The 57,671-nt window shown below is 46.9% G+C and carries 59 protein-coding genes and 1 riboswitch (1 of these 60 running past the window's edge); of the genes, 55 read left to right on the top strand and 4 right to left on the bottom strand.

From position 1 onward, the window contains the following. The 10 genes from K8U60_RS09845 to K8U60_RS09800 form a co-directional block, all read left to right on the top strand. Window positions 1-395: the 3' end of a peptidoglycan D,D-transpeptidase FtsI family protein gene (locus tag K8U60_RS09845; RefSeq protein WP_223637907.1), read on the top strand. Its footprint begins 1,783 nt before the window's first position; 395 of the gene's 2,178 nt are visible here — the last part of the coding sequence; the start codon falls outside the window, past its left edge; its stop codon occupies window positions 393-395. A 160-nt stretch (window positions 396-555) separates the two neighbouring features. Further along, window positions 556-1,527, top strand: coding sequence for a PstS family phosphate ABC transporter substrate-binding protein (locus K8U60_RS09840; RefSeq protein ID WP_223637904.1), 972 nt, complete (start codon window positions 556-558; stop codon window positions 1,525-1,527). A 75-nt stretch (window positions 1,528-1,602) separates the two neighbouring features. After that, window positions 1,603-2,529, top strand: a complete 927-nt coding sequence (pstC, locus tag K8U60_RS09835) for a phosphate ABC transporter permease subunit PstC (protein WP_223637901.1) — start codon at window positions 1,603-1,605, stop codon at window positions 2,527-2,529. A gap of 1 nt (window position 2,530) precedes the next feature. Continuing rightward, the gene (pstA, locus tag K8U60_RS09830) at window positions 2,531-3,409 is read left to right on the top strand and encodes a phosphate ABC transporter permease PstA (protein WP_223637898.1); all 879 of its coding nucleotides are present in this window, start codon (window positions 2,531-2,533) and stop codon (window positions 3,407-3,409) included. Between the two features lie 28 nt (window positions 3,410-3,437). Continuing rightward, a complete protein-coding gene (gene pstB / locus K8U60_RS09825; protein WP_223637895.1) occupies window positions 3,438-4,250 on the top strand; it encodes a phosphate ABC transporter ATP-binding protein PstB in 813 nt (270 codons plus the stop codon). Window positions 4,251-4,267: 17 nt separating this feature from the next. Beyond that, complete coding sequence (phoU, locus tag K8U60_RS09820; RefSeq protein WP_223637893.1) at window positions 4,268-4,927, top strand: phosphate signaling complex protein PhoU; 660 nt, start codon at window positions 4,268-4,270, stop codon at window positions 4,925-4,927. Between the two features lie 232 nt (window positions 4,928-5,159). Then, window positions 5,160-5,309 carry a 50S ribosomal protein L33 gene (gene rpmG / locus K8U60_RS09815; protein WP_006830468.1) on the top strand — a complete coding sequence of 50 codons (150 nt, stop codon included), beginning with the start codon at window positions 5,160-5,162 and terminating at the stop codon, window positions 5,307-5,309. Between the two features lie 64 nt (window positions 5,310-5,373). Then, complete coding sequence (locus K8U60_RS09810; protein ID WP_223637891.1) at window positions 5,374-5,949, top strand: 5-formyltetrahydrofolate cyclo-ligase; 576 nt, start codon at window positions 5,374-5,376, stop codon at window positions 5,947-5,949. Then, entirely contained in the window at window positions 5,946-6,143 is a 198-nt protein-coding gene (locus tag K8U60_RS09805; RefSeq protein ID WP_223637889.1) for a YqgQ family protein, read from the top strand. Before K8U60_RS09810 ends, K8U60_RS09805 begins: the two co-directional genes overlap by 4 nt. A gap of 141 nt (window positions 6,144-6,284) precedes the next feature. Then, a complete protein-coding gene (locus tag K8U60_RS09800) occupies window positions 6,285-8,189 on the top strand; it encodes an LTA synthase family protein (protein WP_223637887.1) in 1,905 nt (634 codons plus the stop codon). A gap of 84 nt (window positions 8,190-8,273) precedes the next feature. Here the strand turns inward: K8U60_RS09800 and K8U60_RS09795 are convergent, their stop codons facing one another. Next, window positions 8,274-8,456, bottom strand: a complete 183-nt coding sequence (locus K8U60_RS09795) for a DUF2759 domain-containing protein (RefSeq protein ID WP_223637885.1) — start codon at window positions 8,454-8,456, stop codon at window positions 8,274-8,276. A 151-nt stretch (window positions 8,457-8,607) separates the two neighbouring features. Between K8U60_RS09795 and K8U60_RS09790 the strand changes: the two genes are divergently transcribed. Next, window positions 8,608-9,246: an MBL fold metallo-hydrolase gene (locus K8U60_RS09790; protein WP_223637883.1), complete on the top strand. Its 639-nt coding sequence runs from the start codon at window positions 8,608-8,610 to the stop codon at window positions 9,244-9,246. Between the two features lie 86 nt (window positions 9,247-9,332). Here the strand turns inward: K8U60_RS09790 and K8U60_RS09785 are convergent, their stop codons facing one another. Next, window positions 9,333-9,575 (bottom strand): DUF2626 domain-containing protein, encoded by a 243-nt coding sequence (locus tag K8U60_RS09785; RefSeq protein ID WP_006830462.1) that lies wholly within the window; start codon window positions 9,573-9,575, stop codon window positions 9,333-9,335. A gap of 315 nt (window positions 9,576-9,890) precedes the next feature. Between K8U60_RS09785 and comGA the strand changes: the two genes are divergently transcribed. From comGA to gcvPB, 10 genes are all read left to right on the top strand, one after another. Further along, window positions 9,891-10,934 (top strand): competence type IV pilus ATPase ComGA, encoded by a 1,044-nt coding sequence (gene comGA, locus K8U60_RS09780; RefSeq protein ID WP_223637881.1) that lies wholly within the window; start codon window positions 9,891-9,893, stop codon window positions 10,932-10,934. Continuing rightward, entirely contained in the window at window positions 10,888-11,931 is a 1,044-nt protein-coding gene (comGB, locus tag K8U60_RS09775) for a competence type IV pilus assembly protein ComGB (protein WP_223637878.1), read from the top strand. The genes comGA and comGB overlap by 47 nt, the downstream gene beginning before the upstream one ends. Before the next feature lie 11 nt (window positions 11,932-11,942). Beyond that, on the top strand, window positions 11,943-12,260 hold the full coding sequence (comGC, locus tag K8U60_RS09770; protein ID WP_223637875.1) for a competence type IV pilus major pilin ComGC: 318 nt from the start codon (window positions 11,943-11,945) through the stop codon (window positions 12,258-12,260). Further along, complete coding sequence (gene comGD, locus K8U60_RS09765) at window positions 12,242-12,685, top strand: competence type IV pilus minor pilin ComGD (RefSeq protein WP_317851923.1); 444 nt, start codon at window positions 12,242-12,244, stop codon at window positions 12,683-12,685. Before comGC ends, comGD begins: the two co-directional genes overlap by 19 nt. Before the next feature lie 40 nt (window positions 12,686-12,725). Continuing rightward, complete coding sequence (locus K8U60_RS09760) at window positions 12,726-12,974, top strand: hypothetical protein (RefSeq protein WP_223637872.1); 249 nt, start codon at window positions 12,726-12,728, stop codon at window positions 12,972-12,974. Further along, window positions 12,962-13,402 (top strand): competence type IV pilus minor pilin ComGF, encoded by a 441-nt coding sequence (gene comGF / locus K8U60_RS09755; RefSeq protein ID WP_223637856.1) that lies wholly within the window; start codon window positions 12,962-12,964, stop codon window positions 13,400-13,402. The genes K8U60_RS09760 and comGF overlap by 13 nt, the downstream gene beginning before the upstream one ends. 203 nt (window positions 13,403-13,605) lie before the next feature. Further along, window positions 13,606-14,118 (top strand): shikimate kinase, encoded by a 513-nt coding sequence (locus K8U60_RS09750; protein WP_223637853.1) that lies wholly within the window; start codon window positions 13,606-13,608, stop codon window positions 14,116-14,118. 142 nt (window positions 14,119-14,260) lie between these two features. Next, a riboswitch (glycine riboswitch) is annotated at window positions 14,261-14,352 on the top strand. A gap of 170 nt (window positions 14,353-14,522) precedes the next feature. Continuing rightward, a complete protein-coding gene (gene gcvT, locus K8U60_RS09745; RefSeq protein WP_223637850.1) occupies window positions 14,523-15,623 on the top strand; it encodes a glycine cleavage system aminomethyltransferase GcvT in 1,101 nt (366 codons plus the stop codon). A 27-nt stretch (window positions 15,624-15,650) separates the two neighbouring features. Then, window positions 15,651-17,018, top strand: a complete 1,368-nt coding sequence (gcvPA, locus tag K8U60_RS09740) for an aminomethyl-transferring glycine dehydrogenase subunit GcvPA (protein WP_223637833.1) — start codon at window positions 15,651-15,653, stop codon at window positions 17,016-17,018. Further along, window positions 17,011-18,474 (top strand): aminomethyl-transferring glycine dehydrogenase subunit GcvPB, encoded by a 1,464-nt coding sequence (gcvPB, locus tag K8U60_RS09735; protein WP_223637831.1) that lies wholly within the window; start codon window positions 17,011-17,013, stop codon window positions 18,472-18,474. The genes gcvPA and gcvPB overlap by 8 nt, the downstream gene beginning before the upstream one ends. Window positions 18,475-18,885: 411 nt before the next feature. Here the strand turns inward: gcvPB and K8U60_RS09730 are convergent, their stop codons facing one another. After that, entirely contained in the window at window positions 18,886-19,269 is a 384-nt protein-coding gene (locus tag K8U60_RS09730; protein WP_223637828.1) for a rhodanese-like domain-containing protein, read from the bottom strand. A gap of 156 nt (window positions 19,270-19,425) precedes the next feature. Between K8U60_RS09730 and K8U60_RS09725 the strand changes: the two genes are divergently transcribed. The 21 genes from K8U60_RS09725 to K8U60_RS09630 all read left to right on the top strand — a co-directional run bounded on the left by K8U60_RS09725 (window position 19,426) and on the right by K8U60_RS09630 (window position 40,002). Then, the gene (locus K8U60_RS09725) at window positions 19,426-20,205 is read left to right on the top strand and encodes a lipoate--protein ligase family protein (RefSeq protein WP_263298645.1); all 780 of its coding nucleotides are present in this window, start codon (window positions 19,426-19,428) and stop codon (window positions 20,203-20,205) included. Window positions 20,206-20,392: 187 nt separating this feature from the next. Then, the gene (locus tag K8U60_RS09720; RefSeq protein ID WP_223637822.1) at window positions 20,393-22,951 is read left to right on the top strand and encodes a vitamin B12-dependent ribonucleotide reductase; all 2,559 of its coding nucleotides are present in this window, start codon (window positions 20,393-20,395) and stop codon (window positions 22,949-22,951) included. A gap of 478 nt (window positions 22,952-23,429) precedes the next feature. Continuing rightward, window positions 23,430-23,870 (top strand): type II 3-dehydroquinate dehydratase, encoded by a 441-nt coding sequence (aroQ, locus tag K8U60_RS09715; protein WP_223637819.1) that lies wholly within the window; start codon window positions 23,430-23,432, stop codon window positions 23,868-23,870. Then, window positions 23,867-24,934: a M24 family metallopeptidase gene (locus tag K8U60_RS09710; protein WP_317851920.1), complete on the top strand. Its 1,068-nt coding sequence runs from the start codon at window positions 23,867-23,869 to the stop codon at window positions 24,932-24,934. Before aroQ ends, K8U60_RS09710 begins: the two co-directional genes overlap by 4 nt. A 17-nt stretch (window positions 24,935-24,951) precedes the next feature. Beyond that, complete coding sequence (gene efp, locus K8U60_RS09705; protein ID WP_223637816.1) at window positions 24,952-25,512, top strand: elongation factor P; 561 nt, start codon at window positions 24,952-24,954, stop codon at window positions 25,510-25,512. 130 nt (window positions 25,513-25,642) lie between these two features. After that, window positions 25,643-26,149, top strand: a complete 507-nt coding sequence (gene accB, locus K8U60_RS09700) for an acetyl-CoA carboxylase biotin carboxyl carrier protein (RefSeq protein WP_223637813.1) — start codon at window positions 25,643-25,645, stop codon at window positions 26,147-26,149. Window positions 26,150-26,175: 26 nt separating this feature from the next. Continuing rightward, window positions 26,176-27,525: an acetyl-CoA carboxylase biotin carboxylase subunit gene (gene accC, locus K8U60_RS09695; RefSeq protein ID WP_223638480.1), complete on the top strand. Its 1,350-nt coding sequence runs from the start codon at window positions 26,176-26,178 to the stop codon at window positions 27,523-27,525. 15 nt (window positions 27,526-27,540) lie between these two features. Further along, window positions 27,541-27,936, top strand: a complete 396-nt coding sequence (locus tag K8U60_RS09690) for an Asp23/Gls24 family envelope stress response protein (protein WP_223637803.1) — start codon at window positions 27,541-27,543, stop codon at window positions 27,934-27,936. A 206-nt stretch (window positions 27,937-28,142) separates the two neighbouring features. Continuing rightward, complete coding sequence (nusB, locus tag K8U60_RS09685) at window positions 28,143-28,532, top strand: transcription antitermination factor NusB (RefSeq protein ID WP_223637800.1); 390 nt, start codon at window positions 28,143-28,145, stop codon at window positions 28,530-28,532. Window positions 28,533-28,546: 14 nt separating this feature from the next. Next, window positions 28,547-29,413, top strand: a complete 867-nt coding sequence (gene folD, locus K8U60_RS09680; protein ID WP_223637797.1) for a bifunctional methylenetetrahydrofolate dehydrogenase/methenyltetrahydrofolate cyclohydrolase FolD — start codon at window positions 28,547-28,549, stop codon at window positions 29,411-29,413. Window positions 29,414-29,491: 78 nt separating this feature from the next. Further along, on the top strand, window positions 29,492-30,853 hold the full coding sequence (gene xseA, locus K8U60_RS09675) for an exodeoxyribonuclease VII large subunit (protein ID WP_223637794.1): 1,362 nt from the start codon (window positions 29,492-29,494) through the stop codon (window positions 30,851-30,853). Then, window positions 30,846-31,082: an exodeoxyribonuclease VII small subunit gene (xseB, locus tag K8U60_RS09670; protein ID WP_142827851.1), complete on the top strand. Its 237-nt coding sequence runs from the start codon at window positions 30,846-30,848 to the stop codon at window positions 31,080-31,082. Before xseA ends, xseB begins: the two co-directional genes overlap by 8 nt. After that, complete coding sequence (locus K8U60_RS09665) at window positions 31,079-31,960, top strand: polyprenyl synthetase family protein (RefSeq protein WP_223637791.1); 882 nt, start codon at window positions 31,079-31,081, stop codon at window positions 31,958-31,960. The genes xseB and K8U60_RS09665 overlap by 4 nt, the downstream gene beginning before the upstream one ends. 95 nt (window positions 31,961-32,055) lie before the next feature. Beyond that, window positions 32,056-33,960: a 1-deoxy-D-xylulose-5-phosphate synthase gene (gene dxs / locus K8U60_RS09660; RefSeq protein ID WP_223638462.1), complete on the top strand. Its 1,905-nt coding sequence runs from the start codon at window positions 32,056-32,058 to the stop codon at window positions 33,958-33,960. Further along, the gene (locus K8U60_RS09655; protein WP_223637788.1) at window positions 33,957-34,778 is read left to right on the top strand and encodes a TlyA family RNA methyltransferase; all 822 of its coding nucleotides are present in this window, start codon (window positions 33,957-33,959) and stop codon (window positions 34,776-34,778) included. The genes dxs and K8U60_RS09655 overlap by 4 nt, the downstream gene beginning before the upstream one ends. A 96-nt stretch (window positions 34,779-34,874) precedes the next feature. Beyond that, a complete protein-coding gene (gene ahrC / locus K8U60_RS09650) occupies window positions 34,875-35,324 on the top strand; it encodes a transcriptional regulator AhrC/ArgR (protein ID WP_142827854.1) in 450 nt (149 codons plus the stop codon). Window positions 35,325-35,340: 16 nt separating this feature from the next. Then, the gene (gene recN / locus K8U60_RS09645) at window positions 35,341-37,038 is read left to right on the top strand and encodes a DNA repair protein RecN (protein WP_223637785.1); all 1,698 of its coding nucleotides are present in this window, start codon (window positions 35,341-35,343) and stop codon (window positions 37,036-37,038) included. A gap of 88 nt (window positions 37,039-37,126) precedes the next feature. Beyond that, window positions 37,127-37,900, top strand: a complete 774-nt coding sequence (gene spo0A / locus K8U60_RS09640) for a sporulation transcription factor Spo0A (protein ID WP_223637783.1) — start codon at window positions 37,127-37,129, stop codon at window positions 37,898-37,900. Window positions 37,901-38,141: 241 nt separating this feature from the next. Continuing rightward, window positions 38,142-38,273, top strand: a complete 132-nt coding sequence (locus K8U60_RS19055; RefSeq protein ID WP_263298637.1) for a hypothetical protein — start codon at window positions 38,142-38,144, stop codon at window positions 38,271-38,273. 231 nt (window positions 38,274-38,504) lie between these two features. Further along, the gene (locus K8U60_RS09635) at window positions 38,505-39,017 is read left to right on the top strand and encodes a DUF6241 domain-containing protein (RefSeq protein WP_223637767.1); all 513 of its coding nucleotides are present in this window, start codon (window positions 38,505-38,507) and stop codon (window positions 39,015-39,017) included. A 259-nt stretch (window positions 39,018-39,276) separates the two neighbouring features. After that, window positions 39,277-40,002 carry a glycerophosphodiester phosphodiesterase gene (locus K8U60_RS09630; protein WP_223637764.1) on the top strand — a complete coding sequence of 242 codons (726 nt, stop codon included), beginning with the start codon at window positions 39,277-39,279 and terminating at the stop codon, window positions 40,000-40,002. A gap of 11 nt (window positions 40,003-40,013) precedes the next feature. Here K8U60_RS09630 and K8U60_RS09625 read toward each other — a convergent pair whose 3' ends face one another. After that, entirely contained in the window at window positions 40,014-40,247 is a 234-nt protein-coding gene (locus tag K8U60_RS09625; RefSeq protein ID WP_223638459.1) for a DUF2627 domain-containing protein, read from the bottom strand. 124 nt (window positions 40,248-40,371) lie between these two features. Between K8U60_RS09625 and K8U60_RS09620 the strand changes: the two genes are divergently transcribed. The 13 genes from K8U60_RS09620 to K8U60_RS09560 all read left to right on the top strand — a co-directional run bounded on the left by K8U60_RS09620 (window position 40,372) and on the right by K8U60_RS09560 (window position 57,530). Further along, window positions 40,372-42,417, top strand: a complete 2,046-nt coding sequence (locus K8U60_RS09620) for a sigma-54 interaction domain-containing protein (protein WP_223637761.1) — start codon at window positions 40,372-40,374, stop codon at window positions 42,415-42,417. A 133-nt stretch (window positions 42,418-42,550) separates the two neighbouring features. Then, window positions 42,551-43,483, top strand: a complete 933-nt coding sequence (gene yqiS, locus K8U60_RS09615) for a phosphate butyryltransferase (protein WP_223637758.1) — start codon at window positions 42,551-42,553, stop codon at window positions 43,481-43,483. 2 nt (window positions 43,484-43,485) lie between these two features. Next, window positions 43,486-44,580 (top strand): Leu/Phe/Val dehydrogenase, encoded by a 1,095-nt coding sequence (locus K8U60_RS09610; RefSeq protein ID WP_223637746.1) that lies wholly within the window; start codon window positions 43,486-43,488, stop codon window positions 44,578-44,580. Window positions 44,581-44,705: 125 nt separating this feature from the next. Next, entirely contained in the window at window positions 44,706-45,788 is a 1,083-nt protein-coding gene (buk, locus tag K8U60_RS09605) for a butyrate kinase (protein WP_223637743.1), read from the top strand. A 74-nt stretch (window positions 45,789-45,862) separates the two neighbouring features. Then, window positions 45,863-47,290, top strand: coding sequence for a dihydrolipoyl dehydrogenase (gene lpdA / locus K8U60_RS09600; RefSeq protein WP_223637741.1), 1,428 nt, complete (start codon window positions 45,863-45,865; stop codon window positions 47,288-47,290). A gap of 14 nt (window positions 47,291-47,304) precedes the next feature. Continuing rightward, on the top strand, window positions 47,305-48,309 hold the full coding sequence (locus K8U60_RS09595) for a thiamine pyrophosphate-dependent dehydrogenase E1 component subunit alpha (protein WP_223637739.1): 1,005 nt from the start codon (window positions 47,305-47,307) through the stop codon (window positions 48,307-48,309). After that, entirely contained in the window at window positions 48,309-49,292 is a 984-nt protein-coding gene (locus K8U60_RS09590; protein ID WP_223637736.1) for an alpha-ketoacid dehydrogenase subunit beta, read from the top strand. The genes K8U60_RS09595 and K8U60_RS09590 overlap by 1 nt, the downstream gene beginning before the upstream one ends. Window positions 49,293-49,630: 338 nt before the next feature. After that, complete coding sequence (locus tag K8U60_RS09585; RefSeq protein WP_223637733.1) at window positions 49,631-50,968, top strand: dihydrolipoamide acetyltransferase family protein; 1,338 nt, start codon at window positions 49,631-49,633, stop codon at window positions 50,966-50,968. A 99-nt stretch (window positions 50,969-51,067) separates the two neighbouring features. Then, the gene (locus tag K8U60_RS09580; RefSeq protein ID WP_223637730.1) at window positions 51,068-52,762 is read left to right on the top strand and encodes a methylmalonyl-CoA mutase family protein; all 1,695 of its coding nucleotides are present in this window, start codon (window positions 51,068-51,070) and stop codon (window positions 52,760-52,762) included. Next, window positions 52,763-54,910 (top strand): methylmalonyl-CoA mutase, encoded by a 2,148-nt coding sequence (gene scpA, locus K8U60_RS09575; protein ID WP_223637726.1) that lies wholly within the window; start codon window positions 52,763-52,765, stop codon window positions 54,908-54,910. It abuts the gene before it with no gap. Continuing rightward, window positions 54,910-55,977 carry a methylmalonyl Co-A mutase-associated GTPase MeaB gene (gene meaB / locus K8U60_RS09570; RefSeq protein WP_223637722.1) on the top strand — a complete coding sequence of 356 codons (1,068 nt, stop codon included), beginning with the start codon at window positions 54,910-54,912 and terminating at the stop codon, window positions 55,975-55,977. Before scpA ends, meaB begins: the two co-directional genes overlap by 1 nt. Window positions 55,978-56,042: 65 nt before the next feature. After that, window positions 56,043-56,483 carry a BrxA/BrxB family bacilliredoxin gene (locus K8U60_RS09565; protein WP_223637719.1) on the top strand — a complete coding sequence of 147 codons (441 nt, stop codon included), beginning with the start codon at window positions 56,043-56,045 and terminating at the stop codon, window positions 56,481-56,483. Between the two features lie 54 nt (window positions 56,484-56,537). Further along, on the top strand, window positions 56,538-57,530 hold the full coding sequence (locus K8U60_RS09560; protein ID WP_223637715.1) for an aromatic acid exporter family protein: 993 nt from the start codon (window positions 56,538-56,540) through the stop codon (window positions 57,528-57,530). Window positions 57,531-57,671: the final 141 nt, after the last annotated feature.

Here is a 57,671-nt window from a genome sequence, read left to right as displayed (position 1 = left end):
AGGAAGAAATCGATCAGGTTCAAACCGGTATGCGCAATGTGTATATAGGAAGTTCCGGCTCGGCTCGAGCCCAGTTCGCTGATGCACCTTATACGGCAGCCGGGAAAACCGGAACAGCCGAAGTGTGGTTCTATGAAAAGGATCATGAAATGAACGGAGCCTATGCCATCAATATTGCGCACGTCGGCTACGCACCATTTGAAAATCCGGAAATCGCCTATGCAGTAGTGATTCCGTTTGTCACGACCGATCCGAAGAATGTGCCAAAAGCCAACAATGAAATCGCCCGCGCAGCGGCTGATAAATACTTTGAACTAAAAAATAAAGAAGCAGGATCCGCCTCTAATCTAATTAAACCGCCTTACAGCGATTCAGTTATAGTGGAAGGCGAGTAAAGCAAAAACCAGGGAAGTTCTCTTGAATGAGAACTTCCCTGGTTTTTTATTGAGAAAAAATCAATTTACAATTTCTTAACATAGCCTTTATATGTCCTCAACAAATGCTGTTTATAGTGGAGAATGTAAACAAACATAATCAATAGGGGGAAACAACTCAATGAGAAACTGGAAATTCGCGATGGCTTCAACAATTCTTGGATCGGCTTTAATTCTGGGTGCATGCGGCAGTACAGAAGAGTCTGGTGATACCGGTACACAATCAGAACAAACCAGCTCTGATACAGCTGGAGAAGAAGCAGCTGTTGAAGGAACTGTAGCTGGCGACGGTTCTTCGACCGTGGCACCGATCATGGAAGGCATAGTGGAAGAATATGCAGGTGCGCAACCAGATGTCCGAGTGACCGTGGGTGTTTCAGGTACAGGCGGCGGATTTGAAAAATTCATTCAAGGCGAAACCGATTTCTCTAACGCTTCACGTCCGATAAAAGAAGAAGAAGCTGCGAGCCTAGAAGAAGCGGGTGTCGAGTACACTGAATTCCAATTGGCCTTCGACGGTTTGTCAGTGGTCGTCAGCCAGGAAAATGACTGGGTGGAAGACTTGACAGTTGAAGACCTGAAAAAACTTTGGGTAGAAGATGGTTCCACTAAAAAATGGTCGGACATTAATCCGGAATGGCCAGATGAAGAAGTGGTTTTCTATGCACCGGGAACAGATTCAGGGACGTTCGATTACTTTAACGAAGTTATTCTTGAAGAAGAGGATCTTGTCAGCTCAGCAACACTTTCTGAAGACGACAATACATTGGTTCAAGGAATTCAATCAGATCCAAATGCCATTGGATTCTTCGGCTATGCGTATTACGTTGCCAATCAGGATACATTGAAAGTCGTGACAATTGATGGGGTTGAACCAACTAATGAAACGATTGAATCAGGAGAATATTCACCATTGTCACGCCCGTTGTTCACTTATGCAAGCAACAAAGCATTGGCTGAAAACGAAGCGGCCTACGATTTCATGAAGTACACGCTTGAAAATGCAGGCGCTATGGCAGAGGCTGTCGGTTATGTTGCTTTGCCACAGGAAAAGTATGACGAAGGTCTAGCTGCTTTAGAAGCTTTGAAATAAAAATACGTACCAGTCTAGTTTAGTCTGAGGGTGAGCAGCCACTGCTCACCTTTTGCGGTTGAAAGGGGATTCTATATGCGACCATCTGTACAGGAAATGATCGCGAAGTCGAACGGCAAGAAAAAAAAGAAAGTGCTCGAAAAGATCATTCCAATCATTCTTTTCCTGATTGCTTCTGTTTCAGTTTTGACATCCATCGGGATTGTTTTGACATTGATATTTGAAACCATCACCTTCTTTACACGTGTTCCAATTTTTGATTTTATTTTTGGCACTACCTGGCTGCCGTTTTCCAATAACGAAGCACAATTCGGCATTTGGCCCTTGATTATCGGTACGCTGAAAGTGACCTTAATTGCGATCATCGTAGCAGTGCCTATTGGGATATCAGCAGCAATTTACTTGAGCGAATACGCCAGCGAAAATGTTCGCCGTGTTGTAAAACCTGTGCTCGAGGTATTGGCAGGTGTCCCGACGATTGTCTATGGATTCTTCGCATTGACATTCGTGACACCAGTGCTTCAGGCAATCTATCCGGAAATCAAAATCTTCAACGCGATATCTCCCGGAATTGTCGTGGGCATCATGATCATTCCCATGATTGCCTCATTATCGGAAGACGCTATGTCATCTGTGCCAAAAAGCATTCGCGAAGGGGCATTGGCGATGGGATCAACCAAGTTTGAAGTAGCTTGGAAGATCACCATACCAGCAGCGCTTTCAGGAATTGTGGCATCAATCGTTTTGGCAGTATCCAGAGCGATCGGTGAAACCATGATCGTTTCACTTGCTGCCGGGTCAACACCACGATTCGACGGTGATTTTACCGACTCGATTCAGACGATGACCGCTTATATTGTGCAGGTATCAAAAGGGGACGCCGGATACGGAACAACAATTTATTATTCCATTTACGCGGTGGGATTCACGCTTTTCCTTTTCACCATGGCCATGAACATCCTTGCGGGCTACGTCTCGAAGCGTTTCAGGGAGGAATATTGATATGAGATACATCGAACAGCAAACAGTAGTCAAACGAATGAATGGCAGATTGATTGCCAATGCCATCTTCAAATACATTTTCCTTGCAGCAACCTTATTGGCTTTATTGGCATTAGTCATTTTGCTTTTCCGCATTGTTACGCAAGGAGCGGGAAATCTATCGATTGATTTCTTGACTAATTTCGCTTCTCGCTTCCCGGACCAGGCAGGAATCAAAGCCGCATTGGTTGGCTCTTTATGGCTAATGATGGTTGTCGCACCGACTTCAATCATCCTGGGAGTCGGATCAGCAATCTACTTGGAAGAATACGCAAAGCAAAACCGCATTACAAACTTTATCCGAATGAACATTTCCAATCTGGCAGGCGTCCCATCAGTCGTTTTCGGATTGCTTGGACTGACTATATTTGTTCGTGCTATGGCACTGGGAAACAGTATTTTAGCTGCAGGATTTACAATGAGTTTATTGATTCTCCCTGTTATTATTGTTGCTTCACAGGAAGCGATCCGCGCAGTTCCGGGTGAATTGCGTGACGCATCCTACGGTATGGGTGCCACTAAATGGCAGACCATTTTGAAAATCATACTGCCAGCAGCTATTCCGGGAATTCTGACCGGCAGCATCCTGGCACTGTCGCGCGCCATCGGAGAAACGGCACCGTTAATCGTCATCGGGGTGCCAGTCATCATCCAGTTTTTGCCGTCCGGTGTCATGGACACCTTCACGGCGCTGCCGATGCAGATCTATGACTGGGCAAGCCGCCCTCAGCAGGAATTCCAAGCGGTGGCAGCAGCCGGAATCATCGTTTTGATGGCTGTATTGCTGTTCATGAATTCCATTGCCGTTATCATCCGCAACAAATTCGACAAACGTTATTAACGCAAATTATGTGGAAGGGGTTCTGCAAATGACCACCATTGTTACAAAGAAACCAGCAAAAGAGACAGCATCAATCCAGCCTCAAAAAAAGGCGGTTTATGAAACCAAGCAGCTCAATCTTTGGTATGGCAACAACCATGCATTAAAGAATATCGATCTTGAAATTATGGAAAATGAAGTCACGGCGATCATCGGACCTTCAGGATGTGGAAAGTCGACGTACATCAAGACCTTGAACCGAATGGTCGAATTGGTGACGTCCGTTAAAACTTCAGGTGAAATCCTGTATCGCGGACGCAATATCTTTGATCAGGATTATGGAGTAGAGGAACTTCGGACACGCGTCGGCATGGTTTTCCAAAAACCCAATCCGTTTCCAAAATCCATTTATGATAATGTGGCATATGGGCCACGGATCCATGGCATCAAAAACAAGAAAATCCTTGATGAAATCGTCGAAAAAAGTTTGCGGGGAGCTGCTATATGGGATGAAGTGAAAGATCGCCTGAACGAAAATGCCTACAGCATTTCCGGCGGACAGCAGCAGCGGATCTGTATCGCCCGCGCATTAGCGATCGAACCGGATGTCATTTTGATGGATGAGCCGACTTCGGCACTCGATCCGATCTCAACCTTGAAAGTGGAAGAATTGGTCCAGGAGTTGAAAAAGGATTACAGCATCATCATCGTGACGCATAATATGCAGCAGGCTGCGCGCATTTCAGATAAGACCGCATTCTTTTTAAATGGGGAAGTGGTGGAGTTTGACCATACAGATACAATTTTTTCAAATCCATCCGATAAGCGGACGGAAGACTATATTTCAGGCCGATTCGGCTAAAGAAGGAGGCGGAGTTTTTGTCAGTACGTGAAAAATTCGACTTTGAATTGAATTCTGCTCAGGAGGAATTGATTTCACTGAGCACCATGGCGGTCAACGCCTTGAATAAATCAATGGAGGCCTTGATTTCGCAAGATGTGGATGCAGCGTTGGAAGTGATTGAGGACGATAAAGATATCAATCAGCTGGAAGAGTATATCAATGACCGGGTCATTTTGTTGATCGCCAAGCAATCCCCAGTGGCGACTGACTTAAGGCGTTTGATCGTCACGATAAAAGTAGCGTCGGATATGGAGCGTGTGGGAGATTATGCGGTCAATATCGCAAAAGAGACTATACGCATCGGCAACCAGGAACTATTGCCGCAGATCGGACAGATCCAGCAAATGCAGAAACTTGCTGTCGCTATGCTTCGCCAGGTAATCGACGCATTTGTCGAAGAGGACGTCGTGAAAGCAAAGGAAATTGCTGAACTGGATGACCAGGTAGACGAGTTATATGGGGATGTCATCCGCAAACTGATGCGTGCGGGAGGAGAAAATCCGGACAGGCTCAGCCAAATCACCCAATTGGCATTCATCAGCCGTTATATGGAACGCTCTGCCGACCATGCGACCAACATTGCCGAACAATTGTTTTATATGGTCCGCGGACAGCATTATGATCTGAACAAATAAAAAAGTGCAAGGCCATGTTTTTGCCTCCTGGATTGTCGGAGCGTCATCGACAATTTATGTCAGAATAAATGAGTACCGGGAGCGAAAAAGCTGCCGGTCTTCTTTTTATTTTGAAAGGTTCAAATTAATGGGTTTTTACAGTAGACTTTATTCCGGAATATGCTATAATAATTAAGTCGTATAGATCACGCTTATTTACAAATGATCTTTGAAAGAATTAGGAGGGATACCGATGCGTGTTAACATCACTTTAGCTTGTACAGAATGTAGCGAACGTAACTACAGCACTGTTAAAAATAAGCGCAACAACCCTGAGCGTCTTGAAATGAAAAAATATTGCTCACGTGAAAAGAAAATGACAGTACACCGTGAAACGAAGTAATTCATTGATTGCCAAAACCTTTTAGGGTTTTGGCTTTTTTCTTTGTAAAGGAGCGGGTGTTGATATGGATAAAAGTACACAGCGAAAAGAAGTGCTGGCTTCACTAAACAATATGGCGATAGAAGAATATAAAAAGAAGTCGGAACAAGTGATCAGCCGCTTGATGGAAGACCCTGCATTTTTGGCAGCGGAAACCATCGGCATGACCATTTCCGCATTTCCCGAAGTGGATACTTTCGATTTGATGGAAAAATGCTGGGCTGCGGGCAAAAAAGTAGCCGCACCGAAATGCCTGCCGGCGAGCCGGGGCATGGATTTTCGGATGATCGAGCACAGGGATCAATTGGAAGTGGTCTATATGAAATTGCAAGAACCGATTGTTGCGAAAACTTTATACATAAAACCGGGTGACATCGACCTATTGATTGTGCCGGGTGTGGTTTTTTCCAAGCAAGGCTATCGAATCGGCTTTGGCGGTGGCTATTACGACCGGTTTTTGGCAGGTTACCAGGGTGTCACACGTTCTTTGGCTTTCGATTGCCAGATAGCGGAGTCGATTCCGGTGGAAGCCCATGATCTGCCGGTACAAGGGATCTATACGGAAAGCGGCTTTATCAATGCAGAGGCGGTGAGTGAATGAAGAATTTATTCGATGTCATGCAATTACTGAAACGCTATGGCACAATCATCTATACAGCTGATTACAAGGCCGATCTTGAATTGATGGAAGATGAAGTCAAGGAGCTGTATCGACTGCAATTTATTTCTGCAAAAGAATACGCTTCTGCAATCCTTATTCTCCGCCAAAAGAAATTGGAATATGACAAGAAATAAATTCGTCCCACGAAACTTTCTCCGATTTTCTTCGTCTAGAATAAGGCTAATTACTTCATTTGACTGCAAATTTCTTCTATACTGTACTATTATGATGTAATTGTTAAAAAGAATTCGAACGAATTAGGAGGATGTCTGCGGATGTTGAAAAAAGAATGGCCGAAACATTCCATACTGGCAATTGCCATCATCACGACATGGCTAAAAACATATATTGTTTATAAGACCAGTTTTTCAATCACAATTGAGAATTTATTGCAGGAATTCATATTATTCATTAACCCTTTAAGCATGCTGTTATTCATTTACGGAATATCACTGTTCTTCAAGAGCGAGAAAGCCAAGAACCGATATATGGTATCGATTGCCGTCATTACATCGATTGTGCTATACGGAAACGTCGCCTTTTACCGCTTTTTCAGTGATTTCATCACGTTGCCTGTCCTGTTCCAGACCGAGAACTTCGGCGATCTGGGATCGAGTGCGGCAGCCAGTGTCTTCTGGACGGATCTTTTCTACTTTTCAGATGTACTGGTTATTCTGCTGGCAATCAAATTCATCAACGTAAAACAGGATAAAGTGGTTTCTTCTTCCGTACAGCGCAAGACCTATTACGTTTTGGCACTTGCGGTCCTGTTCTTCAATCTGGGGCTTGCTGAAGCGGAGCGTCCACAATTGCTGACCCGCAGTTTTGACCGCGAGATGCTGGTGAAAAACTTGGGCATGTACAATTATCATCTCTATGATATCTATGTCCAGTCCAAATCACAGGCACAGCGTGCGTTGGCTGATGGCTCTGAGCTTGTTGAAGCCAACAACTATGTGCGGGCCAACCAAATAGAACCTTCGGAAGATATGAAGGGAATAGCGGAAGGCCGAAACTTGATCGTCGTCACCTTGGAATCACTGCAAAGTTTCGCAATCAACAGTGAAATGAACGGACAGACGATCACACCGTTCCTGAATTCTTTGACAGAAGATGAAGATACGATCTATTTCGAGAATTTTTATCACCAAACAGGCTTGGGCAAAACCTCGGATTCGGAGTTTTTGCTCGAGAATTCACTTTATCCGTTAAGCGGTGGAGCGGTGTTCTTTACCCATAGCGGAAATACCTACAATTCCATGGCTGAAAGCCTCGGCGAAAACGGCTACTCGACAAATGTCCAGCACGCCAACACAAAGAGCTTCTGGAACCGCGATATCATGTACGAATCGATGAACATCGATGAATTCTATGATATTGAAAGCTTTGAAGTCGGTGAAGGCGAAGCCGTCAACTGGGGCATGAAGGATATTCCTTTCCACGAGCAATCAGTCGAACATATGACTGAGATGCAGCAGCCATTTTACAGCCGTTTGCTGACATTGACCAATCATCATCCGTTTACGTTGGATGAAGAAGATAAATTGATTGATGAATACGATTCAAATTCAGGAACATTGAACCGTTATTTCCAGACATCGCGTTATCTGGATGAGTCGATAGAAGTTCTTTTTGACGAACTGAAAGAAAAAGGGTTGTATGAAAACTCGATCATTGTCATGTATGGCGATCATTACGGAATTTCCGATAATCATAACGAAGCCATGACACAATATCTGGGTGAAGAAGTGACGGATTTCACTTCTGCTGAATTGCAGAAAGTTCCTTTCTTTGTTCATATTCCAGGATACGGGGAAGGCTACGTCGACGATGAAGTGGGCGGGCAAATTGATATGCGTCCGACCATCATGAATATGATGGGGATCGATACGTCAAAAGATATTCAGTTTGGCGGGGATCTTTTCTCAGAAGAGCATGAGGAATTTGTTGTTTTCCGCGATGGTCGATTCGTCACAGATGAAGTGGTTTATGCGGGAAATGTCTGCTATGACAAAGAAACCGGTGAACCGACAGAACAGGAACTGTGTGCGCCGTATATAGAGCAGGCATTTACAGAACTTGAATATTCCGAGTCGATCATCAATGGAGACCTGCTGCGTTTCTACGATGAGGAAGATGGCCAGTTGACCACGATTCCAGATGTGGAACTGGAACGATAAAAAGAGAGCGCGCATTGCGCCCTCTCTTTTTTTTTTTTTGCATGAAAAAAGCCGATGCGTTTGACGGCATCAGCTTTTTCTTGATTAATGAAGTGCTGGTGGATAACCTTGCGTGATAAGTGTAGCAATAGTGAAGCCGCCAAAAATTACAAACGTCCCAAAGTTAAAAAGAAAACCGAGGATTTCTTTGTTTTTAAGCGTTTGTACGGTGCCGACAGCTGCAAGAATTGCAATAAGTCCAAAAATAACCATTAAAATCCAACTCATCGATGACACTCCCTTCAACTTAAACAGCCAGTGCCGCTTTGTTCTCTTTATATTGTAAAGATAATCCGCTGTTTTGTCGAGGACAAAAAGTGTCATTATCTTGACAGTCCTGCAATATGCGGCGTGTTATAATCGAAGGGAGGTGAAGAAGATGTTGAAAATCGACCAATTGGAGCTGGGACCTGTCCAGACCAACTGTTACATTATCTCGGACGATCAGAAGGAATGCCTGATTTTCGATCCCGGGGAAGAAAGTGCCAGAATCCATGCGCTGTTGAAAAAGAAGAACCTGAAGCCTGTAGCAATTCTGTTGACGCATGCCCATTTCGATCATATCGGAGCAGTCGATGAGATAAGGGAGCGTTATTCGATTCCGGTTTATTTGCACCATCTGGAGAAGGACTGGCTGGGCAAGCCTAATTTAAATGGCTCAGGAAAGTATGCCGCATTGCCCGATTACCGGATTAAAGACGCAGATGTCCTGCTGACAAATGAGAAGCACCTGCAGATCGGTTCTTTCCAGATGGATATTTTTCATACTCCTGGGCATTCCCCTGGCAGTGTAAGCTTTTCATTCGGCAATGAAGGATTCGCCATTGTCGGCGATACGCTGTTCCGCGGAAGCATCGGGCGAACGGATCTGATAGATGGTTCCGAGAAAAAGCTGCTGAAGTCCATCCACGACTCGTTGCTGACACTACCTGAACACATGATCCTCTATCCAGGGCACGGCCCGGAAACGACCCCACAGCAGGAAATGAACAGCAACCCGTTCCTTACCGGTTTTTAAGCCATTAGTTAACCGTCAAGAAGCAAACAAATAAAAGGTCTGTCGGATTTCTCCGACAGACCTTTTATTTGTTAATTTCATTTTGATTAATGTCCAGCACCAGGAACGTGGATGAACGTAGAGTAATAAGTGAAGCCTACGAAAAATACTGTTAGATAGGCGCCAAAAATATACAAGTACATACGTTCAGAAATATTTAAGAATCCAAGAAGAACAAAAAATCCGGTGTTAGCGACCATTAATAATGATACTTCAACCATATCGCCTACATAAAAGAGAACTGCAAATATACCAGTCCACCATCCCATTAATTTAAACATATTATTCATGGGTAATCCCTCCTTTGCCACAACACAATAATCTCTTATTTATTATATAGGAAATAGAGTGAGTGTGTAAACAGCGAGTTCATCTTTCTTTGTGACAAACAGGTGGACGGCTGCAGCCGACAGATCGTTTCCGCGAAAAAGGCACAGATCCATTCTTCAGAAGCCAAAGTCAACGGACACCAAAAATAAGATTTGGCGCGTATCCGGGGTTCAAATTTTTATTTTGGCGAATAATATTCCTTTCTCAAAAAGAGCCGGTTATACTATGTGGGAGCAGAGAAGCAGCCTTTGTTCAAACCGAAACAGGAGGTGGATATGCAATCGATAATCGAACGCCGCTGTGTTGAACTTTTGCACGACGCGGCGAAAAATGGCACGACAGACATCCACATCAAACCCGAACCATCCTGCTACACCGTTTCTTACCGTTCGTTCCAAAACCTGCGGCAAGTAACACAACTCCCCTTTGACTTGGGTGATCGCATGATCGCTTATTTCAAATACCTATCCCTTTTAGACATGAGTGAACGAAGAAAACCCCAAACCGGTTCATTTCAACTTCCCATCGATCAGCTCTCCCATTATTTTCGAATTTCGACCTTGCCTTCCGTATTGACCAAGGAAAGCATCGTCATCCGGATCATGCCCGACGCTAACACACAATCCATCCATCAACTGGCAGCTTTCCGTGACTCAGCGCGCCTGCTGGAAAAATTGTCCGAAGCGTCCCAGGGACTTATTTTGTTTACGGGCCCAACAGGTTGCGGAAAATCGACCACTTTATATTCGTTGTTGAAACATTGTGCGGAACAGCTGAACCGGAATATCATCACTCTTGAGGATCCGGTGGAACGCAAAAACCAGTCCATTCTGCAGATCCAGGTGAACGAGAAAGCCGGCCTCAGCTATTCTGCAGGCTTAAAAGCGATTCTCCGGCACGACCCGGACATTATCATGATCGGAGAGATACGAGACGCTGAAACAGCCCAAATTGCGGTTCGTGCGGCCTTGACGGGGCATTTAGTCTTTTCGACCATCCATGCGAGGCATTCGGTCGGCTGTCTGCACAGATTGCGTGATCTCGGCGTGTCGTTTGAAGACATGGCCCAAACGCTGATTGCGGTGTCGGCCCAAAAAATCATTCCGATGTTTTCGGACATTGGGCAATCAGAGCCTTGCCACCGTGCCCTCTATGAAATCCTTGATGGCGAGCGGCTCGAGGAGGCGCTGCAGTCTGCGGTTTTGAAACAATCCTATACATTGCCGAGTTATTTGACGTTTGATGGGCAAGTCCGGGAAGGGGTGAAGATCGGTGCGATTCAAGCTTCCTATGCACTCAGACAAGATCCGTCTTCGTGACCGCGAGCAATTCCTGACACGTCTGGCTGTCCTGATGAAAGAAGGCTACCTGCTGCCGGTAGCGCTCAGCCTGTTGCTGCCGATGCATACCACAAAGCTGCAGGAAACTTTGGATGGCATTACCGATATCTTAAAAGGCGGAGGCAATGCGGCAGAAATCCTGAAATTCTTAGGATTTAAAGACCATGTGCTATTTCCGGTTGAAATTGCGGAATACCATGGGCGCTTGCCGGAATCGATAGACAGCATTGCAAAAAGTTTTGCGCGAACCGAACAGGTGCAGAAAAAGTTGAAGAACATTTTAATCTATCCGGTATCCCTGCTGATTTTCACTTCTGTGCTGTTCCTGTTTTTCCGGACCAGCTATGTGCCGAATCTAACCGAGATGATGGAGTCGCTTCAATCAGGAGAGGAAGGTTCCGGCGTTCCGGCCTATTTGCTGAGTCTGCCTGACTTTTTCATTGGGATTTTTGCGGCCGTGGCCATTTCGGTATCTGCCTTCAGGATGCTTTTGAAGCGGCAGGCGATTCAAAAACAAATCGACTGGCTGCTTGCCATCCCAGTCCTTCGAAGCTTCATGAAGCTGTACTGGTCGCATTTGCTGGCGCGTGAACTTGGGACTTTGCTGCATAGCGGCATTTCCATGCAGGAGTCGCTCGACCTGCTGCAGCGTCAAAACTATCATAAAATCATCCAGTTCATGACACGGCTATCTCATGAAGAATTGATGATGGGTCAGACATTCTCCACATCACTTGCGCATTTTTCATTTGTGTCCAGAGATATGCCCGCTTTTGTCCAGCATGGTGAAATGACGGGCTATTTGGGGAAAGAATTGATTCTATACAGCGAAGTGCTGATGGAGCGGATCGAGCAACAGACGCAAGCCTTGCTGCGTATTATCCAACCGAGCTTTTTTATTATGATTGCCGTCTGTATCGTAGGCGCCTATCTGGCGATTCTGATGCCGATGTATAACCTGGTCCATACCATTTGAGGAGGAAGAATATGCGCTTATTAAAAAACCAAAAAGGATTTACGTTAATTGAAATGTTGATTGTTATGCTGATCATCACTGTACTGATTGCAATTGCAATTCCGAACGTCACGAAACAATCATCGGCAGTTGATGAAAAAGGTTGCAAAGCATTTGTCCAGATGGTCCAGGGGCAGGTCGAGTCCTACCGGATGGATCTGAAAGTGGTTCCGACTTTAACAGATCTGGTTTCGGAAGGGTATTTGAAAACAGGGGAAACAGATTGCCCGAACGGTGATGTTGTGAATATTTCGGTTGATGGAGTGGTGACATCTACAAAATCATCCTAAAAGAACAGGGCTTCACGCTGTTGGAGATGCTGCTGGTGCTCGCTGTGCTGATGGCAATTGTCGCAATCTCGATTCCGGGTTATCAAAACCGAATGGTCCAAAAAGAAGAACAGCGTTTTTTTGAGGTCCTGCAGCAGGATGTCTATTTCGCACAGAGCCAGAGCTACGCTTCAAAACAGACCGCAAAAATCATTTTCAGGGAACCTAAAGGAAGCTACGAAATATTCACAGATCTGCAATCAGTTGCTGTATCCAGAAAACTTCCCGCTACTGTGACGTTAAAGAAGACCAGCAACCTCAACGAAATCTATTTCAATTCAAACGGTTCAGTCGTCCAGTCCGGAACTTTCCGTTTTGCGACGAACAGCGGAGAAAAGACAGTAGTCGTCCATCTCGGGAGAGGGAGAGTGGTTTTTTCTGAATGACAAAGGAATTTCCTGGGCAGAAACCATGGTCAGCCTGTTCATGGTTTTCATCATTTTCGGCAGTTTGCTTCCGATTATGCTCAGCATGCAGCAGAGCCTGCAAGAGAAAAAAGAACGCGTCAGCGCATTTGAAACTTTGCATGAAGCGGCCAGGGAGATAAATTCGACTGGTGCATCAAATGGACAGCGGACCGTCAACGGCATCGTCTACAGCTGGGTGATGGCTGGTGAGCTTTGTGTCGATTATGCAGATTACAAAGGGCAACGGGAGCGGCTATGCGCCGAATAAACCGGTTGGACGACAAAGGCTTTTCATTTATCACGTCGATATTCGATATGCTGGTGCTGCTGACGGTGCTGCCGCTGATCGTGTTGTTCTACAGTTTCGCGCTCAGTTTTACGGAAGACCTGGATCCGCACCGGGTGGAGTGGCAATTGTTCGCGGTCGATCTGCAAAGTTACGTGAACAACAGCGATTCACTTGAAATCATCGATGGAGGAAGCGGAATCCGTGTTGTCCAGATGGAGGAGGAGTTTGACATTGAACTGTATACCAATATGATCCGCAAACAAAAAGAGAGAAAAGGCCACGAAGTCATGTTGACCCGTGTACGGTCCTGCCATTTCTCATTGGATGGGAATACGCTGAAGGTCCGTACTGAGTTCACCACAGGCAGTCTGGAAGAGGCGGAGTATGTTTTTACGCAGCCTCAATAACGAGAAAGGTGCCGTCTATCCCATAGCAGTCGTCTTTTTCCTGTCGGCCCTGATGCTGTTATCCCACACCCTGATGCTCTATTCCATCCAATATAAAACGTATGATGGTTTGGAAAATATGCATAGACATGCTACGATACAACTACTAATGGAAAATGAGCAAAAAAAAATACCTGAGTAGAGGTAAGTATCGGGTGGGTAGGATGAACAGAATATATTTGATTGGATTCATGGGCTGCGGGAAAAGCGCGGTCGGCAGGAGGCTGAGCTTCCTGTTAAAACTGCCCTTCTACGATATGGACAAAGAAATCGTCCGACAGACAGGGAAAACGATTCCGGAAATTTTCGAGCAGCATGGCGAAGAATATTTTCGGGAACTGGAAACGCAGTTTTTGCAAAATTTTAAAAACGATTATTGCATCATCTCCACGGGCGGCGGCGTCACCATGCGGAAAGAAAACCAGAAAATCATGAGGAATACGGGTTTGGTGTTATTTTTGGATGCGCCGTTCCGCGAAATCTGGCGACGGATTCACCGGGATCCGAATCGTCCGATTGTCCGCCAATCCACTCGTGACGAAATCGAAGCGTTGCATAAAGCGCGCTACCGGGATTATAAACAAACTGCGCATATCACCATCCGGACAGAATACCGGACCTTGCGCCAGATTACACAATACGCTGCTTTTCAAGTAAAACGTTTAAAAGGCGAATGATTTGATTTCAATAAATCAAATCATTCGCCTTTTGGCCTTCTAAAGAAAAAAGTTTGCGCTTTCTCTCTTTCAATGTTAGGATATATTCAAAGTTATACTATTCTGTATAACGGTTTGGACCAATCAATTTTGATTTGGGCGGATGATTGTATGGGGAGAGAACGCACATGCGTCGCCGAAGGAGCAAGTAACAGAAGTTATGAATCTCTCAGGCAAAAAGACTCGTACAGGACGCATCTCTGGAGAATGCTGCATGTCAGCTACCAACGAGGAAAGCCATTATGGTAAACTTTCAGGTTCCAGGACAGAGATTTCCCTTTAAAGGGAAATCTCTGTCCTTTTTTCGTGTCCAGGCTCGTAGTGAAGCTGGCCGGAAGGGTTTTGAAAAATGAGGAGGAAAATCATTGGCACAGTTAAAGCGTACACCTCTGTTTGAAATGTATTCGAAATATGGTGGCAAAACAATTGATTTTGGTGGTTGGGAACTGCCTGTGCAATTTTCGAGCATCAAAGAAGAACATGAAGCGGTCAGAACAAAAGCAGGACTTTTTGATGTATCGCATATGGGTGAGATCTTCGTAACAGGAGCAGACAGTTTAGACTATCTCCAGCATCTCGTAACCAATGATGTGTCCAAAATCCAGGATGGCCAGGCGCAGTACACAGCGATGTGCTACGAAGATGGCGGTACCGTGGACGATCTATTGGTTTACAAGTTGGCCGACGAGCATTATCTATTAGTCGTTAACGCGTCCAATATCGAAAAGGATTTCGCTTGGATGGAACAGGCCAAAACAGGCGACGTGGCATTGGACAACGCTTCTGAACGCTACGGTTTATTGGCATTGCAGGGTCCTTTGGCTGAAGCGGTGCTTCAGCGCCTGACAGAGGAAGACCTTTCGGCAATCAAACCTTTCCGCTTTAAACAGGATGTGGAAGTGGCTGGACAACAGGTCATTTTATCCCGGACCGGCTATACCGGGGAAAATGGCTTTGAAATTTATGCAGCACCTGAAGCACTGGCCGTTCTATGGGAAAACATCCTGTCTGAAGGACAGCCGGAAGGTGTTGTGCCGGTAGGTCTTGGCGCCCGTGATACCTTGCGTTTTGAAGCGTGCCTTGCTTTATACGGCCAAGAATTGTCGAAAGACATTACACCTCTTGAAGCCGGCATCAACTTTGTGGTGAAATTGAAGAAAGAACAGGATTTCATCGGCAAACAAGCATTGGCCGAGCAAAAAGAAGCAGGAGTCCCGCGTAAATTGGTGGGCATTGAAATGATCGACAAAGGCATTCCACGCCATGGTTATGCGGTTTACGCAGGAGACAAAAAAATCGGAGAAGTGACTACAGGCACTCAATCGCCGACCTTGAAAAAAAACATCGGGCTGGCTTTGGTTTCAAGTGAATGGGCTGAAGTGGGAATCGAACTGGAAGTTGAAATTCGCAACAAACGATTAAAAGCGAAGACAGTGGAAACACCATTTTACAAACGATCCAACTAATCTAACTTGAAAAGGGGACAGCACTCGATGAAACATCGCTATTTACCAATGACTTCTCAAGACGAAAAAGAAATGCTGGAAACGATCGGCATCGAATCCATCGATGAATTGTTTTCGGATATCCCGGAAAAAGTTCGTTTTAAAGGCGAATATAATATCAAAGCAGCCAAATCAGAGTCTTCATTGACAAAGGAATTGGCTCAACTCGCGGCAAAAAATGCCGACACCAACCGTTACGCTTCTTTCCTGGGAGCTGGCGTCTACGACCATTACAAGCCGATCATCGTGGATCATGTGATTTCGCGTTCTGAATTCTATACAGCTTATACGCCTTACCAGCCTGAGATCTCTCAGGGTGAGTTGCAGGCTATTTTCGAATTCCAGACGATGATCAGTGAATTGACGGGCATGGATATCGCCAACTCTTCCATGTATGACGGTGGAACGGCACTCGCCGAAGCTGGAATGCTCGCTGCGGGACACACGAAACGCAAAAAAATTCTGGTATCGAATGCAGTCCATCCGGAGTCGCGTGCTGTTGTCCGCAGCTATGCACTTGGCCAGTCGATCGAGGTTGTGGAAATTCCATTGAAGGACGGCCATACCGACCTGGATGCATTAAAAGAGATGATCGATGAAAACGTCGCAACCGTGATGATCCAATACCCGAACTTCTTCGGACAGGTTGAAAACCTGAAGGAAATCGAACCGATCGTCCATGAAGCCGGCGCGTTATTGTCCGTTTCTTCCAATCCGTTGGCGCTAGGCGCATTGACTGCTCCTGGCCAACTCGGAGCAGATATCACAGTGGGCGATGCACAGCCTTTCGGTATTCCGGAAGCATTCGGCGGGCCTCATTGCGGTTATTTCGCCGTCACAAAAAAATTGATGCGCAAAGTACCGGGCCGTTTGGTCGGCGAAACGACGGATGAAGAAGGCCGCCGTGGATTTGTGTTGACCCTGCAGGCGCGTGAACAGCACATCCGCCGCGACAAAGCGACGTCTAATATCTGCTCGAACCAAGCCTTGAATGCATTGGCTGCATCGGTTGCCATGACGGCACTCGGCAAAGTCGGCACACAGGAAATCGCCAAACAAAATATCGTGAAAACCCATTATATGAAGCAGCAATTGAAGAAAGCGGGTCTTGAAATTGCGTTTGAAGGTGCCCACTTCAATGAAATCGTCGTGAAAACAAAAGAGCCTGTCAAACAGTTAAACGACCGCTTGTTTGAAAGCGACATGATCGGCGGCTATGATCTTGGATTGAGCTATGAAGAGTTTACTGGCCATATGCTGGTTGCAGTCACTGAACAGCGGACAAAAGAAGAAATCGATGCATTTGTGCAGGAAGTTGCTGCAAAAGTGCAGGAAGTGGGGGCTACTCATGCATAAGGACAACCAAGCGCTAATTTTTGAATTGACCAAAGAAGGCCGCGTTGGCTACAGCCTGCCGACGCTTGACGTACCGGAAGTCGACTTGAGTGAGCTCTTGCCGGCTGATTTGATCCGTACGGAGGCAGCTGAACTGCCTGAAGTATCGGAACTAGACATTATGCGCCATTACACAGCCTTGTCCAACCGTAACCACGGCGTGGATTCAGGTTTCTATCCACTGGGCTCCTGCACCATGAAATACAATCCGAAAATCAACGAAACCGTTGCGCGTTTCCCTGGATTCGCAAACATCCATCCATTGCAGGATGAAAAAACGGTTCAAGGAGCTCTTGCTTTGATGTTCGATCTGCAGGAGCATCTGAAAGAAATCACCGGCATGGATGAAGTCACGCTGCAGCCAGCTGCGGGTGCACACGGGGAATGGACCGGATTGATGATGATCCGTGCCTACCATGAAGCGCGGGGCGACTTGAAACGAACGAAAGTTATCGTTCCCGATTCGGCACATGGCACCAATCCGGCGTCAGCGACCGTTGCTGGATTTGAAACCGTGACAGTTAAGTCAAGCGATCAGGGACTTGTAGATCTCGAAGACCTGAAGCGTGTAGTCGGAGACGATACGGCAGCATTGATGCTGACAAATCCGAATACGCTTGGCCTGTTTGAAGAGCAGATCCTTGAAATGGCAGCCATCATTCACGAGGTCGGCGGCAAGTTGTATTATGACGGCGCCAACTTGAACGCGGTAATGTCAAAAGCACGTCCGGGAGACATGGGCTTTGATGTGGTTCACTTGAACTTGCATAAGACCTTCACTGGACCTCACGGCGGCGGCGGACCTGGATCTGGCCCAGTCGGCGTGAAAAATGACTTGCTTCCATATTTACCGAAACCGGTATTGGTGAAAAAAGACGATGCCTATACGTTCGACTACGACCGCCCGGATTCCATCGGCCGCGTCAAGCCTTTCTACGGCAACTTCGGCATCAACGTACGTGCCTATACGTATATCCGTTCCATGGGGCCGGATGGCCTGAAGGCAGTGACGGAATATGCAGTATTGAATGCCAACTATATGATGCGCAGACTGCAGCCTCATTTCGATTTGCCGTACGACCGCCATTGCAAGCATGAGTTCGTATTGAGCGGCCGACGCCAGAAAAAATTGGGTGTCCGTACATTGGATATGGCAAAACGCCTGCTTGACTTCGGCTACCATCCGCCAACGATCTACTTCCCATTGAATGTGGAGGAAGGCATGATGATCGAACCGACGGAAACTGAGTCCAAAGAAACGTTGGATGCCTTCATCGATGCGATGATCCAGATTTCCAAAGAAGTGGAAGAAAATCCGGAAATCGTCCAAAATGCACCGCATACCACGGTTATCAACCGTTTGGACGAAACGAAAGCTGCGCGCAAGCCCGTGCTTCGTTACTATAAAGACGAATAATATCTTTAAAAAGGCGTGGAAGCTGTTCAGCCTCCGCGCCTTTTTCTTATGTGCAGCAATAAAACCGATGAGCCAAATTGGAGCGTCCCGGTTATTTTTTTGTGTGTCGACTTTCGTCCTGTGGTTTTCCCGTGCATTGTGCCTGGCTGAAATTGTCGTCAAATCAAACGGATAGCTGTTTAAATGGTGATGGGCAGTTGTTGTCTCCCCAATAGTCCAGAACCCGTCAGAAACGACAGCGGACGGGTTTAGGGCGAGTTCAGAGCCTGTGCCGATGGCCAAATGATGAGGAAGCATTTCCCGTATCGTTTTATCGCGAAGAAAAAGCTTGGAAGGTTTCACATGATTTCTTCAACGCAATCAAAGTGAGATAGAAAAGAACCCTTCCATTTCTGGAAGAGTTCTTGAAGTTTAAGCTTTGGATTTGATTTTTCCGGTCCATTGCTTGAAACCGCCCTGCAATTGGAACAAGTGGTTATAGCCTTTCTTCTTCAGGAAAATTGCGACGCGGCCGCTGCGTGCCCCGTTCTGGTCATATAAATAAACCGGCTTGTCCGAGCGGATTTCCTTATAGCGCTGACGCAATTGCGATTGGGGAATATTTCGTGCTCCCAGGATGTGGCCAGCCGCAAAATCTTTCGGCTCACGGACGTCGATCAACTGGGCTTTGCGATAGCCTTCGATAAATTGTTCCTGTGTCAGGTTAGTGACCGCTTTTTTGATGCGGAAATAAGAAATTACCGCGTAAATGATGATTGCCAGCAGTATGGCGATTGCGATGTACAGAAATTCCAATGTTCTTGCCCCTTTCTCATCTTCTTTTATTATAAAAGAAGAGATGACGGATATTCAATGCCAATGTTACACTAATTAGCGGAAATAGGAGGCGATCTTGTGAAATATCCAAAATGGGTTTTTATAAATTCAGGTGCGAGCAGCCCTTCGTTCAATATGGCTCTTGATGAAGCCTTATTGAACTGGCACAGTGAAGGATTGATTCCGCCGGTCATCCGCTTTTACAGCTGGCAGCCTGCTGCCCTATCAATCGGTTATTTTCAAAAAGTGGAAAAGGAAATTGACATGGAAGCCGTCAACCGGCTCGGCCTTGGATTTGTCCGCCGGCCGACAGGAGGCAGAGGGGTTCTCCATGAGCATGAACTTACATACAGCATCATCGTCAGTGAAGATTACCCGGATATGCCGGAAACGGTTACGGAAGCGTATCGTGTATTAAGTGAAGGTTTATTGGAAGGCTTCAAGAACTTGGGACTGGATGCTTATTTCTCTGTACCGGATACAGATGAGAAGCGGGCGGATCTGAAAAAACCGAAATCAGCTGTTTGTTTTGATGCGCCAAGCTGGTATGAAATGGTCGTCGAAGGAAAAAAAGTCGCAGGCAGTGCGCAGACACGCCAAAAAGGTGTCATTTTGCAGCATGGTGCTATACTGATAGATCTGGATGCTGAAAAGCTCCTATCGGTTTTCAAATTTTCAAGCGAACAGGCTAAAGAGCGGATGCGCGCAAAAATCCCTGAAAAAGCGGTGTCGATCAACTCCCTGCGCGAGGAGCCCGCTACAGCTGAAGAATGCGTCCGGGCATTCAAGTCCGGATTTGAGCAGGCGCTGTCCATCGATCTGCAAGCTTATCATTTGTCTGAGCAGCAACTGGCAGATGTCAAGGCTTTGGAAGAAAAAAAATACGCCAATGCTGAGTGGAATTTCCGGGCGTGAGAGTCTTTTGGCTCATTTTAGAGATTTCCAATGATGGAAACGCTGGTAAATAAAGCTTTCCATCACATGGGAAATTTCCATCAGAAAATTGTTATTGAAAAGAAGTTTCAACATGTAGTATGCTGGGAATTGAAGTAATACTATATATAGTATCTAACTCCATATAACACGAAGGAGGAATTGTCAAATGGTTTCCGCCACACAATCCCAGTATTCATTAAATTCAAGAGCGTTAAACGAAGATATCGAAACGTTCCCGCAAGTGCACGCAATTACTCCGGATATGAAATTGACGCATAAAGGTGTATCCCGCCTCGTGATGATCGACCGTTATTCTTTTAAGGATACGGAGAAAAAGACACTTAAGGCAGGCGATTTCGTTGTCTTGACTGTCAAAGAAGATCCGAAATTTCCAGCTCGTGGGCTCGGCTATATCGTTTCCATCGATAAGGAGTCCAATAAAGCGCAGGTCTGGATCGAGGAAGATTATAGAAGCGCAATCGACAAACCGGAAGAGCAGCAGGCAGGCATCGTCAATCGTCCGATTGAAGTGATTGAGAAGCCGCTGGAAGTGTTTTACGAGCAGATTGCGAAACGGAATGCAACAGGCCTTGCGTCAGTCGAGAAAACTTCGGAAAAGCGTCAGGAGTGGTTCGAAAAATTCTACCAGCAATTGGTTGGATTGAAATTCATTCCCGCTGGCCGTGTCCTGTATGGAGCAGGGGCAGATACCGACGTGACGTATTTCAACTGTTACGTTATGCCGTTTGTAGCTGATTCACGCGAAGGCATTTCCGATCACCGCAAACAGGTGATGGAAATCATGAGCCGCGGCGGCGGTGTCGGCACCAACGGTTCGACACTTCGTCCGCGCAACACATTGGCTCGCGGAGTCAACGGTAAATCGTCTGGTTCTGTCTCGTGGTTGGACGATATCGCGAAACTGACGCATCTTGTCGAGCAGGGCGGTTCACGCCGCGGAGCACAGATGATCATGCTTGCCGACTGGCATCCGGATATTGCGGAATTCATCATCTCGAAAATGCAGAATCCACGCATTTTGCGTTATTTGATCGAAAATACCGAAGATGAGACCATCAAGAAATTGGCTCATGATAAACTGAAATTCAAGCCTTTGACAGAGCAGGAAGATGCGATGTATCAAGGGATCCTGAATTACCGTGCGATTCCTGGAATGGGCGGATTCAACGAGAAAATCATGCGCGACGCGGAAACGAAATTGCGGGATGGCGGAACTTATACAGTCCATAACGAAGAATTTTTGACAGGTGCCAATATTTCTGTCACGTTGACAAGCGACTTCATGACAGCAGTCGAAAACGATGCGGATTTCGACCTTCGCTTCCCGGCTGTGGAATCTTATTCGAAAGAAGAGATGGCTATCTACAATGAACAGTGGCAGGAAGTTGGCGATGTTCGTGAATGGGAACGCATGGGCCACGGTGTACGTGTTTACCGTACAATGAAAGCGCGCGAGCTATGGAACCTGATCAATATCTGTGCGACCTACTCAGCGGAGCCAGGCATTTTCTTTATCGATAACGCTAATGAAAAAACAAATGCTGCCGCTTACGGACAAAAAGTCGTTGCGACGAACCCTTGTGGCGAACAGCCTTTGGCACCGTATTCTGTCTGCAACCTGGCTGCGGTCAACTTGGCTCAGTTTGCAGATCCGAAGACGAAGCAAGTTGATTTTGAAGCTTTGAAGGAAACGGTGCGTGTCGGTGTTCGTATGCAGGACAATGTTATCGATGCAACTCCATACTTCCTTGAAGAAAACGAAGTACAGGCACTTGGAGAACGCCGTGTTGGGCTTGGCGTAATGGGCCTTGCCGATCTGTTGATTTATTGCGACAAGGAATATGGCTCTCCGGAAGGCAATGAGCTAGTGGATGAGATTTTCAAGACAATCGCTACCGCAGCTTATGAAGTTTCGACTGACTTGGCAGCAGAACGCGGCAGTTTCCCATTCCTTGTCGGCAAAACCGATGATGAAACAGCGGCACTCCGCAAAGCTTTCACAGAAACCGGATTTATGCAGGACATGCCGGAACACGTCCGTGAAGCGATCCTGGAAAAAGGCATCCGTAATTCACATCTATTGACAGTGGCGCCAACAGGGTCTACCGGAACAATGGTCGGCGTTTCAACCGGACTGGAACCTTATTATTCATTCACCTACTACCGCAGCGGCCGCCTTGGGAAATTCATCGAGGTCAAAGCTGACATCGTCCGTGAATACTTGAAGAACAATCCGGAAGCGGATGAAGAGAACTTGCCGAAGGCATTCGTTACATCCATGGATTTAGCGCCAGAAGCACACGCGGATGTTCAATGCATCATCCAGCGCTGGATCGATTCCTCGATTTCGAAAACCGTCAATGCACCACGCGGCTACACGGTCGAACAGGTGGAAGGCGTCTATGAGCGTCTGTACAAAGGCGGAGCAAAAGGCGGTACAGTATATGTCGACGGCAGCCGGGACTCACAGGTCCTGACACTGAAAGCTGAAGACAATACCTTTGAAGAAGAGGATCAGCCGGAAGAAACTAGCAAGCGTCCGATCGTCCTGATCGACACGATCCAGGATCTCCGTTCAACCAATGTGAGTATCGGTTCTGAAGTGGGCGATACATGCCCAGTCTGCCGTAAAGGTACAGTGGAAGAAATGGGCGGCTGCAATACCTGCACCAACTGCAACGCTCAATTGAAATGCGGATTATAAGATGAACAGCGCGATGGCCGAGCAGCCATCGCGCTTTTTTTATGCATTGATTTAATGGAGCTGCCTTAAGGTTTGGGTCCAGTAAGCGTGTGGCGGGAAGTTGTGGTTTTAGGTCGGGTTCAGCTGTTAGACGCTTCCGTATTTCTGTTGTCCAGCTGCAGCGCCTAGAACCTCGGGGTCTTAAGTCGCTTCGCCTGTGCGGCAAAAAAACGCCGCTTCGGCAAACCGCGCCATTACCGGTGAGCCTTCCAGCGCTTGTCGGGGCTAAACGGTTGCTTCCGCTTTTCTTAGTGTCCAGCTCCAACGGCCAACTCCTCGGGTCATAAGCCACTCTGGCTGTGCGGCAAAGTACGCCGCTTCGCCAGATTGGCTTATGCCTTTCGGAGCTTAACGGCCGTTTCCGCTTTTCGTAATATTTGCTCGATTGTTCCGATATGTTAAAATAATGAAGAATGTGTCAGGGGAAGGAGAAGGTTGAATGCGAGTGCTGGTCTTGAACGGCCCTAATTTAAATCGTCTGGGCAAACGGGAGAAAGAAGCCTATGGAACGTTTACACTGGAAGAACTGGAACAGGATCTGGTGGAATTTTCCTATCATCACAATATCGAATTGATTTGCCGGCAGTCGAACCATGAAGGGGAATTGATCGACTGGATTCACGGAGCCGGCGATGAAGCACTATCCGGCATCGTCATGAATGCGGGGGCTTATACGCACACCAGCATCGCTATCCGGGATGCCATTGCCGCTATCGAGGTTCCTGTAATCGAAGTACATATATCGAATGTCCATAAACGGGAAGAATTCCGCCATCATTCCTACATTTCTCCAGTTACGATCGGGCAGATTGTGGGATTCGGGCAGGATGTTTACAAACTGGCGCTGCATGCGCTGCTTTTAAGACAAGAGAGAGGATGAATCGATTGAAACTTCAAAAATTACGCACTGAAATGAAACGTCGGGATGTGGAGGCGATCCTCGTCACCAGCCCTTTTAATCTGCGCTATATAACTGAATTTACCGGCACAGCCGGACTGGCGCTTGTCACTCAGGACAAAGCAGTCTTCATTACGGATTTCCGCTATACCGAACAGGCCAGTGTCCAGGTCAAAGAGTTTGAAGTGGTCCAAGCCAAAAAAAATCTGATGGACGAAGCGGTTCAGGCCATCGACTCCTTAAGCATCAAAACGCTTGCTTTTGAACAGGATTATATGACATATGCCACAGCCTTGCAGTATAAAGAGAAAGTGGAAGTGGAGATGGAACCCATCAGCAATTTGATCGAAAAGATCCGGATGGTCAAAACACCCGAAGAAGTCGCTGTTCTAAAAGCCGCCGCTAAAATTGCGGATGACGCCTTCGAACATATTTGCGGATTTATCCGTCCAGGGCTGACTGAACTTGAGGTCTCCAATGAATTGGAATTTTTCATGAGAAAACAGGGAGCCACGTCTTCAAGTTTTGATGTCATTGTGGCTTCGGGTCTCCGTTCGGCACTGCCCCATGGTGTTGCCACGGATAAAGTTATTGAAGATGGCGATATGATCACATTGGATTTTGGCGCCCTCTATAATGGCTATATCTCGGACATCACCCGTACGGTCGCAGTCGGCGAACCTTCTGCGCAGATGAAAGAAATATATGATATTGTATTGAAGGCGCAGGAATTAGGCGTTGAAAAAATCGGTCCGGGCATGAGTGGTATAGAAGCGGATGCGATTGCGCGCGATTTTATCAAGTCAAAAGGCTATGGCGAGGCATTTGGACACTCTACAGGCCATGGCATCGGTTTGGAAGTCCACGAAAGCCCCGGCTTGTCATTCAGATCGGAAACGATTCTGGAGCCAGGGATGGCTGTAACGGTGGAACCCGGCATTTATCTGCCAGGAGTTGGCGGAGTTCGCATTGAAGATGATATACTGATAACCGAGTCAGGAAATGAACGGTTGACTAACTCCACAAAAGAGCTTCGCATTTTATAACAAACGGAGGAACTATTATGATTTCAGTAAACGATTTTAAAACAGGTGTCACAATTGAAGTGGATGGCGGAATTTGGCGCGTTATGGAATTCCAGCACGTAAAACCCGGCAAAGGCGCGGCATTCGTGCGTTCCAAGCTTCGCAACCTGCGTACGGGAAGTGTCACAGAAAAAACATTCCGTGCAGGTGAAAAGGTAGCAAAAGCACAGATCGACAACAACAAGATGCAATATTTGTATGCAAATGGCGATATGCATGCTTTCATGGATACAGAAACTTACGACCAGATCGAATTGCCTGAAAAGAACATTGAATACGAATTGAAGTTTCTTCAGGAAAACATGGAAGTTCAAGTGATTCAATTCCAGGGAGAAGTTCTTGGTGTTGAATTGCCGAATACAGTGGTCCTTGAAGTGGTTGAAACGGATCCGGGCATTAAAGGCGATACAGCAAGCGGCGGATCGAAACCGGCGAAATTATCGACAGGATTGACGGTTCAGGTACCGTTCTTCATTAATGAAGGCGACCATCTGATCATCAATACCACTGATTCTTCGTATGTTTCAAGAGCTCAATAAGCAAAAATAAAAGGCCTCTTTTTAAGAGGCCTTTTTTTAAAAAATCAGATTTAGTGTTTCAAAATAGACTAAATAAGTCTAAAATGGAATAGGAATCAGTAAAATACATAATTAGGGGAGTAGGATGAATATGAAAATTCAAGAAATCCGTGAAATTATCAAATTGGTCGATGGGTCATCTATCGAAGAGTTCTCTTATGAATTTGAAGGCGTCAAAGTCAAGATGAAAAAGAGTGGTTCAGGCACAGTTCAACCAAACGCCAGCTCATCCATCCAGACACCCCAGGCACCAAAAGCTGTAGAATCGCCAAGTGCTCCTGCACCGGTAAAAGAACCGAAGGCTGAAGAACTGGTTTCTCAGGAAGCACCAGAAATACCAGCTGACAACGATTCGGAATACCACAAAATCCTGTCTCCAATGGTCGGTACCTTCTATGAATCTCCATCACCGGATGAACCTGCTTATGTACAGGCAGGAACTAAAGTAAGTGCGGACCAAGTTGTCTGCATCGTCGAAGCGATGAAATTATTCAACGAAATTGAAGCGGAAGTGGATGGAGAAATTGCTGAAATTCTTGTAAAAGACGGACAGCTAGTGGAATACGGCCAACCTTTATTCCTCGTGAAAGCAAACTGAGGAAAGGGGAGATGGCGATGAAGACGATGAAAAAAGTATTGATTGCAAACCGTGGCGAAATTGCGGTCCGGATCATCCGTGCCTGCAAAGAGATGGATATCGAGACGGTTGCTGTATACTCAGAAGCCGATAAAGAAGCACTTCATGTCGAATTGGCAGACGAAGCGTATTGCATCGGCCCAAAATTATCGAAAGACAGCTATCTGAACTTTTCCAATATCATGTCGGTTGCCAAACTGACAAATTGCGACGGCATTCATCCGGGATACGGATTTTTAGCTGAAAACGCCAGCTTCGCGGAACTATGCGAAGCTTGCGACATCATGTTCATCGGCCCGACAGCGGATGCGATTTCGCGTATGGGTACGAAGGATGTGGCACGTGAAACGATGCGCAAAGCAGGAGTGCCTGTTGTACCAGGTTCTACCGGCATCGTAGCCAGTGAAGAAGATGGCTTGCGCATTGCAGATGAACTCGGATTCCCGGTCATCATCAAAGCAACGGCTGGAGGCGGCGGAAAAGGAATCCGCGTAGCCCGTACACGTGAAGATTTCATCACCGGCCTGAACATGACGCAGAAAGAAGCGGCAGCAGCTTTCGGCAATCCAGGCGTTTATATCGAGAAATTCATCGAGGATTTCCGCCACATCGAAATCCAGGTGCTTGCCGATTCCCATGGCAATGCCATTCATTTAGGCGAGCGTGATTGTTCTATCCAGCGCCGCATGCAGAAATTGGTTGAAGAAGCGCCATCACCGGCTTTGTCGCCCGAGTTGCGCGCGGAAATGGGCGAAGCGGCGGTCAAGGCAGCTTTGGCGGTCAACTACCGCGGAGCGGGAACCGTGGAATTCATCTTTGACGCTGTCAACCAGAAATTCTATTTCATGGAAATGAACACGCGTATCCAGGTAGAGCATCCGGTGACGGAGATGATTACCGGGATTGACCTGATCCAACAGCAATTGCGGGTTGCTTCAGGCGAAACATTGGCCTACTCTCAGGAAGACGTAACCTTTAAAGGTTGGTCGATCGAATGCCGCATCAATGCGGAAAATCCAGCTAAGAACTTTATGCCATCAGCGGGAAAAATCGATATGTACCTTCCGCCGGGCGGCATGGGTGTAAGAATCGATTCTGCAATGTACTCGGGATATACCATTCCGCCGTATTATGATTCCATGGTGGCGAAATTGATCACATTCGCCGATACACGTGAAGAAGCGGTAGCGAAAATGAAACGCGCGTTGGACGAATTCGTCATCGAAGGTGTGTTTACGACGATTCCATTCCATTTGAAACTGATGGATCACGAAGTATTCAAATCAGGAGATTTCAATACGAAATTCCTTGAAAAATACGATGTGCTGGGATCTTAAGGAGGAGCTTTTCAAATGGCAGAAAAAATAGCACCTTATGTACGCATGAAATCTCATGGAGCACAGGATTTGGGCAATATCGAAGTGGCTCCTGAAGTTCTGGAAATCATTGCAAGCATCGCTGCGACGGATATTGAGGGAGTCGCCAGTATGCGCGGCAATTTCGCGTCCGGCGTCGTCGAACGTTTAGGAAAAAAAGTCCACGGCAAAGGCATCAAAACCGATTTGTCTGAAGAAGGCTTGGCCATTGATGTCTATTGTGTCATCAATTATGGTGTATCGATTCCGAAGACGGCTTTAAAGATTCAAGAGCAGGTCCGGCAGACATTGGAAAACATGACTTCACTTCAAACGCAAGAAGTGAATGTCCATATTACCGGTGTCAATTTCGAACCCCAAGCAGCAGAATAAGCAGCTAGGCTGCTCCAAGGCCCTTACAATGGCTTTGGGGCAGCCTTCTCTTTGTTTTTGCCGGCTAAACCCAAAATATTCCTCCCACAAACCGGATTTTCAAAGGCGAAGATGAACTATTGACCGAACATTTCAAACATGGAAGTTCAGCCGGAATACCTGTATAATGAGGGATAATTAGCTGTGAAAAGGAGATCGGATACAATATGAAACGACACGAAGCACGCGAAAAAGCGCTTCAGACCTTATTTCAATTAGAGGGCACTGAATTGACCATCGATGAGGCCATGGACCATGTGATGGCTGGAGAAAACGATAATTTCTATAATTTATTGGTGCAGGGCACCCATGCCAATATGGCGGAAATCGATGAAAAGCTTGTCGGCCATCTGGAAAACTGGTCATTGGAACGGCTGCCGAAGATTGAACGGACGATTCTTCGCATGGCTATCTTTGAACTGGGCTATATGGAAGACGCTCCATCACGGGTTATTATGAACGAAGCGATTGAACTGAGCAAAACTTTCGGGGACGATAAATCAAGTCGATTTGTTAATGGCGTCCTGTCGAAGTTCACTGACGAAACAGCAAATTAATTGGAGGAGTTTACATGACTGCAAAATTGATTGATGGAAAAGCAGTAAGCCAGAAAATTAAAGTCCAGGTAAAAGAACGCGTAGAAAAATTAGCGCAACAGGGCATCATCCCTGGACTTGCCGTTGTGTTGGTTGGAGAAAACTCCGCCTCCCTTACATATGTAAAAAACAAGAAAAAGACCTGCGAGGCACTTGGCATGCGTTCAGACCTTCACCAGTTTTCGGATACCTTGACCGAGCAGGAATTGCTTTCAAAAATAGATGACTTGAACCGGGATCCGGAAATCCATGGCATCCTTGTCCAATTGCCGCTGCCGCAGCAAATCGACGAATTCAAGGTCATTTCGGCAATCAGTCCCGAAAAAGATGTGGATGGCTTTCACCCGATTTCTGTCGGCAATATGATGATCGGCAAAGAGGCCTTTCTGCCATGCACCCCGCACGGCATCATGGAATTGTTGTCGCATTATGGCATTGACCCTGCAGGCAAACACGCTGTAGTGATCGGCCGCAGTAATATCGTCGGCAAACCGATCGGCCAGTTGCTGCTGCAGAAAGATGCGACTGTGACCTATTGCCATTCAAAAACCAAGGATTTGGCACAATTCACGGCTCAGGCGGATATTCTGATTGCGGCGATTGGCAGAGCTAAATTCATCGACCATAGTTTCATCAAACCGGGCGCAGTCATTATCGATGTCGGCATGAACCGGGATGAAAACGGCAAATTATGTGGAGATGTCGATTTCGAAGATGTCCAGGAAACCGCCAGCTTCGTGACACCGGTTCCAGGCGGCGTCGGACCGATGACCATCGCGATGCTGATGGGAAATACATTGGAGTCCGCTGAAAAAGGGTTATCAAAGACAAAACAGGCATAAGCATGTAAAATAAAGAGCAATAGGGCTGTTTTTCGAAAGAAAGACAGCTTTTTAAATTCACAGACAGGGGTTGAAAGTGTGTCAACCGACCCATACTTGAGTGTCAAAGCGTTAACCAAATACATAAAAAAGAAATTCGATGCAGATCCCCATTTACGCGATGTTTATGTAAAAGGGGAGCTGTCGAATGTTAAAATCCATACAAGCGGCCATATTTATTTCACTTTAAAGGACAATGCCGCCCGTTTGCCGGGCGTCATGTTTTCTGCAAGCGCCAAGTCCGTGAAATTCAAACCGGAAAGTGGCATGACGGTGCTGATCCGCGGGGATGTCTCGGTCTATGAGGCATCCGGCCAGTATCAATTGTATGCCCAGTCGATGCAGGCTGACGGTATCGGTGATTATTACTTGGCATTTGAACAATTAAAAGAGAAGTTGGCTAAAGAAGGGCTGTTCCAAGCTTCCCATAAACAGGCATTGCCGCGTTTTCCAAAACGGATCGCGGTGGTGACTGCCCAGACAGGTGCTGCCGTGCGTGACATCATCATCACGCTGCACCGCCGCTATCCGCTGGCGGATGTCGTGCTGTATCCGACACTTGTCCAAGGGGCGGGCGCGACACAATCGATCGTCCAGTCCATCCAATCCGCCAATAAAGGCGATTTTGATGTATTGATCGTTGGACGAGGCGGTGGGTCCATTGAAGATTTATGGGCATTCAACGAAGAAGCGGTAGCACGGGTCATTTTTGACTCGCGTATACCTGTCATTTCTGCCATCGGCCATGAAACGGATACGACCATCGCCGATTTCGTATCGGATCTTCGGGCGCCGACACCTACAGCTGCTGCAGAGCTGGCTGTACCTAGCCAGGCAGAGCTGCTGGAACGTGTGACAAGTTACCGCAGTCAGATGTACCGGACTGTTTCAGGAGCCGTCAACCAGCAAAAGCAAGCCTTGAACCGAATGACTTCATCTTTTCCACTGGCTTATCCGGAGCGCTTGTACCGGCCGTTCATCGAGCGCGTCGAACGCGCCACCGATTCACTGCAGCGGGAATCCCTACAGCAGTTGAACCGTTCAAAAGAACGCTACCGGACGCTGGATCAGCAATTGAAATCACGTGTGCCGCTCCAACGTATCCGGCAGTCCGAGACAGATGTGACGGAACTTGCAAGAAGGCTTGATTACCAAATGAACCAATTGCTGAAGAACCGCTCACAGCAGCTGTCTTCTGCAATCCGCACATTAGATGCGCTGAGTCCGCTGAAAATTATGGATCGCGGCTATTCAATTCCTTATATAGAAGGAGCCGTCGTCAAAAGTGTATCGCAGGTGAAGGTGGGCGACCGCTTGACCATGGCGATGCAGGATGGCACTATCCTGACGACTGTCGATGAGATAAATCCAGCAAACGAAGGAGACCGAAACGATGGCTGAAAAGAAAATCATGTTCAATGATGCAATGGAACAACTTGAAGAAATCGTCCGCCAGCTCGAGCAGGGGGATGTACCGCTTGAACAGGCATTGACACTTTACCAAAAAGGCATGGAGCTTTCGAAAGTCTGCCACGATAAATTACAGAACGCGGAAAGCCAATTGGTGACCATGATGAAAGACGGCAAAGAAGTGCCGGCTGACATAGAAATGGACGGGAATGCCAAATGAACTTAACCGAATTCCGCACCCATTACGAACCGCTCATCCAACAGGAAATGGCTGAGCAGATTCTGTCTCTGTCGATTCCGGATTCACTGAAGGAATCGATGCATTATTCGTTGCAGGCCGGTGGAAAACGCATTCGTCCGATTCTGCTGTTGGCAGTACTTCATGAACTGAGTGGACAGGAACATCCGGATGCGCTGAAAGTGGCGGCTGCGATTGAAATGATCCATACCTATTCACTGATCCATGATGATTTGCCGAGCATGGACGATGACGACCTGCGCCGGGGCATGCCGACCAACCACAAAGTGTTCGGTGAAGCCATCGCCATTCTTGCCGGTGATGCATTGTTGACCTACAGCTTCGGCATCGTCGCACGGCTGCAAAATGTTTCAAGCGACGATAAAATACGCTTGATCGATTTGATGAGTGTTTCTTCAGGAGCTGAAGGAATGGTAGGCGGCCAAGTGCTGGACATTGAAGGCGAAGAAAAGAAATTGACGCTTGAAGAGTTGGAACAGGTACACCGCTTGAAAACGGGGGCTTTGCTGACCTATAGCATTCTGGCCGGTGGTATTTTAGCTCAAGCGACCAATGAAGAGATTATGGCACTCAGCCGTTTCGGGGAGCATCTAGGACTTGCTTTCCAGATCCAGGATGATATTTTGGATGTTACTGGAACTTCCCAGGAACTGGGAAAAACAGCCGGGAAAGACGAATCCAGCGAAAAGAGCACCTATCCGGGGATATTGACATTGCCGAAAGCAAAAGAAAAGCTGGACTTTCATGCTTCTGAAGCCATCAATGCACTGGGGGAATTGAGCGGTGAAAAATCATTGCTTCTGCAATTGACTCAATTGATCGTCGAAAGAAAAAGCTGATTTTAAAGGCTCTGATTTGTACATTCCCAATGTATTGATATAATATGAACAGACAGTCTGAAGGAAAAATTTCTATAAAAAGGTGCGTGATGGCAATGGATCTTCATTCGATTACTGGTCCATCTTTCTTAAAAGAGCTGACTACCAAGCAGCTTGAAGTATTAAGTGAAGATATTCGACGGTTTCTAATAGAGAACTTATCAAGAACAGGCGGGCATATCGGTCCGAATCTTGGAGTGGTGGAACTGACAGTTGCACTGCATAAAGTATTCGACAGCCCGTCGGACAAATTTATCTGGGATGTGGGACATCAATCTTATGTCCACAAAATCCTGACGGGAAGAGCTGGACAATTCGACACATTACGCCAATTTAAAGGCCTTTGTGGCTTTCCGAAACGCAATGAAAGCGACCATGATGTCTGGGAAACCGGACACAGCTCGACTTCATTGTCGGCAGCGATGGGAATGGCAGCAGCCCGCGACATCAAAAAAGACAGCAATCACGTCATCCCGATCATCGGTGATGGAGCTTTGACCGGCGGTATGGCTTTTGAAGCACTGAACCATATCGGACATGCGCAGACAGACATGGTCGTCATTTTAAATGACAACGAAATGTCCATCGCCCCGAATGTCGGTGCCATGCACAGCATGCTCGGCCGTATGCGGACTGCAGGAAAATACAATAAAGTCAAAGATGATTTGGAATACCTATTGAAGAAAGTACCGGCAGTCGGCGGCAGACTTGCGTCTACAGCTGAACGCGTCAAGGATTCCTTGAAATACCTGGTGGTTTCCGGAATGTTCTTCGAAGAAATGGGCTTTACCTATCTCGGGCCGATCGACGGCCACGACCTGGAAGAGCTGGAAGACAATCTGCGTTATGCCAAGAAAACAAAAGGTCCGGTCCTGCTTCATGTCGTTACGAAAAAAGGCAAAGGCTTTTTGCCTGCTGAACAGGATACAATCGGCACATGGCATGGAATCGGACCCTATAAGATGGAGACAGGCGACTTAGTGAAATCTTCTTCAAAAGCACCTTCATGGAGCGGCCTTGTGGCGGAAACCGTCCGCAAATTGGCACGTACGGATGAGCGCATTGTGGCTATTACGCCCGCTATGCCGGTCGGATCGAAATTGGAAGGATTTGCTTCTGAATTTCCTGACCGCATGTTTGATGTCGGGATTGCCGAACAGCATGCAACCACGATGGCTGCAGGACTTGCGACTCAGGACATGAAACCGTTCCTGGCTATCTATTCGACTTTCCTGCAGCGTGCTTATGATCAGGTGGTCCACGATATTTGCCGCCAGAATTTGAATGTCTTTATCGGGATCGATCGTTCCGGCCTAGTTGGAGCAGACGGAGAAACGCATCAAGGCGTGTTCGATATCGCTTTCCTGCGCCATTTGCCGAATATGGTCATCATGATGCCGAAAGATGAAAACGAAGGACAACATATGGTCAAAACAGCAATTGATTACAATGGCGGACCGATTGCGCTCCGTTATCCAAGAGGCAACGGCCTGGGCGTACCGATGGACGAAGAGCTTCAGGCATTGCCGATCGGCTCATGGGAAGTATTGAACGAAGGGACCGATGCGGTAATCCTGACATTCGGTACTACCATTCCAATGGCGATGCATGCGGCAGAACAATTGCTTGAGCAAGGCATTTCAGCACAAGTGGTCAATGCCCGTTTCATCAAGCCGATGGATGAGGCGATGCTTCACAGCATTTTCGAACTTAAAGTTCCGGTTGTAACGATTGAAGAAGCCGTTCTTCAAGGCGGGTTCGGGAGCGCTGTTCTGGAATTTGCACAAGATAATAATTATCGTGAGTCGGTTATTGACCGTCTGGGGATTCCCGATCAATTCATCGAACACGGCGACGTCTCTGAATTGATGGATGAAATCCATCTGAACAGCGATGAAGTTGTCCGTGTCGTCAAGAAATGGACGCAATCCAAAACGCAGGCAGGTTCGACTATTCTATGAACAAACCTAAAAAAGAGCGTGTAGATGTCCTGTTAGTCGAGCGGGGCATCTGTGAAACACGTGAAAAAGCAAAGCGTGCCATTATGGCTGGAATCATCTATTCAGGATCTGAACGGATGAACAAACCAGGCGAAAAAATCCTGGAGGATGCTCCGCTGCAGATGAAAGGCAATGATTTGAAATACGTCAGCCGCGGTGGCTTAAAGCTTGAAAAGGCCTTACAGGAGTTCGATTTATCGGTTGACGGAAAACTGATGCTCGATATCGGTTCTTCGACGGGCGGATTTACGGATTGTGCCCTTCAAAACGGGGCAAAGCATTGCTACGCGCTTGATGTCGGCTATAACCAATTGGCCTGGAAAATCAGGCAGGATGAACGCGTGACCGTAATGGAGCGTGTCAACTTCCGCCATTCCAAACCCGAAGATTTCAATCAAGGGCTTCCGGAGTTTGCTACGATCGATGTTTCGTTTATTTCTTTGCGCATTATTTTTCCAGTCTTGAAGCAGGTTCTGGTGCCTGGTGGCGATGTTATTGCATTGGTGAAACCCCAATTTGAAGCCGGTAGGGAAAATGTAGGGAAAAAAGGCATCATCCGCGATCCGAAAATACACCGCGATGTATTGAACAAAGTCGGTAAATTCGCAGTTGATTCCGGATTTCATGTAAAAAACATGTCGTTTTCACCGATCACCGGCGGAGAAGGCAATATTGAGTTTTTATTCCATCTTCAATCCAGTGCTGAAGGCAGTGAAATCGCCGAAGTTTCTGAATCGTTGGTTGACGAAACAGTCAAGAAAGCACATGAATTGTTGTAAACACATTCCAAAAGGGATGTGTTTTCTTGTCTAATGTATGGTATAACTGTAGAATATTAAGTATATGGAATAATTATTCATCCAAGGGGGAACACCATGAACAAGGGACAGCGCCACATTAAAATTCGGGATCTTATTTCAAATCGCGAAATCGAAACTCAGGACGAGCTCGTGGACCTGTTGAAGTCAGCCGGCTATGAAGTGACTCAAGCCACCGTATCGCGTGATATAAAAGAATTGCATTTAGTGAAAGTCCCATTGCAGGACGGCCGCTACAAATACAGCTTGCCTGCGGATCAGCGCTTTAATCCGATGCAGAAACTTCATCGTGCATTGACGGATGCGTTTGTCAGCATCGACGGAGCCAGCCATTTTCTGGTCATGAAGACCTTGCCGGGGAATGCCCATGCAATCGGCTCATTGATCGATCACTTGGACTGGGAAGAGATTCTAGGAACCATTTGTGGCGATGACACATGCCTGATCATCTGCAGAGACACCGAACATCGTGAAATTTTAAAACAGCGTTTAATCGAAATGCTTTAAGAAGAGGTGAACGGATATGCTTCGGGAATTAGATATACGCAATTTTGCCATTATCGACGCCCTGACCGTCAGTTTTTCTGAAGGGCTGACTGTTTTGACAGGGGAAACCGGTGCCGGTAAATCCATTATCATAGATGCAGTCCATCTTTTGGCTGGTGGACGGGGCAGCCAGGAGTTTATTCGGCATGGTGCAAAAAAAGCTGAAATCGAAGGCTTGTTTTCATTGGAAGACGACCAGCATCCGGTGTTTCGCAGATTAGAGGAATTCGGCATCTCCTGGAGTGATGGCGATATCTTGCTGCGCCGGGAATTGAATGACAAAGGGAAAAATGTCTGCCGCATCAACGGCAAGTTGGTGACCATCTCCATCTTGCGTGAAGTTGGCGCATCACTGATTGACATTCACGGCCAGCATGAAACACAGGAATTGATGGATGAAAAACAGCATCTTTACCTGTTGGACCAATTTGCCGGAAAAAGCTTGGCCAAGTCCAGGGAGAGCTATAGCCAAACATTCGATCGATACACAAAATTAAAGCGGGAATTTTCCTCTTATACAGAAAACGAACAGCAGATTGCCCAGCGCATCGATTTGCTGACTTTCCAGCTGCAGGAAATTGAAGCAGCGGAATTGGTGATAGGCGAAGAAGAAGAATTGGTATCAGAGCGCAAAAAACTGCAGAATTTCAATAAAATATACGAATCCATTTCAGCTGCGCATGAAGCGATCCAAGGTGAAAGCAAAGGTTTGGACTGGATCGGCTCTGCCATGTCTGAACTTGAACATGCGGCGGCGGTGGATGAAACCTTCAGCGGGTCTTCGGAAACGCTGTCGAGCGCTTTTTACCTCATTCAAGACACCGGCACTGAAATCAAGCGGATCTTGGATGATATGGAATTTGATCCAGCGCGTTTAAATGAGATTGAGCAACGTTTAGCGGTCATTCAATCCTTAAAAAGAAAATATGGTGCTTCCGTTGAAGATATTTTGCTGTATCATGAAAAGCAGACAGATGAATTGGATAAATTGGTTAACCGCGATCAGCGTTACCAGCTGGATCAGGAAAAGTTGAAAGAGTTGACCGAAGATTTGCGTGTGGAAGCGGAAGAACTTACAATTCTCCGCAAAAAAGCCGCGAAGAGTTTGGGCAAGGCCATAATGGAGCAATTGAAAGAGTTACATATGGCGAAAGCTTCGTTTGAAGTGAATTTTTCTGTGTTGCCGAACGGCCGCTTTGATCGGAATGGCCATGACGCAATTTCCTTCTATATTTCGACAAATCTTGGGGAACCGTTGAAACCTCTTACCAAAGTGGCTTCAGGCGGGGAATTATCCCGAATGATGTTGGCTTTAAAAACTATTTTTTCCAAACATCAGGGCATCACTTCCATCATTTTCGATGAAGTGGATACGGGCGTAAGCGGCCGGGTGGCACAGGCGATTGCTGAAAAGATTGCTGCCATTTCAGTCCATTCCCAGGTCTTGTGCATATCGCATTTGCCTCAAGTAGCGGCAATGGCCGATCAGCATCTATTCATTGAGAAGAAAGTCGACAACCAGCGCACGACCACTGCAGTCACAGAGCTGGATGGACGCGAACGGACAGAAGAAATGAGCCGGATGCTGTCCGGAGCCGAAATAACAGATTTGACGCTACAGCATGCGGAAGAACTGTTGTCACTCGCAGCAGATCGTAAGTTAATGATGAAATAAGCTTTGGTAGTGGGAAGAAAATTGATCGACCCGTTGACTGAAGGCTGTACCGGAAACTGCTAGAGTCAGTCACCAAGGAGAGAGTCGAATGGACAAAATAAAAATCGCAATTGCAGATGATAATCGCGAATTGGTTGGACTGATGCAAGGTTATTTAAATGCGCAACCCAATATGGAAGTGGTGGATGTTGCCTATAATGGCAAGACCTGCATCGAAATGCTCCATAGACAGACAGTCGATATTTTGCTGCTGGACATCATCATGCCTTATTTGGACGGTATTGCTGTGCTGGATGCGATCAAGGAAAATGGCGATCTGCAGGGGATCGATGTGATTATGCTGTCTGCTTTTGGGCAGGAATCGATTATGAGCCAGGCTGCTGAGTACGGAGCATCCTATTTCATCATGAAACCTTTTGAAGCCGATCGTCTGGCCGTGCAGATCAATCATATTATGAAAGCAAGAAGCGCGACGCCAGGGCAGTCTGAGAGCAGATTGACGAAAGAGGACCGAATCACCAATATCGTTAAAGATATCGGCATTCCTCCTCATCTGAAAGGCTATAATTACTTGAAGGAAGCAGTCTCCTTAGTATTAGAGCAACCTGAAATCCTGAACAAAGTTACTAAAGTGCTGTATCCAGGAATCGCCTCCAAGTTTGATACGACTTCGACACGGGTTGAACGGTCGATTCGCCATGCAATTGAACAAGTGTGGAATCGCCATGAAACCGTAGAGCACATTTCTAAAATCTTTGGCTACAGCGTAGCGCATTTAGAATCGAAACCGACCAACTCGGAGTTCATCGCAATGGTCGCAGATAGTCTGCGGCTGGAAATGCGGAATGAGCCACACAATTAAAGACGTTTTTAAAATCTTCTGCGGATCAGCAGGAGATTTTTTTTTATTTTTACCCGTTGCAGCAGCACCTTGCATCATTCGGCTTTTCTAGAATCAATCCAACTTTAGAGGACAAAAAGGGTTTAAGAAAAACAGAATAGAGGAAAAGATTAAGACGCCGTTTTTCTGGATAGGGAAAAACAGACATGCAGAGTGAAGCGAAAACCTGCAAATCCAGCAGAATGAAAAGAGGCGAGCGCAATTGCAATTGATCAGGCAAATTGATGACTACTTTTTGGGGAATGGCGAAGGGACCGTCGTCGACCGGCTGTATTTTTACGGTGTCTATTGCGTCAGCATACTGATTGCGTTCTTTACAATGCTGTCCTTATGATAAAATCCAAGCGTAACCAATAGATTTCCAAACCAATGAAGCTTCAGTTCATTGGTTTTTTTGTATGCTGTTGTTCTTGGAAATATCCGCAATGAAAATTCATTGATTCGACTCACTGAAAGGAAAATAGAGAGAAAAGCGTAGATAGAAGGTCATACTTTTGTTATAGTGGTACTTAATACCCTAATACTAGGATAAACTATGAGGAAATTTGACTGAAGGAGTTTGATGATGAAAAAAACAATAGTCTATCTAACAGCCGCATTTATGGCTCTTGGCATTATCGCATTGGGGGCACTCAAAGTGTCGGATAATCAAGGATATGCCGAAAGCTCAAAATCAGCGCAAGTATCGGATGAAAAAGCAATGGAGGAAAGCACACAGAAAATGGAAGGGCTGGAATTTGTTCAATCAGTACCGAAAGATGCATCTGAAAATGCTCTATGGGCGATGATGCATAAAATGACCCATCAAAAAGTCATAGCTTCTGAAAAGTGGGGCTTGATCCGCATGAATGACGAATCCATCGCCAAAGCAGAAGAGATTTTGATAGCTTCCGACTTCAAGTCAAAGGAAGATTTGCTGCAAATAATCGAACGTTGGAAAAATGGCCAGTTTGACCAAGTGGATGATGAACATAATTTCATTTGGGGGATGCAGGGCGGCAGCATCGGAGAGGCTAGAGGCATTTTAACTGAGGAACAGGAAAAGGAATTTATTGAGAATAATTTTACCGGCGAATAGCGTTTTGAAATCCAGTCTTTGACTGGATTTTGTTGTTTTCAGCTTCCAATGTAAGATTTTACATAAGGTTCTTGTTCAAAATTCAAATGCGTAATAAGAAATCATAAGCAGCCTTAAACCTGAATAACCGGCAAGGCTTTTAGTCTCTTGTCAACAATGTTAAAATGGGGGAGAAACTAAGTTCAAGAGGAAAGTAAAGTTTGGGTAGTACCGACTTTACTGATCGAGTCGATTTCAGAAATGGAAGAGGATGATTTTATTGTCTGAAGTCAAAGTGTATGCACACCGAGGCGCTTCAGGATATGCATTGGAAAACACATGGAATGCTTTTTTTAAGGCTTGTGAATTTGGTGTCGGCATCGAACTTGATGTGCAGATCACCAAAGATGGAGTAGTGGTGGTCTACCACGATGACAACCTGCGTCGCCTCACCGGTATCAATGCTGGTATTCATACGCTCGCGTATGAAGAGATAAAGGAACTGCGGATAGGCAGGAAATGGATGCGGAATTTCTCGCATCATCAAATGCCGCTGGCTTATGAAGTATTCCAATGGGCGAAGAAAAAGAAGATCCCTTTGAATGTCGAACTGAAGGAATCTTTTGCAAAAAATTCAAAAGGGCCACAGATTCTCGCGGCTATGCTGGAAGGAATGGAAGATGTCCATCTATCTTCTTTCAACCCACAATTATTGAAGCAAATGAAGAAATTGATGCCTTCAACGGAAATGGCATGGATCATCAAAAAGAACACGCAGCTGTCTCGCATTAAAGACATGGATTGGGTGGACAGCATTCATCTCCACAAAAGGCTGATTGCCAAATCTTTTTGTGACGAAATTCTGAAGCTGGACAAGAAAGTTCGGTTATACGGAATTCTCGGATCAGAGTCGCTGATGGATCGCTTGGATCCACAAATGGTCGGAATCATCACCAATTACCCGGACCGGGTCAAAAGAAAAATTGCGTCTCCCCTTATGGGGTAGACGCAATTTTTTTACTTCTGGAATCTTTTTGAGACGGTCCCTTTTTTGCGGTCGCGGTTCAGGAGAAAGCCTGCGAAAAAACCGATGCCGAGAACGACAAAAACGGTGCCGAGTGTAAATTGAAGCCAAAGAGCCGGGTAAGGCTCAAGCAATTTATTGAACAAGGTATCACGCATCAGCTTTATGCCATACGCCGCCATGATTCCAGGGATCAGCAAGATGATAAATGCCACTAGACGACCCATATTTCCACATCCTTCTGCATCTATTGTTTCCAATTCCGTCAAAGTTGTCAAGAAAACCTTCCTGATGTACGCTTAAAACATTCTTGCAATTACTTGCAAAACAGAAGAGAAAGGTTGAATCAATTTGCAAACTGTATTGATTATAGGCGGGGGCGTTGGAGGCTCAGCCATTTTGAACACTCTTTTGGAAACTGATTACTTGCGTGTGCGCGGCGTTGTCGATTTGAACCCTGAGGCTGGAGCCATGTTGACTGCAAAGACACATGGTATTCCGGTCGCAGAAGATTACCGGAAGTTCGATAAGACGGATATCGACATTGTCTTTAATGTTACAGGAAGCAATTCACTCTATGAGGAGCTGCAAGGGCATTTTTTAAAAAATACCGTTATCATCCCTGGTAGCCTTGCGAATGTGTTTGTCCGTCTGCTGGAGGAGAAACAACATTTCATCAACCGCCTCAGCAAGGAGAGCCACCGGGAGAAAATCATCTTTAACTCGATAGAAGAAGGCATGATCGGCATCGACAAAACGAGCCACATCAATTTTATGAACAAAAGTGCGGCACGAATGCTTGAAGTGGCAGCGGATGAAACGATTGGACGGCATATCCACGAATTTATTTCGTTGAGTGAACTGCCAAGGATTTATGAAACAGGGCGCATCGAATTGAACAGGGAGCTGCAGCTGAAAAACGGCTCTAAAATTGTCACTTCCCGTTTTCCGATGATCGACGATAACGGAGAAACGATCGGTGCATTTGCGGTATTCAAGGATATTACTGAAGTCGTTTCACTGGCGGAGGAAATCACGGACCTGAAAGAAATTCAGACGATGTTGGAAGCCATCATCCAATCGAGCGACGATGCCATTTCGGTCGTGGATGAAAAAGGTTATGGCCTGCTCGTCAATCCGGCCTATACACGCATCACCGGCCTGCAGGTGGAGGATGTTATCGGGCAGCCCGCATCGGCGGATATATCTGAAGGGGAAAGCATGCATCTCAAAGCCTTGCAGACGCGCAAACCTGTGCGGGGGGTCAATTTAAAGGTCGGGCCATCGAATAGGGAAGTCATTGTCAATGTCGCACCGATTATCGTGGACAATAAATTGAAAGGCAGCGTAGGCGTCATCCACGATACGACAGAAATCCGTTCTTTGATGAAAGAATTGGACCGTGCCCGAAGCATCATCCGGACATTGGAGTCCAAATATACCTTCGATGACATCATCGGCCTGTCCTCAGAGATGCAATTATCGCTGCAACAGGCGAAACTGGCGGCACAAACGCTAGTGACTGTGCTTTTGCGTGGTGAATCAGGTACCGGCAAAGAACTTTTTGCTCATGCGATACACAGTGCGAGTGAACGAAAATACAATAAATTCGTGCGTGTCAATTGCGCTGCCTTGTCCGAAGAATTGCTCGAAAGTGAGCTTTTCGGCTACGAGGAGGGGGCAATTCCTGGCATCAAAACTGGAGAAAAGCGCGGCTTGTTTGAAGAAGCGAACAACGGCAGTATTTTCCTCGATGAAATCGGTGAACTGTCATCTGCATTGCAAAGCAAGTTGCTGCGTGTGCTGCAGGAGCATGAAACCTTGCGTCTCGGCGGGACCAAACCGATATCTGTCAATGTGCGGGTCATCGCCTCGACAAACGCCAATATGGAAAAAGCATTATTAGAAGGCAAATTTCGTGAAGATCTGTACTACCGCCTAAACCGTATGCCAATCCTCATTCCACCGCTTCGCAACCGCAAGCAGGACATCCCGAGAATCGTCGAACGGCTGCTCCTGAAGTTGAACCAGGAATATGGCCGCAGCGTCGAATCCATCTCTGACAAAGCCTTGCAGTATTTGCGCGTCTACGATTGGCCAGGCAATGTTAGGGAGCTTGAAAATGTGCTGAGCCGCTCAATGATTTTCATGCAGATGAACGACCGCATGTTAACCGAAGAACATATTCCGCTCAATATGCTGCGGGTCGCCGAAGCGAAAAACGAGGTGGTGATCCAATCATCAGTATCGCTGCAGGAACAGTTGGACACGGTAGAGCGCGGAATTCTTCATCACGCACTAACTCAATTTAATGGCAATAAATCCAAGACGGCAAAACAATTGGAGATTTCCCTTCGAACCTTGTATTACAAATTAGAGAAATATGGTTTGATGTAAGCTTTTTGCAAACTCTTGCAGGGTTTTGCAAGTATTTGCAAAGTATTGGGGGGAGAAACACAAATAAAACGCTTTCATCCCTTATAAATCGCCATTCATTCTGTTTTAATTAAGAAGAATGAGGTGAGCAAGAATGGCCACATTAAATTATTTACTCGAAAATGCGCCAAACGGTTTCGGCCACACGGTGGCAGTAGCCGCTGCTGCTGACAGGGCTGTTTTGGAGGCGGTCAATATGGCTGTCGACCGAAAGATGGCACATTTTCGGCTATACGATGATGAATTGGCGGCAACAGCAATGATGCGGGAACATTTCCCTCAGCTGCTCAACCATCCCCATGTTCAGCTCCATCATGTCAGCTCAGTGGAAATGGCTGCAGAAGAAGCGGTGAAATCAGTATTCAGGAATGATTCCGATATCCTGATGAAAGGCCAGATTGCTACGGCAGTGCTATTGAAAGCCGTACTGAATCCAGATTATGGCCTGAGGACAGGATCGGTCATGTCCCATATTGCTGCTTTTGAAGTTGCTGGTTTCGACAGGTTGATTTTTGTGACGGATGCGGGCATGAACATCCATCCTGATTTATCTCAAAAAGTACAAATTATTCAAAACGCTGTTCAGATAGCGCGCGCAGTCGGTGTTGAAATGCCGATCGTCGCACCACTCGCGGGTGTGGAAGTAATCAATCCGAATATGGAAGCTACGCTAGATGCCGCGGCATTGACTGCAATGAACCAGCGCGGCCAAATCAAGAATTGTATTGTAGACGGACCATTCGCCCTCGATAATGCAATATCCGTTGATGCAGCCAAACATAAACGAATAGCAGGCGACAATGCCGGCAAAGCCGATATCCTGCTTGTTCCAACTATTGAATCCGGCAATATCCTGTATAAATCACTGGTCTTTTTTTCGAAGGCGAAAGTCGGCAGTATAGTAGCGGGTGCAAAGGCACCGATTGTTTTGTCATCTCGAGCCGACAGTGCCGAAAGCAAATTATATTCATTGGCTTTGGCCATTTGCTCATCATCAACTTCAGGAACAACTATTAGGAGGAATTGACAATGGAAATTTTCAAAAGAATGGAACAGGGCGATTACGAACAATTGGTTTTCTGCCAGGATAAAAACTCAGGACTTAAAGCGATCATCTGCATTCATGACACAACTCTCGGGCCGGCTCTTGGCGGAACGCGCATGTGGAATTATGCAACAGAAGAAGAAGCGATTGAAGACGCAATCCGCCTTGGCCGCGGAATGACATATAAAAATGCTGCAGCCGGATTGAACCTGGGCGGCGGTAAAACGGTAATTATCGGCGATCCGTTGAAAGACAAGAACGAAGAGATGTTCCGTGCATTCGGACGTTTCATCCAAGGGTTGAACGGCCGCTACATAACTGCTGAAGACGTTGGTACAACAGTTGCGGATATGGATTTGATCCATGAAGAAACGGATTACGTAACAGGCATTTCGCCAGCTTTCGGTTCTTCAGGAAATCCGTCTCCAGTTACTGCCTACGGCGCATACATCGGCATGAAAGCCGCTGCTCTCGAAGCATTCGGCGATGATTCATTGGAAGGCAAGACAGTTGCAGTACAAGGTGTCGGCAACGTTGCTTACCCGCTTTGCGAATACCTTCACAAAGAAGGCGCGAAATTGATCGTTACGGATATCAATAAAGAAGCGGTGCAGCGTGCAGTTGCTGCATTTGGCGCAACAGCAGTCGCGCCAAATGACATCTACTCACAAGAAGCGGATATTTTCGCTCCATGTGCAATGGGAGCCATCATCAATGACGATACGATCCCTCAATTGAAAGTGAAAGTGGTTGCCGGTTCTGCCAACAACCAACTGAAAGAAGAACGCCACGGTGACGAACTTGAAGCTCGCGGCATCGTTTACGCACCTGATTTCGTTATCAACTCCGGCGGTGTCATCAATGTTGCGGATGAATTATACGGATACAACAACGAACGTGCGATGAAGCGCGTCGAGACCATCTACGACAGCATCACGAAAATCTTCGCGATTTCCAAGCGTGATAATGTTCCTAGCTATATCGCTGCAGACCGTATGGCTGAAGAGCGCATTGACCGTGTCCGTAATTCAAGAACTCAATTCCTAAGAAACGAACACAACATTTTAAGCAGAAGATAAATAACGTCCAGCAGGTGAGCCAGTCATTTTCACCTGCTGTTTTTCTCTCAACTATTCCGATTCAAATCAATTCAAACAACTATGACTAATTTTACGAAGCAAAAAAGTAGAAATGGGGGATCGATGTGCAAAAACAGCTGAATCGCATTCTAGTCATTAACCCTGCCCCCACTTCGACTAAGATCGGCGTTTTTGACAACGATATCCTGATTATGGAAAAGATGATCAGCCATTCGGGTGAAGATATCGGAGGATTCCCAAGCATCTCGGACCAGCATCTTTTCAGGAAAAACACCATTCTCGAAGCGCTGGATGAAGAAGGTATGAACGTCTCCAACCTGTCGGCAGTATGTGGAAGAGGCGGTTTGCTCCGCCCCATTCAAGGCGGGACCTATGCAGTCAGCGATGGAATGATAAAAGATCTTCGAGAAGGATATTCAGGGCAGCATGCCTCCAATCTAGGCGGCATCATCGCTTTTGAAATTGCGGATGCCCTCAATATTCCGTCATTTATCGTCGATCCGGTAGTTGTTGACGAATTGGAGCCGATTGCGCGGGTATCCGGATTTTCCTCCATCGAACGAAAGTCCATTTTCCATGCGCTCAACCACAAAGCGGTGGCGCGGAGATACGCTCATAAAGTTGGCCGCTCCTATGAGGAGATGCGATTGATTGTTGCCCACATGGGACGCGGCATCACGGTCGGAGTCCATCAGGATGGGCGCGTCATCGACGTCAACAATGGTTTGCATGGTGATGGTCCGTTCAGTCCGGAACGGGCGGGAACGGTACCCGCAGGTGATTTAGTGGAATTATGCTTTTCCGGACAGTACAGCCGCCATGAAATCATGAAGAAATTGGTGAGGCAAGGTGGATTGTTCGGCTATCTGGATACCAATGATGTGGTGAAGGTGGAGAAACGGATTTTAAAAGGTGATGAAAAAGCAGAGTTGTTCTATCAGGCGATGGCTTATCAAATTGCCAAAGAAATTGGCTCTGCCAGTGCTGTCTTAAAGGGGCAGGTCGATGCCATCATCCTGACAGGGGGCCTGGCTTACGGAAAATCCTTTGTCGAATCGATTTCCGAAAGAGTCAGCTGGATTGCGGACGTCGAGGTCCAGGCAGGTGAAAATGAACTTCAAGCATTGGCAGAAGGTGCAGCAAGGGTATTGAATGGAGAAGAACGTGTAAAGATCTATCCGTATTAATCGACGGAGAACCTTCATTCAGCAGAATAAACAGATATGAACGTTGATTAAAGCGTATAAAGGAGGATATATCCATGGCTCAAAATTATGATGTTGTCATTTTAGGCGGCGGAACAGGCGGTTATGTAGCGGCGATACGCTCTGCACAACTCGGATTGAAAACAGCAATCGTCGAAAAAGGCGAATTGGGTGGCACTTGCTTGCACAGAGGCTGTATACCAAGCAAAGCATTGCTCCGCAGTGCGGAAGTATACTCAACTACCAAAAACCACGCAGCGGATTTTGGTGTTCAGACTGGTGAAGTCACACTTGATTTTGGACGTGTCCAGCAACGCAAACAAGGAATTGTCGACCAATTGCACGCAGGTGTTCAAGGCTTGATGAAAAAAGGGAAGATTGATGTCTACGAAGGCATCGGCCGAATCCTGGGGCCTTCTATTTTTTCACCGAACGCAGGAACCATTTCTGTAGAGATGAAAAATGGGGAAGAAAACGAAATGTTGATTCCAAACAATGTCATTATCGCTACCGGCTCACGCCCACGCACGTTGCCGGGTCTGACCATTGACGGCGAGTTTGTCATGAGTTCTGATGAGGCATTGAAAATGGAAAGTCTGCCGCAATCGATCCTGATTGTCGGCGGCGGAGTCATCGGAATCGAATGGGCTTCCATGCTCAATGATTTTGGTGTTGACGTAACGGTCATCGAATATGCGGACCGCATCATCCCGACAGAGGACAAAGACATTTCCAAGGAAATGCTGAAGTTATTGAAGAAAAAAGGCATCAAGTTTGCGACAAACGCAAAAGTGATGGCGGATACCTTGGAAACAGGCGAGAATGGCGTAACGATCCAAGCGGAAATCAACGGTGAAAACGAAAGTTTCTCTGCCGAAAAAATGCTGGTTTCTGTTGGTCGCCGAGCGAATATTGAAAACATCGGCATCGAAAATACGGACATCATCGTCGAAAAAGGGTTTGTTCAAGTGAAAAAATCCTTCCAGACAAAAGAGTCCCATATCTATGCAATTGGTGATGTGATCGGCGGCCTGCAATTGGCGCATGTCGCTTCCCATGAAGGCATCACAGCCATTGAACACATTAAAGGCAATGACCCGCATGCCATCGATTACGACCTGGTATCACGCTGCATCTATTCCAATCCGGAAGCAGCAAGCGTCGGCATTACAGAAGATCAGGCAAAAGAAAAAGGGCATGATGTCAAAGTCGGCAAATTTTCTTTTAAAGCCATCGGCAAAGCGCTGGTATATGGTGAGTCTGATGGGTTTGTCAAAATTATTGCTGATAAAGAGACAAACGATATTCTCGGCGTCCATATGATTGGTCCGCATGTTACGGATATGATTTCAGAAGCTGGCCTGGCGATGGTATTGGATGCAACACCATGGGAAATTGCTGAAACGATCCATCCGCACCCTACACTTTCAGAGGTTATGGGCGAAGCGGCATTGGCAGTTGACGGCAAAGCAATTCATAGTTGAAGGAGGAACAAACAATGGCTTCTAAACATGAAGAGATCGGTTTGACGAACGATGACTTATTGAAAATGTATGAAACGATGTTGATGGCACGCCGTGTGGATGAACGCATGTGGCTTTTGAACCGCGCAGGTAAAATTCCTTTCGTGATTTCATGTCAGGGACAGGAGGCAGCGCAAGTTGGCGCGGCTTTCGCCCTTGATAACACAAAGGATTATATCGCTCCTTATTACCGTGATATCGGCGTGGTCCTTCACTTCGGCATGACGCCGAAAGACCTGATGCTGTCAGCTTTTGCGAAAGCAGAAGACCCGAACTCCGGCGGACGCCAGATGCCTGGCCATTTTGGACAGAAAAGCAACCGCATCCTGACTGGATCTTCACCGGTTACGACACAATTGCCGCACGCAGTGGGTGTCGCTTTAGCGGGCAAAATGAAGAAAAAAGATTTCATTACATTCACGACGCTTGGGGAAGGTTCTTCCAACCAAGGTGATTTCCACGAAGGCATGAACTTTGCCGGCGTCCATAAATTACCGGTGGTCATCATGGTCGAAAACAATAAATATGCGATTTCAGTACCGGTTGAGCGCCAATTGGCCAGCAAAAACGTCTCAGACCGTGCAATCGGCTACGGCATGCCAGGTGTGACAATTGACGGCAATGATCCAATCGAAGTCTATAAGCACGTCAAAGAGGCTGCCGACCGTGCACGCCGCGGCGAAGGCCCGAGCCTTGTCGAAACCGTTTCTGAACGGATGACAGCCCACTCTTCAGATGATGATCATCGTCAGTACCGTTCAGCAGACGAATTAGCTGCGCAAAAATCGACGGATCCAATCCTGACGTTCGGTGCCTATTTAAAAGAACACGGCATCATGAATGACGAGATTGAAAAAGAAATCAATGACCGCATTATGGCAACAGTCAATGAAGCGACAGATTACGCAGAAAATGCAGCATATGCAGAACCGGAACATGCGATGAAATATGTCTATGCCGAAGAAGGAGGAGACGAATAATGGCTATTATGTCTTATATCGATGCCATCACGCTTGCCATGAAAGAAGAAATGGAACGTGACGAAAACGTCTTTGTTCTCGGAGAAGATGTTGGTAAAAAAGGCGGGGTCTTCAAAGCGACACAAGGTCTTTACGATCAATTCGGCGAAGACCGTGTCCTGGATACGCCTCTTGCAGAATCGGCGATTGCCGGAGTCGGAATTGGTGCAGCGATGTATGGATTGCGGCCAATTGCAGAAATGCAATTCGCGGATTTCATCATGCCTGCCGTCAACCAGATTATTTCTGAAGCATCCCGTATCCGCTACCGTTCAAATAACGATTGGTCATGTCCGATTGTATTTCGTGCACCATTCGGCGGCGGCGTCCACGGCGCACTTTACCATTCGCAGTCGGTGGAAGCGATATTTGCGAACCAGCCTGGTTTGAAAATTGTTATTCCGTCCACTCCATATGACGCTAAAGGCCTTTTGAAGGCGGCGATCCGCGATGAAGATCCTGTTATGTTCTTCGAGCACAAACGCGCTTACCGTTTGATTAAAGGCGAAGTGCCGGAAGAAGATTATACAATTGAAATCGGTAAGGCGGATGTGAAACGCGAAGGCGAAGACATCACCGTCATCACTTACGGACTCGCTGTCCACTTTGCACTGCAGGCAGCAGAACGTTTGGCGGAAGACGGAATCTCCGCGCATGTCCTTGATTTGCGGACGATCTACCCACTGGACAAAGATGGCATCATCGAAGCCGCGAAGAAAACCGGCAAAGTCCTGCTCGTCACAGAAGACAATAAAGAAGGAAGCATCATCGGAGAAGTAGCGGCGATCATCGCTGAAAACTGCCTATTCGACTTGGATGCTCCAATCAAACGTCTCGCAGGACCGGATATCCCGGCAATGGCCTACGCGCCGACCATGGAGAAATTCTTCATGATCAATCCGGATAAAGTAGAAAAAGCGATGAGAGAATTGGCGGAGTTTTAAGACGAAAAGCGGAAGCAGCCGTTTAGTCCCGACAAGCGCTGGAAGCTTTCCTGGTAATGGCGTTCTTTGCCATTGCCGGGAAAGCTGAAGCGACTCGAGGGACTGGCTGTTGGAGCTGGACAGTGAGAAAAGCATAGGTGCCCATGTAGCTCTGCCGGGATGGCTTATGACCCAAAGAGCTGGGCAAAAAGAAAAGCGAAAGCGCCTAATAAAGGAACGTAAGCTAAAAGCGCGACTTCCTGTCGCAACGCTTACATGACCCGCATCCTGTGGGCCTCCGACAGGCATAAAACGTTCAAACAGAAAAATAGACACCATCAAGTAAAGGAGGAACTCTCTTGGCTATTGAAAACATCAAAATGCCTCAGCTGGGCGAAAGTGTTACAGAAGGCACCATTGAAAAATGGCTCGTCCAGCCGGGTGATCATGTGAATAAATACGATCCGCTTGCGGAAGTCAATACAGACAAAGTAACTGCGGAAGTCCCATCCTCGTTCACGGGTACAGTCAAAGAATTGATTGCTGCAGAAGGTGAAACCTTGGCGGTCGGCGAAATCGTCTGCACAATTGAAACAGAAGGCGGCGGCGCGGCTCCTGTTGAGGAAGCGAAACCGGCAAGCGGCGAAAAGGCGACAGAAATGCCGGCAGCCGGCGCCAAGCCGACTACGGAGCTTGAAGGGACGAAAGGGTCTTCCCAGCCCGCGAAACCATCGGGATCGAAAGGCCGTTACTCACCCGCAGTACTTCGTCTAGCACAGGATAACGACATCGATTTGGGTCAAGTGGAGGGCTCAGGAAACGAAGGGCGCATCACCCGCAAAGATTTGATGGCCTTGATTGACAGCGGCAATATTCCGAAAGCGGGAGACGCTCCTGCAGCTGAGAAACAAGCTCCGCAAACCGAACAGCCAGCTGCTCAACAACCGGCACCGGAAGCGCCGAAACCAGCCGCTGCACCGATTGAAAGTGCACCTGGAGATATTGAAATTCCGGTCACAGGCGTGCGCAAGGCAATTGCTGCCAACATGCTGAAGAGCAAGCACGAAGCGCCGCATGCATGGATGATGATCGAAGTGGATGTCACAAATCTGGTTCAATACCGTGATTCCATCAAAGGAGAATTCAAGAAAAAAGAAGGGTTCAATATCACCTATTTCGCCTTCTTTGTTAAAGCCGTTTCACAGGCTTTGAAAGAATTCCCGATGATGAATTCCATGTGGGCTGGAGATAAAATCATCCAGAAAAAAGATATCAATATTTCCATCGCTGTCGCGTCAGACAATGCTTTGTTTGTTCCGGTCATCAAGAATTCTGATGAAAAATCGGTTAAAGGCATCGGCAAGGAAGTGAATGAACTGGCGCTCAAAGCACGTTCAGGAAAATTGAAATCCGCTGACATGCAGGGTGGAACATTTACTGTCAATAACACCGGATCATTTGGTTCTGTCCAGTCAATGGGCATCATCAATCATCCTCAAGCAGCCATTATGCAAGTGGAGTCGATCGTTAAGCGTCCGGTCATCATGGACAATGGAATGATAGCGGCCCGTGACATGGTCAACCTGTGCCTATCGCTTGATCACCGTGTACTTGATGGCCTCGTATGTGGTCAATTCCTGGCACGCGTCAAAGAAATATTAGAGAATATGTCAAAAGAAAATACGTCTGTTTATTAAGAAAAGCTGGAGTCTTCGGACTTCCAGCTTTTTTTCCCCTTTAATGTCAGCGTTCAGTCGGGTAAAATGAAAGCAGATAGCCTTTGAGGAGGGAATAGTTTGACAATCGAATCGATGAAAAGAACACAATTTCCAACGCATACATACAGTGAATGGCAACAAGCAGCTGAAAAAGCGATTAAGGGCAAGCCTTTTGATGAAACGTTGAAAACACCAACTATTGAAGATGTAACACTGGAACCGTTATACACTAAAGAAATGCTTGATCAATTGGGCCGTTACGTACCGGCTCAAGTAGCTGCTATTCAACGCGGCAAGCATCAGCCAAGCTGGATTGTTTCCCAAGAAGTGACGGCAGATTCAGCCCAGGAATACCTGGCGTTGATGAAAGAGGATATTCTCCGCGGAAATGAATCGGTTGTCTATACGGGATTCCGTAAGTTTGACTGGACGGATGGACAATTGACTGAATTGGCAGAAATGATTGTCCAGTATCCTATTTATTTTAAATTAACGGGTGACGACCAGAATATTCTGCGGGTTTTCGATTTTGTATCTCCAGACCAGCTTTCGCAGGTTCAAGGTGTCATCTTTTCCGAAGAGGCCGTTGTGGCACCTGAAAACATCCGTACCCAATTAGTAGATACCATTCCGATCCACCATGCCGGAGGAACGGCAGTACATGAACTGGGCGTTGCGCTCAGTATCCTTTCTGAGCGCATGGAAGAGGCCGAGTTTGCAGAAACCGCAAAAAAAACGTGGATCCGTTTCGCGGTGGATACTCAATTTTTCCAGGAAATTGCTAAGTTGCGCGCATTCCGTGTGTTATGGCAGGCTTTCAGTTCCGCTTACGGAGAAGAAGCGCCGACGATTCCGTTGTTTACCGAAACTTCTGTCCGTTCTTATTCGAAACTGGATCCTTACGTGAATTTACTGCGGGCGGGAAATTCAACTTTTGCCGCAGTCCTTGGCGGCACGGATGCGCATACTGTCCATCCGCATGACTTCTTGACGGAACCTGACCTGTCGAGCCGGCGTATCGCCCGCAATGTGCAGCTGGTCATCAAAGAAGAAGCACATGTTTCCCATGTAATCGATCCGGCCGCAGGCTCTTATTTTATTGAAACTTTGACAAAAGAATACGTAGAAGCCGCCTGGAATTATTTCCTGGAGATCGAAGAGGCAGGAGGATATGCCGAAGTCATTAAGTCGGGCTGGCTGACAGACGATATTCAGGCGAAATGGATTGAGCGGGAAAAAAATGTAGCGACACGCAAACAATCGCTGATCGGTACCAATATTTATGCGAATCCACAGGAACCGGTAAAAGACGCCAAAATCGACGATGGGCATTTGGAGTACATGACAGCAAAACGCCTGGCTACGCCTTTTGAAAATATTCGTGCACAAAGCAGGGTGACCAGCCTGAAATCGGCAATCGTTTTGGTCGAACCATTGAAGAAGATCAAGGCCCAAGCTGATTTCGTTTCGGGTTTTCTTGCAGTTGGCGGAATTGAACCCCTGGTTAGCCCTCATTTGGCGTCTGCTGAAGAGATCAATCAATTCCTGGCTGATGAACACATTGATTATGCCGTACTATGTGGATCGAAAGAAGCTGTTGCAGCCGTAGTTCCTGGCTTAAACACGCAATCCAGCATCGATTTGGCCGGTAAATACCCAAAAGAACAACTTTCGGAATGGGCAAGCTTTGGCATCGATGACACCCTATATTCCGGTAAACATATCACGTCAAAACTCGAGAAAATTCTTGCTCTAGGAAAGGAGGCGCTCTAAATGGCTAAACCCGATTTTTCCAAAGTCACACTCGGTGAGCTAGATGTTGCTTCTCAGAAGGTTACACAGCAAAGCGCCTTTACTACAAATGAAGGCATTGACATTAAACCAACCTATACAGAGAAAGACATTGAATTTCTGGAAGAAAGCCTGCCAGGATTTGCGCCCAATGTGCGCGGACCCTACCCGACGATGTACGTGTCACGTCCATGGACTGTACGCCAGTATGCTGGATTCTCGACAGCGGAAGAAAGCAATGCCTTTTACCGACGCAATTTAGCGATGGGCCAAAAAGGCTTATCTGTTGCCTTTGACCTTGCAACGCACCGCGGCTACGATTCCGATCACAAACGTGTAGTCGGAGATGTCGGCAAGGCCGGCGTTGCCATCGACAGTGTCGAAGACATGAAAATCCTGTTTGACGGCATCCCGTTGGATCAGATGTCTGTTTCCATGACGATGAATGGTGCAGTAGTGCCGATCATGGCATTCTTTATTGTAGCGGCTGAAGAGCAGGGTGTTTCTCCTGACCAATTGGCGGGAACGATCCAAAACGATATTTTAAAAGAGTATATGGTCCGCAATACATATATTTATCCGCCGGCTATGTCGATGCAGATCATTGCGGATATCTTTAAGTATACGTCCGATCATATGCCGAAATTCAATTCGATTTCGATTTCCGGCTACCATATCCAGGAAGCTGGAGCGACAGCAGATCTTGAATTGGCCTACACCTTGGCAGACGGACTTGAATATGTCCGTACGGGACTTGCTGCAGGCATTGATATCGATCATTTTGCACCGCGTCTGTCCTTTTTCTGGGGCATCGGCCTGAACTATTTCATGGAGGTCGCCAAAATGCGCGCCGGCCGTGAAATATGGGCAAAAATGATGAAAAGCTTCAATCCGAAAAATGACAAAGCCTTGGCGCTGCGGACACATTCCCAGACATCCGGCTGGAGTTTGACCGAGCAGGATCCATTCAATAACGTTACCCGCACCTTGATTGAAGCGAATGCAGCGGCAATGGGACATACACAGTCACTCCATACCAATGCGCTGGATGAAGCCATTGCGTTGCCGACGGATTTTTCGGCACGCATTGCCCGCAACACCCAATTATTCCTTCAGGAAGAGACCATGATGACCAATGTCATCGATCCATGGGGTGGTTCATATTATGTAGAATCGTTGACCAAGGAATTGATGGACAAAGCATGGGAATTGATTGAAGAAGTCGAAGAGCTGGGCGGAATGGCAAAAGCCATCGAAACAGGCTTGCCGAAGATGCGCATCGAGGAAGCGGCTGCGAAAAAGCAGGCGCAAATCGATTCCAATGAAGAAGTGATCATTGGGGTTAACCGCTACCGCCTTGATCAGGAGGATCCGATCGATATCCTGAACATCGATAATACGATGGTCCGTAAAACACAGATTGAACGCTTGGACCGCATGAAAGCCGAGCGCGACAGCGATAAAGTGGCAGCGGCTCTGGAAGCCTTGACGAAAGCGGCGCAAAGCGGCGAAGAAAACATTCTGGCCTGCGCTGTAGAAGCGGCACGGCACCGGGCATCACTTGGTGAAATCTCCGATGCGATCGAGAAAGCATCCGGAAGACATAAGGCGGTGATTCGTTCAGTGAGCGGAGTCTATAGTTCGAATTTCTCTAACCAGCAGGAAATGGAAGTCGTCAAGGAAATGACGGAAGATTTCATTGAAAACGAAGGGCGCCGTCCTCGTATCCTGATTGCTAAGATGGGGCAGGATGGACATGATCGTGGAGCGAAGGTCATTGCAACAGCATTTGCCGACTTGGGCTTCGATGTCGATATCGGACCGTTGTTCCAGACACCTGCAGAAACGGCTCAACAGGCAGCGGAAAATGATGTCCATGTCATTGGCGTAAGCTCGCTTGCAGCAGGGCATATGACTTTGGTTCCGGATTTGAAAGCGGAACTGGCGAAAATTGGCCGTGAAGATATTCTGATTGTGGTCGGCGGAGTTATACCTGCGCAGGATTATGAATTCCTCCGCAATAACGGAGCCAGTGCGATTTTTGGACCGGGTACAGTCATACCGGTGGCAGCACAGAAAGTCATTGAGGAAATCTATGTGCGCCTTGGATATGAGGAAGTGGCAGACTGATGAGCCGCAAAAAGAATTCCAGGCGTGTCATGGAAGGCGTCCACGAGGCACATGATGGCATGAAGGCCTTGCCACGGAAAAAGTTCAAGAAGCCGGCAGACGAGATCTTGGATATCCAGGCGATGGCAGATGGGGTCCGGAGCGGTTCGCGTCTATACTTAGGCAAAGCGATCACCTTGCTGGAAAGCTCAAATCCCGAACATAAAAAGAATGGACAGGAATTGCTCAATCAATTGCTGCCGTTCACCGGAGGTAGCATCCGCATCGGCATAACGGGCGTTCCAGGAGCAGGCAAAAGCACATTCATCGAAACGTTCGGTGAAATGCTGACTGAGCTTGGACACCGGGTTGCTGTACTGGCGATCGATCCCAGTTCTTCTCTCACAGGAGGCAGTATTCTTGGAGACAAGACGCGGATGGAACAGCTGGCTCGAAATCCACAAGCGTTTATCCGGCCTTCCCCTACAGCAGGGACGCTTGGCGGCGTCCATAAAAAGACACGAGAAACGATGCTGCTGTGTGAAGCAGGGGGATACGATGTCATTTTAGTGGAAACGGTCGGTGTCGGCCAAAGCGAAACACTGGTACGGGGAATGGTCGATATGTTCCTGTTATTGGTGCTGACAGGTGCCGGAGACGAACTGCAGGGCATGAAAAAGGGCATACTGGAATTGGCGGATGCCATCATCGTCCATAAAGCGGATGGGGAAAACGCGCAGCTGGCGAAAAAAACCGTTTCAGAATACAAACAGATGATGCACTTTCTGCAACCCGCTACGGACAGTTGGAAAACGCGTTCGCTCGCCGTTTCATCGGTGGAAGAAATCGGTATCCCGGAAGTCTGGAAAATGGTCAAAGAATTCGAAGACACGGTGAAAGTCAGCGGCTATTGGAAAAAGCGCCGCCAGGAACAGACCAAGGATTGGTTCCGCTCAATGATTACGGATGAGCTGCACAGCCGCTTTTTTGACAATGCAGAACGGCGCCAATTGGTCAGAAAACTGGAAACACAGGTCCTGAACGACGAATTGACTGTGTCCCAAGCGATTATGCAATTATTTGAGTAAGCTTTTTTGCAAGTCCATTGAACACCTGCTATGATAAAAGAAGCAATGATAAGGAGTGATATTTGATGAGCATGGATTTTAACTTCCTAATGAATGATATAGCTACACAAGCCCGTCAGGAATTGATTGATGGAGGATATACACAGCTCGAATCGGCTGAAGCTGTAAACGAAGCATTTTCACAAAAAGGAACAAGCCTTGTCATGGTCAACTCTGTATGCGGATGTGCAGGCGGCATTGCGCGCCCGGCTGCTTTACATTCCATCCACTATGACAAACGACCGGATAACCTGTACACAGTTTTCGCTGGACAGGACAAAGAAGCAACTGCTCAGGCACGCGCGATTTTCGGTGACGATCATTTGCCATCTTCGCCTTCTTTTGTCTTTATGAAAGACGGGAAAATGGTTGATGAAATTGGCCGTCATGAAATTGAAGGCCATGACCCAATGTCTGTTATTACGCATATTCAAGCAATATTCGAACAGCATTGCGACGAAGTTTAAGAAAGGATGCCTCTTATGGGGGCATTTTTTTCATGCCAAAATTTGGAGGATAAAATGAAGCTGAATTTGAGGCCATATTCAATTGGTTACCGAACGATGAAAACCGCTTTGGGCGTAGCGATCGCCATTACTTTAGCGCAATGGTTGCAGCTCGATTATTATGTCTCTGCCGGCATCTTGACGATTCTGTGCATCCAACCGACCAAAAAGAAATCGATAAGGGCAGCTTTTTCCCGATTTATCGCCAGTCTGATCGGCATATTATACGCCTTCATCTTTTTTGAAGGAATTGCCTATCATCCAGTTATGCTCGGCATCCTGATTGTGCTCTTTATCCCCCTATTGGTGACACTTCGGTTCCAGGATGGCTTTGTATCAAGTTCTGTCATTCTGCTCCATCTCTATGATGCGAAAAACCTGAATTTCGATCTATTGACTAATGAATTGATTTTAATGCTGGTCGGTTTCGGGACGGCACTTGCCGTTAATATGTATATGCCGAGCATTGAAAAAAAGCTGGACAGTTACCGGCACGAGATTGAAAATATTTACGCTTCCATTTTCCGCGAAATAGTCGTCTATTTGCGCGAAGGGGAATCCGGCTGGAGCGGCAAAGAATTGATGGAAGCCAGAAAACTGCTGGAAAAAGCGAAGGCATTGGCTTATCAGGATGTTGAAAACCACATAACCCGCCACGAAAATAAGTATTATCATTATTTCGAAATGCGCGAACAACAACTGGAAATCATCGAACGCATCTTGCCGAAAATCACGGCGTTGCCGATGATTGTGGATCAAACAGATCTGGTTGCAGATTTCCTGGAAGATTTAGCTGAACACGTCCATTCCGGCAATACGGCGTACCGTTATATTACGAAGTTGGATAAAGTCAAAGAGAATTTTGCCGCTTTGCCATTGCCCGACCGCCACGAAAAATTCCTGGCAATGGCCGAACTGTATCAAGTGATCCACGAAATGGAAACCTACTTAGAAATCAAGCAATCGTATAAGGGGTTTCATACCCGAAAAGCGGAGGCAGCCGTTTAGCTCCGACAAGCGCTGGAAGCCTTGCCGGTAATGGCGTTCTTCAGCCATTGCTGGAAAGGCTGAAGCGACTCGAGGAGCTGGCTGCTGAAGCTGGACAATGAGAAAAGCGGAAGCGCCCGTGTAGATTCGACGGGCATAAGA

It is taken from the genome of Planococcus circulans, assembly GCF_020023385.1.
Taxonomy (GTDB): Bacteria; Bacillota; Bacilli; order Bacillales_A; family Planococcaceae; genus Planococcus.
Note: the sequence above shows the minus strand (reverse complement) of the source record. Positions and strands in the feature narration are given on the sequence as shown.

Coding starts and splice junctions, on each gene's coding strand:
- K8U60_RS09795 (WP_223637885.1), bottom strand. CDS start 8,456: ATGAGTTGGATTTTAATGGTTATTTTTGGACTTATTGCAATTCTTGCA.
- K8U60_RS09635 (WP_223637767.1), top strand. CDS start 38,505: ATGAAAAAAACAATAGTCTATCTAACAGCCGCATTTATGGCTCTTGGC.
- scpA (WP_223637726.1), top strand. CDS start 52,763: ATGGCTAAACCCGATTTTTCCAAAGTCACACTCGGTGAGCTAGATGTT.
- pstB (WP_223637895.1), top strand. CDS start 3,438: ATGACCACCATTGTTACAAAGAAACCAGCAAAAGAGACAGCATCAATC.
- gcvPB (WP_223637831.1), top strand. CDS start 17,011: ATGCATAAGGACAACCAAGCGCTAATTTTTGAATTGACCAAAGAAGGC.
- comGC (WP_223637875.1), top strand. CDS start 11,943: ATGCGCTTATTAAAAAACCAAAAAGGATTTACGTTAATTGAAATGTTG.
- recN (WP_223637785.1), top strand. CDS start 35,341: ATGCTTCGGGAATTAGATATACGCAATTTTGCCATTATCGACGCCCTG.
- meaB (WP_223637722.1), top strand. CDS start 54,910: ATGAGCCGCAAAAAGAATTCCAGGCGTGTCATGGAAGGCGTCCACGAG.
- gcvPA (WP_223637833.1), top strand. CDS start 15,651: ATGAAACATCGCTATTTACCAATGACTTCTCAAGACGAAAAAGAAATG.
- K8U60_RS09655 (WP_223637788.1), top strand. CDS start 33,957: ATGAACAAACCTAAAAAAGAGCGTGTAGATGTCCTGTTAGTCGAGCGG.
- spo0A (WP_223637783.1), top strand. CDS start 37,127: ATGGACAAAATAAAAATCGCAATTGCAGATGATAATCGCGAATTGGTT.
- folD (WP_223637797.1), top strand. CDS start 28,547: ATGACTGCAAAATTGATTGATGGAAAAGCAGTAAGCCAGAAAATTAAA.
- K8U60_RS09710 (WP_317851920.1), top strand. CDS start 23,867: ATGAATCGATTGAAACTTCAAAAATTACGCACTGAAATGAAACGTCGG.
- K8U60_RS09590 (WP_223637736.1), top strand. CDS start 48,309: ATGGCTATTATGTCTTATATCGATGCCATCACGCTTGCCATGAAAGAA.
- accC (WP_223638480.1), top strand. CDS start 26,176: ATGAAAAAAGTATTGATTGCAAACCGTGGCGAAATTGCGGTCCGGATC.
- K8U60_RS09565 (WP_223637719.1), top strand. CDS start 56,043: ATGAGCATGGATTTTAACTTCCTAATGAATGATATAGCTACACAAGCC.
- comGF (WP_223637856.1), top strand. CDS start 12,962: ATGCGCCGAATAAACCGGTTGGACGACAAAGGCTTTTCATTTATCACG.
- pstC (WP_223637901.1), top strand. CDS start 1,603: ATGCGACCATCTGTACAGGAAATGATCGCGAAGTCGAACGGCAAGAAA.
- ahrC (WP_142827854.1), top strand. CDS start 34,875: ATGAACAAGGGACAGCGCCACATTAAAATTCGGGATCTTATTTCAAAT.
- K8U60_RS09625 (WP_223638459.1), bottom strand. CDS start 40,247: ATGGGTCGTCTAGTGGCATTTATCATCTTGCTGATCCCTGGAATCATG.
- K8U60_RS09805 (WP_223637889.1), top strand. CDS start 5,946: ATGAAGAATTTATTCGATGTCATGCAATTACTGAAACGCTATGGCACA.
- comGA (WP_223637881.1), top strand. CDS start 9,891: ATGCAATCGATAATCGAACGCCGCTGTGTTGAACTTTTGCACGACGCG.
- pstA (WP_223637898.1), top strand. CDS start 2,531: ATGAGATACATCGAACAGCAAACAGTAGTCAAACGAATGAATGGCAGA.
- K8U60_RS09785 (WP_006830462.1), bottom strand. CDS start 9,575: ATGAATAATATGTTTAAATTAATGGGATGGTGGACTGGTATATTTGCA.
- accB (WP_223637813.1), top strand. CDS start 25,643: ATGAAAATTCAAGAAATCCGTGAAATTATCAAATTGGTCGATGGGTCA.
- yqiS (WP_223637758.1), top strand. CDS start 42,551: ATGGCCACATTAAATTATTTACTCGAAAATGCGCCAAACGGTTTCGGC.
- K8U60_RS09760 (WP_223637872.1), top strand. CDS start 12,726: ATGGTTTTCATCATTTTCGGCAGTTTGCTTCCGATTATGCTCAGCATG.
- K8U60_RS09595 (WP_223637739.1), top strand. CDS start 47,305: ATGGCTTCTAAACATGAAGAGATCGGTTTGACGAACGATGACTTATTG.
- K8U60_RS09690 (WP_223637803.1), top strand. CDS start 27,541: ATGGCAGAAAAAATAGCACCTTATGTACGCATGAAATCTCATGGAGCA.
- xseB (WP_142827851.1), top strand. CDS start 30,846: ATGGCTGAAAAGAAAATCATGTTCAATGATGCAATGGAACAACTTGAA.
- K8U60_RS09840 (WP_223637904.1), top strand. CDS start 556: ATGAGAAACTGGAAATTCGCGATGGCTTCAACAATTCTTGGATCGGCT.
- K8U60_RS09790 (WP_223637883.1), top strand. CDS start 8,608: ATGTTGAAAATCGACCAATTGGAGCTGGGACCTGTCCAGACCAACTGT.
- K8U60_RS09810 (WP_223637891.1), top strand. CDS start 5,374: ATGGATAAAAGTACACAGCGAAAAGAAGTGCTGGCTTCACTAAACAAT.
- K8U60_RS09560 (WP_223637715.1), top strand. CDS start 56,538: ATGAAGCTGAATTTGAGGCCATATTCAATTGGTTACCGAACGATGAAA.
- K8U60_RS09665 (WP_223637791.1), top strand. CDS start 31,079: ATGAACTTAACCGAATTCCGCACCCATTACGAACCGCTCATCCAACAG.
- dxs (WP_223638462.1), top strand. CDS start 32,056: ATGGATCTTCATTCGATTACTGGTCCATCTTTCTTAAAAGAGCTGACT.
- K8U60_RS09800 (WP_223637887.1), top strand. CDS start 6,285: ATGTTGAAAAAAGAATGGCCGAAACATTCCATACTGGCAATTGCCATC.
- aroQ (WP_223637819.1), top strand. CDS start 23,430: ATGCGAGTGCTGGTCTTGAACGGCCCTAATTTAAATCGTCTGGGCAAA.
- efp (WP_223637816.1), top strand. CDS start 24,952: ATGATTTCAGTAAACGATTTTAAAACAGGTGTCACAATTGAAGTGGAT.
- nusB (WP_223637800.1), top strand. CDS start 28,143: ATGAAACGACACGAAGCACGCGAAAAAGCGCTTCAGACCTTATTTCAA.
- K8U60_RS09750 (WP_223637853.1), top strand. CDS start 13,606: ATGAACAGAATATATTTGATTGGATTCATGGGCTGCGGGAAAAGCGCG.
- rpmG (WP_006830468.1), top strand. CDS start 5,160: ATGCGTGTTAACATCACTTTAGCTTGTACAGAATGTAGCGAACGTAAC.
- K8U60_RS09610 (WP_223637746.1), top strand. CDS start 43,486: ATGGAAATTTTCAAAAGAATGGAACAGGGCGATTACGAACAATTGGTT.
- K8U60_RS09720 (WP_223637822.1), top strand. CDS start 20,393: ATGGTTTCCGCCACACAATCCCAGTATTCATTAAATTCAAGAGCGTTA.
- lpdA (WP_223637741.1), top strand. CDS start 45,863: ATGGCTCAAAATTATGATGTTGTCATTTTAGGCGGCGGAACAGGCGGT.
- K8U60_RS09725 (WP_263298645.1), top strand. CDS start 19,426: ATGGCTCTTGATGAAGCCTTATTGAACTGGCACAGTGAAGGATTGATT.